This window comes from Streptomyces sp. NPDC060209 (assembly GCF_042728155.1).
GTDB lineage: Bacteria > Actinomycetota > Actinomycetes > Streptomycetales > Streptomycetaceae > Streptomyces.
In genome coordinates this window covers 1-56,306 of sequence record NZ_JBHWZS010000009.1, presented here as the reverse complement: position 1 = coordinate 56,306, position 56,306 = coordinate 1, and the positions used below count along the sequence as shown (strand labels likewise).

The 56,306-nt window shown below is 68.6% G+C and carries 54 protein-coding genes and 6 pseudogenes; 30 read left to right on the top strand and 30 right to left on the bottom strand.

What is annotated here, in order from left to right; all coding sequences use genetic code 11:
• Positions 1-971: 971 nt before the first annotated feature.
• The gene (locus ACFWFI_RS03590; protein WP_387384987.1) at positions 972-1,601 is read right to left on the bottom strand and encodes an RNA polymerase sigma factor; all 630 of its coding nucleotides are present in this window, start codon (positions 1,599-1,601) and stop codon (positions 972-974) included.
• Between the two features lie 109 nt (positions 1,602-1,710).
• Entirely contained in the window at positions 1,711-2,016 is a 306-nt protein-coding gene (locus tag ACFWFI_RS03585) for a hypothetical protein (protein ID WP_387384954.1), read from the bottom strand.
• Between the two features lie 360 nt (positions 2,017-2,376).
• Here ACFWFI_RS03585 and ACFWFI_RS03580 point away from each other — a divergent pair, with 360 nt between their 5' ends.
• On the top strand, positions 2,377-3,318 hold the full coding sequence (locus ACFWFI_RS03580; RefSeq protein ID WP_387384952.1) for a DPP IV N-terminal domain-containing protein: 942 nt from the start codon (positions 2,377-2,379) through the stop codon (positions 3,316-3,318).
• Between the two features lie 407 nt (positions 3,319-3,725).
• On the opposite strand, the gene ACFWFI_RS03575 is transcribed toward ACFWFI_RS03580, so the two are convergent.
• Positions 3,726-5,801: an N-acetylmuramoyl-L-alanine amidase gene (locus ACFWFI_RS03575; RefSeq protein WP_387384985.1), complete on the bottom strand. Its 2,076-nt coding sequence runs from the start codon at positions 5,799-5,801 to the stop codon at positions 3,726-3,728.
• A gap of 412 nt (positions 5,802-6,213) precedes the next feature.
• Positions 6,214-6,846, bottom strand: coding sequence for a DUF4328 domain-containing protein (locus ACFWFI_RS03570; protein ID WP_387384949.1), 633 nt, complete (start codon positions 6,844-6,846; stop codon positions 6,214-6,216).
• A gap of 449 nt (positions 6,847-7,295) precedes the next feature.
• Between ACFWFI_RS03570 and ACFWFI_RS03565 the strand changes: the two genes are divergently transcribed.
• Positions 7,296-7,571, top strand: coding sequence for a zinc-binding dehydrogenase (locus ACFWFI_RS03565; protein ID WP_387384947.1), 276 nt, complete (start codon positions 7,296-7,298; stop codon positions 7,569-7,571).
• 95 nt (positions 7,572-7,666) lie between these two features.
• On the opposite strand, the gene ACFWFI_RS03560 is transcribed toward ACFWFI_RS03565, so the two are convergent.
• From ACFWFI_RS03560 to ACFWFI_RS03530, 7 genes are all read right to left on the bottom strand, one after another.
• Positions 7,667-7,888 (bottom strand): hypothetical protein, encoded by a 222-nt coding sequence (locus tag ACFWFI_RS03560; protein ID WP_387384945.1) that lies wholly within the window; start codon positions 7,886-7,888, stop codon positions 7,667-7,669.
• A gap of 133 nt (positions 7,889-8,021) precedes the next feature.
• Entirely contained in the window at positions 8,022-9,500 is a 1,479-nt protein-coding gene (locus tag ACFWFI_RS03555) for an aminotransferase class I/II-fold pyridoxal phosphate-dependent enzyme (protein WP_387384942.1), read from the bottom strand.
• Positions 9,501-10,112: 612 nt separating this feature from the next.
• Positions 10,113-10,841: a glycosyltransferase family 2 protein gene (locus tag ACFWFI_RS03550; RefSeq protein ID WP_387384940.1), complete on the bottom strand. Its 729-nt coding sequence runs from the start codon at positions 10,839-10,841 to the stop codon at positions 10,113-10,115.
• Positions 10,838-11,455, bottom strand: a complete 618-nt coding sequence (locus ACFWFI_RS03545) for an SAM-dependent methyltransferase (protein WP_387384938.1) — start codon at positions 11,453-11,455, stop codon at positions 10,838-10,840. The genes ACFWFI_RS03550 and ACFWFI_RS03545 overlap by 4 nt, the downstream gene beginning before the upstream one ends.
• Positions 11,452-12,222 carry a PIG-L deacetylase family protein gene (locus ACFWFI_RS03540; RefSeq protein ID WP_387384935.1) on the bottom strand — a complete coding sequence of 257 codons (771 nt, stop codon included), beginning with the start codon at positions 12,220-12,222 and terminating at the stop codon, positions 11,452-11,454. The genes ACFWFI_RS03545 and ACFWFI_RS03540 overlap by 4 nt, the downstream gene beginning before the upstream one ends.
• A complete protein-coding gene (locus tag ACFWFI_RS03535) occupies positions 12,219-13,265 on the bottom strand; it encodes an acyl-CoA dehydrogenase family protein (RefSeq protein ID WP_387384932.1) in 1,047 nt (348 codons plus the stop codon). Before ACFWFI_RS03535 ends, ACFWFI_RS03540 begins: the two co-directional genes overlap by 4 nt.
• Before the next feature lie 604 nt (positions 13,266-13,869).
• Positions 13,870-14,211 carry a hypothetical protein gene (locus ACFWFI_RS03530; protein WP_387384930.1) on the bottom strand — a complete coding sequence of 114 codons (342 nt, stop codon included), beginning with the start codon at positions 14,209-14,211 and terminating at the stop codon, positions 13,870-13,872.
• Between ACFWFI_RS03530 and ACFWFI_RS03525 the strand changes: the two genes are divergently transcribed.
• From ACFWFI_RS03525 to ACFWFI_RS03515, 3 genes are read left to right on the top strand one after another with little or no spacing between them, the layout of a single operon-like run.
• Positions 14,210-14,668, top strand: coding sequence for a cytochrome P450 family protein (locus ACFWFI_RS03525; protein WP_387384989.1), 459 nt, complete (start codon positions 14,210-14,212; stop codon positions 14,666-14,668). The genes ACFWFI_RS03530 and ACFWFI_RS03525 overlap by 2 nt on opposite strands.
• Positions 14,605-14,931 carry a cytochrome P450 gene (locus ACFWFI_RS03520; protein ID WP_387384927.1) on the top strand — a complete coding sequence of 109 codons (327 nt, stop codon included), beginning with the start codon at positions 14,605-14,607 and terminating at the stop codon, positions 14,929-14,931. The genes ACFWFI_RS03525 and ACFWFI_RS03520 overlap by 64 nt, the downstream gene beginning before the upstream one ends.
• Before the next feature lie 5 nt (positions 14,932-14,936).
• On the top strand, positions 14,937-15,230 hold the full coding sequence (locus tag ACFWFI_RS03515; protein WP_387384924.1) for a 4Fe-4S domain-containing protein: 294 nt from the start codon (positions 14,937-14,939) through the stop codon (positions 15,228-15,230).
• A gap of 439 nt (positions 15,231-15,669) precedes the next feature.
• Here the strand turns inward: ACFWFI_RS03515 and ACFWFI_RS03510 are convergent, their stop codons facing one another.
• A complete protein-coding gene (locus ACFWFI_RS03510; protein WP_387384922.1) occupies positions 15,670-16,917 on the bottom strand; it encodes an esterase/lipase family protein in 1,248 nt (415 codons plus the stop codon).
• 167 nt (positions 16,918-17,084) lie between these two features.
• Between ACFWFI_RS03510 and ACFWFI_RS03505 the strand changes: the two genes are divergently transcribed.
• From ACFWFI_RS03505 to ACFWFI_RS03475, 7 genes and pseudogenes are all read left to right on the top strand, one after another.
• Complete coding sequence (locus ACFWFI_RS03505) at positions 17,085-17,228, top strand: hypothetical protein (protein ID WP_387384919.1); 144 nt, start codon at positions 17,085-17,087, stop codon at positions 17,226-17,228.
• A gap of 461 nt (positions 17,229-17,689) precedes the next feature.
• Positions 17,690-18,235 (top strand): hypothetical protein, encoded by a 546-nt coding sequence (locus ACFWFI_RS03500; protein ID WP_387384917.1) that lies wholly within the window; start codon positions 17,690-17,692, stop codon positions 18,233-18,235.
• A 538-nt stretch (positions 18,236-18,773) separates the two neighbouring features.
• The gene (locus tag ACFWFI_RS03495) at positions 18,774-19,175 is read left to right on the top strand and encodes a DUF6153 family protein (RefSeq protein ID WP_387384914.1); all 402 of its coding nucleotides are present in this window, start codon (positions 18,774-18,776) and stop codon (positions 19,173-19,175) included.
• A 121-nt stretch (positions 19,176-19,296) separates the two neighbouring features.
• Positions 19,297-19,923 carry a DUF305 domain-containing protein gene (locus ACFWFI_RS03490; protein ID WP_387384911.1) on the top strand — a complete coding sequence of 209 codons (627 nt, stop codon included), beginning with the start codon at positions 19,297-19,299 and terminating at the stop codon, positions 19,921-19,923.
• A gap of 152 nt (positions 19,924-20,075) precedes the next feature.
• Positions 20,076-20,587 (top strand): annotated as a pseudogene (locus ACFWFI_RS03485) (DUF4396 domain-containing protein).
• A gap of 150 nt (positions 20,588-20,737) precedes the next feature.
• Complete coding sequence (locus ACFWFI_RS03480) at positions 20,738-21,148, top strand: four-helix bundle copper-binding protein (protein ID WP_387384909.1); 411 nt, start codon at positions 20,738-20,740, stop codon at positions 21,146-21,148.
• A 115-nt stretch (positions 21,149-21,263) separates the two neighbouring features.
• Positions 21,264-21,425, top strand: coding sequence for a hypothetical protein (locus ACFWFI_RS03475; RefSeq protein ID WP_387384907.1), 162 nt, complete (start codon positions 21,264-21,266; stop codon positions 21,423-21,425).
• Positions 21,426-21,908: 483 nt separating this feature from the next.
• Here the strand turns inward: ACFWFI_RS03475 and ACFWFI_RS03470 are convergent.
• From ACFWFI_RS03470 to ACFWFI_RS03455, 4 genes and pseudogenes are all read right to left on the bottom strand, one after another.
• Positions 21,909-22,497: pseudogene (locus tag ACFWFI_RS03470) on the bottom strand (malonic semialdehyde reductase).
• A 102-nt stretch (positions 22,498-22,599) separates the two neighbouring features.
• Positions 22,600-22,761 (bottom strand): ACT domain-containing protein, encoded by a 162-nt coding sequence (locus tag ACFWFI_RS03465; protein WP_387384906.1) that lies wholly within the window; start codon positions 22,759-22,761, stop codon positions 22,600-22,602.
• 79 nt (positions 22,762-22,840) lie between these two features.
• A pseudogene (locus tag ACFWFI_RS03460) lies at positions 22,841-23,233 on the bottom strand (thioesterase domain-containing protein); the annotation flags it as partial.
• Between the two features lie 115 nt (positions 23,234-23,348).
• Positions 23,349-24,359 carry an AraC family transcriptional regulator gene (locus tag ACFWFI_RS03455; protein WP_387384904.1) on the bottom strand — a complete coding sequence of 337 codons (1,011 nt, stop codon included), beginning with the start codon at positions 24,357-24,359 and terminating at the stop codon, positions 23,349-23,351.
• Between the two features lie 67 nt (positions 24,360-24,426).
• On the opposite strand from ACFWFI_RS03455, the gene ACFWFI_RS03450 reads away from it, so the two are divergent.
• Complete coding sequence (locus ACFWFI_RS03450) at positions 24,427-25,674, top strand: MFS transporter (protein WP_387384902.1); 1,248 nt, start codon at positions 24,427-24,429, stop codon at positions 25,672-25,674.
• A gap of 549 nt (positions 25,675-26,223) precedes the next feature.
• Here ACFWFI_RS03450 and ACFWFI_RS03445 read toward each other — a convergent pair.
• From ACFWFI_RS03445 to ACFWFI_RS03435, 3 genes are all read right to left on the bottom strand, one after another.
• Positions 26,224-26,892, bottom strand: a complete 669-nt coding sequence (locus ACFWFI_RS03445) for a hypothetical protein (RefSeq protein WP_387384900.1) — start codon at positions 26,890-26,892, stop codon at positions 26,224-26,226.
• A gap of 813 nt (positions 26,893-27,705) precedes the next feature.
• Complete coding sequence (locus ACFWFI_RS03440; RefSeq protein ID WP_387384898.1) at positions 27,706-28,065, bottom strand: hypothetical protein; 360 nt, start codon at positions 28,063-28,065, stop codon at positions 27,706-27,708.
• Between the two features lie 1,279 nt (positions 28,066-29,344).
• Complete coding sequence (locus ACFWFI_RS03435; protein WP_387384896.1) at positions 29,345-29,917, bottom strand: TetR/AcrR family transcriptional regulator; 573 nt, start codon at positions 29,915-29,917, stop codon at positions 29,345-29,347.
• Between the two features lie 93 nt (positions 29,918-30,010).
• On the opposite strand from ACFWFI_RS03435, the gene ACFWFI_RS03430 reads away from it, so the two are divergent.
• Positions 30,011-30,841: an oxidoreductase gene (locus ACFWFI_RS03430; RefSeq protein WP_387384894.1), complete on the top strand. Its 831-nt coding sequence runs from the start codon at positions 30,011-30,013 to the stop codon at positions 30,839-30,841.
• 66 nt (positions 30,842-30,907) lie between these two features.
• On the opposite strand, the gene ACFWFI_RS03425 is transcribed toward ACFWFI_RS03430, so the two are convergent.
• The gene (locus tag ACFWFI_RS03425) at positions 30,908-31,177 is read right to left on the bottom strand and encodes an amidohydrolase family protein (RefSeq protein WP_387384983.1); all 270 of its coding nucleotides are present in this window, start codon (positions 31,175-31,177) and stop codon (positions 30,908-30,910) included.
• Positions 31,178-31,189: 12 nt separating this feature from the next.
• Positions 31,190-31,957 carry a dienelactone hydrolase family protein gene (locus ACFWFI_RS03420; protein WP_387384892.1) on the bottom strand — a complete coding sequence of 256 codons (768 nt, stop codon included), beginning with the start codon at positions 31,955-31,957 and terminating at the stop codon, positions 31,190-31,192.
• Positions 31,958-32,167: 210 nt separating this feature from the next.
• On the opposite strand from ACFWFI_RS03420, the gene ACFWFI_RS03415 reads away from it, so the two are divergent.
• From ACFWFI_RS03415 to ACFWFI_RS03360, 12 genes are all read left to right on the top strand, one after another.
• Positions 32,168-32,401, top strand: a complete 234-nt coding sequence (locus ACFWFI_RS03415) for a hypothetical protein (RefSeq protein ID WP_387384891.1) — start codon at positions 32,168-32,170, stop codon at positions 32,399-32,401.
• 277 nt (positions 32,402-32,678) lie between these two features.
• Positions 32,679-32,966: a transposase gene (locus ACFWFI_RS03410; protein WP_387384889.1), complete on the top strand. Its 288-nt coding sequence runs from the start codon at positions 32,679-32,681 to the stop codon at positions 32,964-32,966.
• Positions 32,967-33,058: 92 nt separating this feature from the next.
• Entirely contained in the window at positions 33,059-33,421 is a 363-nt protein-coding gene (locus tag ACFWFI_RS03405) for a MarR family winged helix-turn-helix transcriptional regulator (protein ID WP_387384981.1), read from the top strand.
• Positions 33,418-34,851, top strand: coding sequence for an MFS transporter (locus tag ACFWFI_RS03400; protein ID WP_387384887.1), 1,434 nt, complete (start codon positions 33,418-33,420; stop codon positions 34,849-34,851). The genes ACFWFI_RS03405 and ACFWFI_RS03400 overlap by 4 nt, the downstream gene beginning before the upstream one ends.
• 33 nt (positions 34,852-34,884) lie before the next feature.
• Positions 34,885-35,178, top strand: a complete 294-nt coding sequence (locus ACFWFI_RS03395) for a DUF1330 domain-containing protein (RefSeq protein ID WP_387384885.1) — start codon at positions 34,885-34,887, stop codon at positions 35,176-35,178.
• Between the two features lie 159 nt (positions 35,179-35,337).
• On the top strand, positions 35,338-35,622 hold the full coding sequence (locus ACFWFI_RS03390; RefSeq protein ID WP_387384883.1) for a hypothetical protein: 285 nt from the start codon (positions 35,338-35,340) through the stop codon (positions 35,620-35,622).
• A complete protein-coding gene (locus ACFWFI_RS03385; protein ID WP_387384881.1) occupies positions 35,564-36,262 on the top strand; it encodes a hypothetical protein in 699 nt (232 codons plus the stop codon). The genes ACFWFI_RS03390 and ACFWFI_RS03385 overlap by 59 nt, the downstream gene beginning before the upstream one ends.
• Before the next feature lie 338 nt (positions 36,263-36,600).
• On the top strand, positions 36,601-37,629 hold the full coding sequence (locus ACFWFI_RS03380; RefSeq protein ID WP_387384878.1) for a helix-turn-helix domain-containing protein: 1,029 nt from the start codon (positions 36,601-36,603) through the stop codon (positions 37,627-37,629).
• A gap of 312 nt (positions 37,630-37,941) precedes the next feature.
• Positions 37,942-41,331, top strand: coding sequence for a S8 family peptidase (locus tag ACFWFI_RS03375; RefSeq protein WP_387384875.1), 3,390 nt, complete (start codon positions 37,942-37,944; stop codon positions 41,329-41,331).
• A gap of 269 nt (positions 41,332-41,600) precedes the next feature.
• Positions 41,601-42,785, top strand: a complete 1,185-nt coding sequence (locus ACFWFI_RS03370; RefSeq protein WP_387384873.1) for a PP2C family serine/threonine-protein phosphatase — start codon at positions 41,601-41,603, stop codon at positions 42,783-42,785.
• A 690-nt stretch (positions 42,786-43,475) separates the two neighbouring features.
• Entirely contained in the window at positions 43,476-43,679 is a 204-nt protein-coding gene (locus ACFWFI_RS03365) for a hypothetical protein (protein ID WP_387384870.1), read from the top strand.
• A 223-nt stretch (positions 43,680-43,902) separates the two neighbouring features.
• Positions 43,903-44,556, top strand: a complete 654-nt coding sequence (locus ACFWFI_RS03360; RefSeq protein ID WP_387384868.1) for a hypothetical protein — start codon at positions 43,903-43,905, stop codon at positions 44,554-44,556.
• 69 nt (positions 44,557-44,625) lie between these two features.
• Here the strand turns inward: ACFWFI_RS03360 and ACFWFI_RS03355 are convergent.
• Positions 44,626-44,989: pseudogene (locus ACFWFI_RS03355) on the bottom strand (DNA polymerase III subunit alpha); the annotation flags it as partial.
• 184 nt (positions 44,990-45,173) lie between these two features.
• On the opposite strand from ACFWFI_RS03355, the gene ACFWFI_RS03350 reads away from it, so the two are divergent.
• On the top strand, positions 45,174-45,557 hold the full coding sequence (locus ACFWFI_RS03350; protein WP_387384866.1) for a hypothetical protein: 384 nt from the start codon (positions 45,174-45,176) through the stop codon (positions 45,555-45,557).
• A 364-nt stretch (positions 45,558-45,921) separates the two neighbouring features.
• Entirely contained in the window at positions 45,922-47,319 is a 1,398-nt protein-coding gene (locus tag ACFWFI_RS03345) for a hypothetical protein (RefSeq protein WP_387384863.1), read from the top strand.
• 457 nt (positions 47,320-47,776) lie between these two features.
• Here ACFWFI_RS03345 and ACFWFI_RS03340 read toward each other — a convergent pair whose 3' ends face one another.
• The 4 genes from ACFWFI_RS03340 to ACFWFI_RS03325 form a co-directional block, all read right to left on the bottom strand.
• Positions 47,777-48,184 carry a RidA family protein gene (locus ACFWFI_RS03340; protein ID WP_387384861.1) on the bottom strand — a complete coding sequence of 136 codons (408 nt, stop codon included), beginning with the start codon at positions 48,182-48,184 and terminating at the stop codon, positions 47,777-47,779.
• Positions 48,185-48,758: 574 nt separating this feature from the next.
• A complete protein-coding gene (locus tag ACFWFI_RS03335) occupies positions 48,759-49,190 on the bottom strand; it encodes a DUF5958 family protein (RefSeq protein ID WP_387384859.1) in 432 nt (143 codons plus the stop codon).
• Positions 49,187-49,591, bottom strand: coding sequence for a sugar nucleotide-binding protein (locus ACFWFI_RS03330; protein ID WP_387384857.1), 405 nt, complete (start codon positions 49,589-49,591; stop codon positions 49,187-49,189). The genes ACFWFI_RS03335 and ACFWFI_RS03330 overlap by 4 nt, the downstream gene beginning before the upstream one ends.
• Before the next feature lie 184 nt (positions 49,592-49,775).
• Positions 49,776-50,132 carry a MerR family transcriptional regulator gene (locus tag ACFWFI_RS03325; protein ID WP_355765801.1) on the bottom strand — a complete coding sequence of 119 codons (357 nt, stop codon included), beginning with the start codon at positions 50,130-50,132 and terminating at the stop codon, positions 49,776-49,778.
• A gap of 424 nt (positions 50,133-50,556) precedes the next feature.
• Here ACFWFI_RS03325 and ACFWFI_RS03320 point away from each other — a divergent pair, with 424 nt between their 5' ends.
• The gene (locus ACFWFI_RS03320; RefSeq protein ID WP_387384978.1) at positions 50,557-51,462 is read left to right on the top strand and encodes an NADP-dependent oxidoreductase; all 906 of its coding nucleotides are present in this window, start codon (positions 50,557-50,559) and stop codon (positions 51,460-51,462) included.
• A 385-nt stretch (positions 51,463-51,847) separates the two neighbouring features.
• On the opposite strand, the pseudogene ACFWFI_RS03315 reads toward ACFWFI_RS03320, so the two are convergent.
• From ACFWFI_RS03315 to ACFWFI_RS03305, 3 genes and pseudogenes are all read right to left on the bottom strand, one after another.
• A pseudogene (locus ACFWFI_RS03315) lies at positions 51,848-52,159 on the bottom strand (transposase); the annotation flags it as partial.
• A pseudogene (locus ACFWFI_RS03310) lies at positions 52,154-52,433 on the bottom strand (hypothetical protein); the annotation flags it as partial. The pseudogenes ACFWFI_RS03315 and ACFWFI_RS03310, both read right to left, overlap by 6 nt.
• A gap of 205 nt (positions 52,434-52,638) precedes the next feature.
• Entirely contained in the window at positions 52,639-53,949 is a 1,311-nt protein-coding gene (locus ACFWFI_RS03305; RefSeq protein ID WP_387384855.1) for a hypothetical protein, read from the bottom strand.
• 648 nt (positions 53,950-54,597) lie between these two features.
• Here ACFWFI_RS03305 and ACFWFI_RS03300 point away from each other — a divergent pair.
• Complete coding sequence (locus tag ACFWFI_RS03300; protein WP_387384853.1) at positions 54,598-54,741, top strand: hypothetical protein; 144 nt, start codon at positions 54,598-54,600, stop codon at positions 54,739-54,741.
• 927 nt (positions 54,742-55,668) lie between these two features.
• Here ACFWFI_RS03300 and ACFWFI_RS03295 read toward each other — a convergent pair.
• The coding region (locus tag ACFWFI_RS03295; RefSeq protein ID WP_387384851.1) for a LysR family transcriptional regulator substrate-binding protein at positions 55,669-56,306 on the bottom strand (638 nt) is incomplete at its 5' end.

Sequence of the window (56,306 nt, the reverse complement as noted above, 5' to 3'; positions counted from 1 at the left end):
GTCGAGCTGACACTGGCACGCCCGACCGGGCCGTCGACCTGCCATTGCGCGGCGTCCTGGCGCCTGGCGGCGGGCTGCGGGCGGCGGGCTGCGGGCTGCGGGCTGCGGGTATCCGTAGCTCGAGGCGAGCGTATCTAGGCGCCAGTCGAGCCGTGGTCGACAGCGCGGGGGCTGCGCAGCCTGTGAGCCTGCCGCCTGGCCGGGTTACGCCCCCGTTCGGCCACCTGGCTGCCCTTCTCCTCCGGTATGCCCCTCGAACGGCTACCCGTGCTTTCCGGCACTGCGGGCGTGCTCCGCACTCTTACCTCGTGAAGGAGAGGCCGTCGGGATTTTCTTCGACCGCTCCGGCTCCGTCCTCTTGGCCGACTTCCCAGGCAATGACGGAACCGTCTCTCCTGCACCGGACAACGCGGCGCAGTAGGACTCCACGGCAGACTCTCCTCCTGCGGCATCGGCCAGTTGCTGAAACGCCTTACCCCGGTGTTTACCGTTTCCCTTACCCCATGCTTGGCAGAGCGCCGCTTGGCTCTGGGATGCCGGAGCGTGTGCCGAGGGCGACGGTGTCGGTGGCAGGGTTCCCTGGCCCGTTTCCTTCTGGCTACTGCCGGGGAGCCGCGGGGCGTCCACGCCTGGCGGTGGCTGGGGACTCTCCACAACGTCGTCAGCTTGGCCGAAGGGAACAGGTAGGACACCGGTGCCGACCGCCAGCGCGACGCCGCCAAGAGTGACGGTCGCGAATGCGGCACCGAGCGCCGTCTTCAGGGAGGCAGCGGCGGGGGAACGGCGCGACGGGCGCCAGTCGTCGCGCCTCCGGGGACGCTGCGGGCCCACGCCTTCCGCAGCACGGGATTCCCGGAATGCCGCGAGCGCACGTTCGGCGCCCTCTGGTTCGACACGGCCTCGCACGGCATCCGCGAGCGCCCCGGCCTCTGGTGCGCAGAACGCCGCGTCGTCGTCTTCCGCCTTGCGTCTCATACCTCATCCCTCAGTCTGCCCGGCGCCACGGGCACGACGCCTTCCGCTCGGCTCACCGAGGCCAGCTGTTCTGCCAATCGTTTCAGCCCCCGGTAGGCAGCTGTTCGCACGGCACCCGGCCGCTTGCCCAGCACCCGTGCGGCAGCCGGCCCGTCCAGAGCTACCACCACGCGCAACAGCACCGCCTCTGCCTGGTCCGGCGGCAAACGCGCAATCTGTCCGAGCGCCCACCGCGTGGATATCGACTCCAACACCTCATCCGCCGTGTCCGCCCGCCCGGGGAGTTCCAGGACGTCCCGCTCGATCAGTGACGTGCGCGGTCGGCGCTTCTGCTTGCGAAGATGATCCAGCGCGCGATGCCGCGCGATGGTCGCTGTCCAGCCCCGAAAGCCTGCACCATCCCCGCGAAATCGCTTCAGGTCCCTCGCGATCTCCAGCCAGGCATCCGAGGCGACGTCCTCGGCATCGTCCCCGACCAGCCCGCGCATGTACCCGAGGAGGCCCGGGTGCACGAGCCGGTAGGCAGTCGCGAAGGCCTCCTCATCCCCCTGCTGAGCGCGTGATACAGCCAATCCCAACTCCACGTCGCATGCCGGTGCACGACGCTGGTCCCCGCCCCTGCCCACACGTGCCTCTTCAATCGTCCAATAACTTCCCCACTCCTTCTGCGCCCCGGCACACAGAAATGTCACAGCATGCGGCTGCCGCGCTCCCGCTGAGTTCCGGCCGGCGAACTCAGCCCGCTGGCTTCGTCGGTACACGTCCGTGGAGCAGTAAGTACATCTGCTGTACCGATTCTTCCGGTCCGTCGGCGAACCGCTTCGACACCTTGCCAACCGGATTCCATACCCGACCGTCAGGCATTCGAATGCCTACCACCTGGCCGAAGAGCTCCTGCTGCGCCCGGTCAAAGTCCACCCACTCAGCACCAGCTCGCCGTACGAACACCTCGCCCACGTAGGCCCCGAGCCAGAACAGCTCACGTGCCACGCTTGCCTGGTCCGGCCCAGCGGCACGGAGCCCATCGGTGATCCGGTCCACTACACGCAGGCTCGCTACCGAGTAGTCCAAAGGCAGCCTGTTCCGAACTGTCACCCTCCGGAGGAACTCAGCTACTCCCCGAGGCACCTGACTGGCCAACAAACGCTGTTTCTGTTCCGCACCCGAACCCACTACAGCCCCCCACACCTCGTTCGGTCCCGGGGCCCCGTCGGCGCCCGGAGAGGTACTCGCTCCCTCCCCCAGTCAAGCGAGACCAAGGCCGCTAACGTCACACCTCCACGTGGCGTAGGGGCAGGTGGTCCAGAGTCTGCGTGTCTGACGCCGCCCCCGTGATGTTTCCGGGTCCGGTGGCGCTCATGTACTGGGGCCGGACACTCCGGTCCCCCTAGGAGGGGCAAAGTGCACATCAAACGCGCCGTACTGGCAGCAGCAATCGCCGGCGCAACTGCTCTGGCGACGGCAGGGACCGCCGCGGCGGAGCCGAGGACGGCGGCCAGCTGGATCACCGCCACCGGCTACTTTTCCGGCTCCCCCGCGCTGATCTCGCTCGACCCCGCGAACGGCAACGTCATACGGACCTTCGCGCAGACCGCTGAGGACGGCGTCCTCTCTCCGAAGGACTCCGCCGTGGCGTACATCCAGCGCGGCGGCACCTGCATTCCCCAGACCGAGGGCTGTGTCTACGCCCGGAACCTGGTGGTCGCTGACAGCGATGGCAGCGACCAGCACGTTCTGGTCCCAGGTATCGCGCCCGAAACCAACGAGGCCCCGTACGTCGGGCACCCCGACTGGTCGCCGGACGGCAAGCGGATCGTCTACGACAGCCCACGCGGTCTGGAGTGGATCAAGAGCGACGGCACGGGACAGGAGGTGCTCACGGCAACGGGCGGCGCAGGCACCTTCTCACCCGACGGCCAAAGCATCGCCTTCGTGAAAACCACTGCATACGAGACGCCCGACGGCTGGCAGTACGGCAGGGACGTCTGGGTCATGGACATCACCGCCCGGCAGGTGCACCAGATCAGCACGGCTCGCGACGCTGTGTCCACACCCGTCGACTGGTCCCCCGACGGGCAGCGCATCGCCTACGTCACAGAGACCGGCCTGAACGCGGTCAACGTGGCGACCGGCACCGTCACCGAGCTGCAGAGCAACTGGGTGACCCCCCTCAGCGGCGTCCAAGGCCCCGTCTTCTCGCCCGAAGGCACCCACATAGCCTTCTCTGCCTTGGACGACTTCGAATACACCCGCAGCACCTACGTCGTCGACGCAGCGGACGGAAAGAACCTGCGGGTCCTCACTGACCAAGCCACAACCCCGACCGACTGGCTGAGCAGGTAGCAGGAACGCCGGCCGCGGGCCCGGGAATGCCTGCGCCGGCCGTTCCGGGTCGGCGAGACCGCCCAAGGGAGGAGGGGGAGATCACATCCGAGTGCCCACATTTGCGGCCCTGTACCCCGGCATCCCGCACACAAGCGGCGCTTGCGGAAGCCCGCCCCCGGACGATCCGTGAGGGCCCTTCAGATGATCGCAGCCCAGGAGTGTGGTCGCCCTACGGCTGGGATCCGTCCTCTGATCTGCCGGTCCGCATCGGCAGCTTCGCGCTGATACCTCCGGTCACTCAGAGGGGCCTCGGAACATTCGTTCACGACGTTGTCGGCCACAACCCCAGATGCGGGCACAGCGGTGCCGTCCCGGCCTGGACACCCGAAACCGTGTGCCCGTCTGGGACGGCGTGCTCCGAGCCGCTACCTGAGGTAGACCAGGCCGTCGGTGGTGATGGCCGGGCGGCCGCTTGTGCCGACGACGACGATCTTGATGATGTGTTTCGCGCTTGTGGTCCAGGACTTGGTCCAGATCGCGTCGCGGTACTTGGTGGTGGAGGACTTCAGGTCGACGGTGGCGGTCTTGACGCCGTCGACGTAGACGTACGCCTGTCCGGAGGTGGAGGCGCGAGAGACCACCCAGGCTGCCGACTTCCCGGTGAAGGTCCAGGTGAGGCTCGCGCTCTTGGACGAGCTTGAGTAGGACTTACCGCCGAGGTAGCTGGTGGAGGACTTCGTGGTCCAGGTGCCGGACCGGGCGGCGGAGGTTTCCTGCAAGATCGTCGGGGTGCCGGCGATGGAGGCGGCCCCGGTGTTTCCGGCTCGGTCGTAGGCCGTCATGGACCAGGTCGTGGCCACGCCCGACTTCGCGGTGTGGGCGGCGCTGTAGGTGGTCGGGCCGTATGTAGCGGACACAGGTGCCGTCAGGCGGACTTCCTTCAGCACGGCATTGTCGGTCGCCTTCCAGCTCAGGGTGAGGGGGACGGTTGTGGTGTTGACGGTGCCGGTGCGCAGGGCGAGGGCGGGCTTGGTGGTGAACGTCGGCGCGGTGGTCTCCGCGACCACGGTCGCTGCCGCTGTCGTGGTTGTCTTGCCGGACTGGTGGACCGCACGGACGCTGATCTTGTGAGAGCCGACCGCGAGGGTCGCTTTGGCGGAGGTGGCCGTGCCTGCGGCGGTGGCGCCGACCTTGCCGTCGACGAGCAGCTCGTACTTCGAGATCAGTGAGACCGGCGTAGTGGCCGACCAAGTCACCGTGATGGGAGCCTTGGTGTAGTACGTCGTCCCGGACACTCCGGCACCGGTGATCGACTTGATCGCCAGGCCGGTGACGGGGCCGGCGGTCCAGGAGCGGATCGTGCCGAGCTGGGCGTAGAAGGCGTTGCCGGGGCACTGCGTGTTGTAGCCGTCGCGGTGGCCGTGGATGACCGGGAAGGACAGCTGTGCGCCCTCGGCCCAGGTCTTGCCGAAGTAGTTGAGGCCGCTGTCGCCGGCGGTGAGAGTGGTGGTGCCTGCCGGGTCGACACCGTACTGGCCCAGCTTCCATGCGGCGATCCGGGCGACCGAGGCCATCGCGGTGTGTGGCGGTGCGGCGTCGGTGTAGGTACCCAGGACCGAAATTCCCGTGGTCTCCGTGTTGAAGCCGTAGGCATGCGCACCCAATACGGGGCGGTCGATTCCGCCCTTGCGTCCCTCGTAGATCGTGCCGCACTTGTCGACGAGGAAGTTGTAGCCGACGTCTTTCCAGCCCAGTTGCTGAACGTGGTAGGCATAGATGCCGCGCACAACCGCCGGGCCGTCGGCACATGTGTAGGCGTTTGATTCGGCAGTGTGGTGCACCACCACGGCCTTGATCTTCCCGCCGGGCAGATACCCCGGCTCCTCCGGGCTGATCGACTCGTCCGCACCCCAGCCGGCACGTGACGTGATCGGCGGCTGCGGCGCTGTCGAAGGCGGCGCGGGCGGCACACTCACGGTCGGCACGGAGCTGTGCGTCGCGGAAGCAGACGGCGAGGGCGGCAGCGTTGAAGTGCTTGGCGTTGGTGTTGGTGGCGTGGGCGCGGTGGGCTGCTCGCTCACCGGAGGCTCGGTGGGCGGCACACTACCCGCAGGGGTCTCGGGTGGAGTTGTGCTCTGCGTCGGCTCACCTGAGTCGGACGGCGAATCCGTCGGCGTAGGCTCGCCGCTCTCGTCAACGGCGAACGCCGCTGGCTCCATGCCCGTGGCCTTGCCGCTTCCGGGATCGACCATGTCCAGACGCAAGCCCGCAGGCAGCCCTGCCGACGTCGACACTCCCGAACGCACCCGAGCCTCGACACCGTTCGAGGCGCCGACCCACGCCGGCTCGGTGCCGCCGCGTGCGGCACCCCCCTCGCCCTGACCACTGTCGCCATCCAGCAGCATCCAGCGGGACCACTGCCCCGACTCCACCGACCGCGTTCGCACCTCGATCGCACCAGGGACGTGCAGTGCGGGATCCGTCCACGTCACCCCCACCATGCTGAACGGCTCTGCGTCCCGCCGCTCCAGGGCGGCGGACCGGCCGTCGTCGCTCGTGGCCAACTGCGCCGTCCTGGCACGGGCCTTGACCGGGCCCCGTCTTTCATCCGCTTGGACACCAGATCCCGTACTCCCGGTGACCCCTTGGAAGACCAGCACTCCGGCCAGCCCCGCAACGGCCGTAGCCGCAGTCACCCATATCCGACGCTGCTTCACGCAGCCCCACCCCCAAACTGATCCGTATGACTCGGCTCCTCAAGGCTCCGAGCCGCATTACTGATGGCGGGCGACACCGAGCCCTAGTCGCAAACCTGACATTGATGCCATCCGTGGAGATTGGCGAGATTCGCCCTCAGAGAGCGAGGGACCAAGTCGCCCAACATTTTTCTTTTGCCTGCCATGTCATCTCATGTCATGTACCACCTTGGACCTGCGGTTCCCAGCCACGGACAGACCGGCCGGCCAGCATTTTGATGTGCTGCATGTGCGTAAGTGTGCGGACCAGCCGGACCGCGAGCGCGGCACAGACAATGTCGAAAACGTCGGAGAGCATGAGCAAGCCGATACTTATGTTTGTCTGGCCGATGGAGTCGGCCATTTCGTAGGCCGCGCCTCCGACCAGGGCGAAGAGGCCCTGGGCGAGCCAGAAGCCCCACCACAGATTGATCAGTCCATGGCTCGGTCGGCTGGTTGCTTGCGGTTCCGCGGGTCGGCTCGCGTTCCAGATGTCCAGAGTGACCCGACGCGGAAACCACAGGTTGACGACCGGGATGAGCCAGCACCAACCGGTCCAGCTGCGGCCGCGTCGGTGAGCGCCGGGGGCGAAGACTTCGGCATTGTCGCGCAGCCGGTAGAGCCAGCACACGTAAACGATCCCCGTGGAGAGGTAGAGCAAGCTCTGAAGCATGCCGGCGAGGTCGTAGTAGAGCTGCCTGTTATCAGCGTGGGAGACAGCGTCCAGGGCCCCCGCTGAGTCCGGGAGACTGCGCAGCAGGTCGTACAGGTATCCGCCCGAGGCGATGGACACTATGTCCGTGATGATCACGGCGACGAGCAGAAGAGAGGCGGCCACCCCCAGCCCGACCGGTGAGCGCACCGCAGCGAGGTAGGCAGGCGAAGGGACGGGTGCACTGCACCTGGTTGTGTTCACAGTTCATGCAGCGCTATCACCGTCCCAGGCGTCACACCCCCAGCCACTTCAGGAAGTACGAGGCGCTCTTGTTCCAGGCTCCGCCAGACGGTTTCTGGCTGCGCAACGGGCCAGGACGGGGCAGCACTGGGCCTGGACCCGATCGTCGGCGACTCTGTGCGCTACGCGGGCGCGCGCTTGGAAGCCCGATAGGGCTGGCGGTACCTCGGCACTCCGCCGTAAGCCGGACGTGTGGGCTCCGGGCAGACCCCTGAGCTCTTGCTTGGGCCCAGTCCGGAAGGGCCGTACGTCTGCTCGGCACTCGACAAACGCTCTGGCTCCAAAGAGCATCAGTCAGTACCCCAATGGTCGGCCACGCGCGCGGTCCGCGACGGCGGCCGGGTGGCGACCTCGGCGCCGGGTGCCGAGCCGAGCGACGAGCGCGGCATCGTGTGACGCACCGCACCTTCTCCCCCGGTACGCCCGCGACCATGCAGAACTGGACCGGCTCAGGCAGCTGGTGGCAAGAGGGTCGGCTGACACCCCGCATCGCGCGCATTCTGCCCGCCGATAAGGCGGCCGAGGCCCACCAACTCCTGGACGAGGGCGGGCTCCGCGGTCGTTTGATCCTCACCTTCTGAACGGGCGCAGTCACTCAAGCCGTTGGCGGAAGTGTTCTGGCACCGGTACACCCCCCGACCGGGCTCGCGGGGTGTACCGGGACAACGCGGTTGCCTCACTTGCGCCCCGCTAGGGTGCTGCCGGTGTGCCCCACGCGGCTTGTCGGGATCAGTCGGAACTGTCGGTTGACGGCGTGCGAGCGGTCGGCGGCCCAGGACGCGAGCCGGAGCAGCCTTTCGTGGGACGTGCTTCCCGGCTCGGCGGTCCAGACGATGATCTGCAGGTCGGGATCGGCAGCCCAGGTGACCGCATTCCAGCCGAGGGCCTGCAGTCGCATGCCGGGGTGCGCTGGTGAGCGCCACCCGCTGAAGCCCGCTGACCTGGGCCGACGGCGTCGCACCCTCCCCCCAGTAGCCGCGGCTGCACGCACGGCGTCGTGTGCGGGTGGTGCCGGACACTGTCCCCACCGCTCAATCGGCGCCGACGTCGTGCACGGACACGCGAATCGTGGCGATGGTGCCGTCGACGGCGTCGGGAATGAGCATTCCCCCGCTGGCGCCGGTCCGCAGGTAATCCACTGCGGCCTGGTCTAGCAGTTCCCCAGGCAGGGCGGCGGGGATTCCTGGGGGGTAGGGCGTGAGCATCTCAGCACAGACCCGGCCGACCGCCTGGTCGGCGGGGACCTGCTCGACGTCGCCGAAGAAGGCATCGCGCGGAAGCGTGGCCTGCTGAAGACGAAGGTCGCCTGGCTGCGGGATGCGGATGTCCGGGGCCGGTGGCAGCTCATCGGCGTGGGCTACGAGGTCACGCAGGCCGTCGAGGAGCCGCGCCGTCGTCGTGTCGTCGTCGGCGTGGGTGAGCTGGGCGTTGATGCGCCGGTGGTCGGACGTGTGCAGGTTGATGCGATGGTTCCGGCGCATCCAGTCGGCGGCGTCGTAACCACTGAACTGGACTCCGCTCAGGTCGATGAAGACTTGGAGGGGGTCCAGGTCGAAGGCGCGCCCGGGCGCGCAGAAGTCGTCGCGATCGTTGACGTGCAGGCCCTCGATGTCCTCGATGGCTTCGCGCACGCGGCGGGCCCTGGAGAGGGCGTCGCCCAGGAGCTGGCGGCCGTTTTCCACCATCTGGCGGCGCCAGCCGTCGAGGGCGGCGTAGATGAGGACCGAGGGGCTGGTGGTGTCCAGGAGGTCGGCGCGGGAGGCGAGGGTCGGGGCGGTTACCAGGTCGCCTTGCAGGTGGAAGACCGACCCTTGTTCGAGCCCGGAGCCCATTTTGTGAACCGACGTGACGCACACGTCCGCGCCGGCGTCCATGGCCCAGGTGGGCAGTTCGGGGTGGAAGGGCAGGTGCGCACCCCACGCTTCGTCCACGATCAGCGGTACGCCACGCTCGTGGCACAGCGTCGCGATGGCTCCGATGTCGGCGCAGGTTCCGTAAGGGGTGGGGCTGGTGACCAGCGCCCCCCGCGCATCCGGATGCTGCTCGAACGCCGACCGGAAGGCCTCGGGGGCCGGTGGGTGAGCAAGGTGAAGATCGGGATCCCACTGGGGATCGACCCAGACCGGGCGGATACCGGCAAGGATCAAGCCGGAGATGACCGATTTATGCACGTCGCGTCCGACAAGGAGCTTTTCGTGCGGCCCGGCAACGGACAGCATGGCAGCCTTGACCGAGAGCGAACTGCCGCAGGTGGAGAAGAACGTGTGCTCGGCACCGACGGCGTCGGCCATCAGGTCTTCCGCCCGCTCCAGGACCTTCTGCGACTGTGTCCGGTCGTCCAGACCGGACACCGCGAGCATGTCCGCACTGAAAAGGGCGTCCCCTAGAACAGCCCGCACCCTGGGGTCGGCCCCCCGGCCCTGCTTGTGACCGGGCGGGGTGAACGGCAGTTGCTCCTGCGCCTGGTATGCCTTCAGTGCGTCGAGAACGGGGGCTTTCGAGTGGTCCATTACGTGCGGCTTCCCGGTACGGGAGGGCGAAAACGAATCGGGTGCAGGGCCCGGGAAGGCGGCACAGGCATTTGGGAAAGCCTGGCCCCGGGCAGGGCGGCACGAGCATCCGTCTTTCGAAGCTCCTGCCGCCCCTGCCGGAGCGAGCTCACAGGGCTCGGATCAATGACCGGCGCCCCTGTCAGAGAGCGGGTTTGAAGCGGTTCCAGGCCCGGTGCCCCCGAGGAGACCGGTCACGGCCTCCAGGACTGAGGACGCGACCTCGCCTACTACCACACCTGCCGAGTTCGCGGGCAGAACGGCCGACTCCAGCGCACTTACCCCTGCGCGCCCCAGGCCCCGATGGTCTTTCCGTGGCGGTACGCCTCGGTGACAACAGGAGGCGGGGGTCCACGTCGGAGGCCGCGGCAGCGCCGTCGTCGGCCTTGGCGTCGCGGGCGCCGTAGGCGTCGCCGCCGGGGCCGGTTCTCCGGCCGGCAGAATGGCGTCGAACTCGACAAACCGGGCGGTGGTGAGGGTGCGCTGCACGGTGACCCGGTCTCCGTCGGGGCCCAGCATGCCTCCGGCCGGTGCGATGATTGGCACGAGCCGTTCCCCCCGCTCCGCCCCATCTCAGTCAGGCTGCCGTACAGGCTCGGCCAGCTGGCCCAAGTGGTCGCCGTACCCTCCCCGGGCACGCGCGGTCAGGCGCGCGGAGGTGAGGACCGGGAAGCGTCTGGTGCGCAGGACGCGGTGGCCGCTCGCCTTCAGGGCGGCGACCAGCGCGTGGTCCTCACTGGTCGCCAGCGCAGGGTATCCCCCGCAGCGCAGATAGGCGTCCGCCCGCACACCCAGGTTGGCTCCATGGACATGCGGATGGACATCCGGCCGCTCGGGATGGCGGCCAGCTTCCTCGTACTCGCGCATGTGCCGACGGATCACGTCCGTGAGCGCCGGATTCCATCCTTGCGGCCGGACGGTGCCCACCACTGCGTCCCAGCCCTTCTCTGCGCAGGCCCGCTGGTGGGCGAGCCAGCGGGGTGGGACCTCGCTGTCGGCATCGGTCGAGGCGATCCACACGGCGCTCGGGTCCAGGTCGAGGGTGCGCAGGGCCAGCGCCGCACCGGCGGCTCTGGCCCGCCCGGGGTTACGGGAGTCGAGCGGAGCGATCAGAGCGCCCGCTTGGCGCGCGAGCGACTGGGTCGCGTCGGTGCAGGCATCCGCGGCGACGACCACGAGGACCTGGGTGGCGGCCAGGGCGGGGTGCCGGGCAGCCCGGGACACGGCGGCGAGGGCGGCGCCCAGCAGCACCTGCTCGTTGTGCGCGGGTATTACCACGGCCATGGCGGCAGGCCCTGTCACACGAGCCCCTCGAAAGCGGCAGGCGAGGCGGGCGCGGCCTCGCCGGGCAGGACCCGGCTGAAGGTCTGCAGGACGAAGTCCTCTTCCCGGTGATCGGCCCGCAGCAGCAGCCCGGTTTCACGGGCGAGCCGGTCGGCCAACTGCGCGCCCGTGTGCAGGTGCTCGGGCACGGGGTGGTTCCAGTGCACGGTGACCAGGGTCCCGCCCGGTTCGAGCGCGCCGGTGACCCGTGACAGCAGTTCGTTCAGCCGGGCCTCGTCGAAGTAGTAGAGCAGCTCGGACAGCACGACGAGGTCGAAGCGCCCCTCGGGCCACTCCTCAGGCACGGTTAGTCGGGCCACCTCCACCTGTTCGAGATCCGCGGTGCGCCGCCGGGTGGTGTCCACGGCGGAGGCGACCCGGTCGGCGGCGAGGAGCCGCTCGCATCGCGGCGCCAGCTGTCGTGTCAACTGGCCGACGGAGCATGCGGGTTCGAAGGCGTTACGGAAATATGGTCTGGGCAGCGAGGCGAGGGTCAGCGCGTACTTGCGCTGCTCGTACCACCGCTCCTGAAGGTGCCAGGGGTCGTCCTCGCCCCGGTACATGTCCTCGAAGTATCCGGCGGGAGTGCTCACAGGAACACCACCTCGCGGGGGCGCAGATGGTGGGCGAGCTCGTCCGGTGGCAGGACTGCCGCATCCTCCGCTCCCGGCCCCAGGGGCCGGATCTGCGAGGCGAAGGCATCGACGGCGTGCCGCTTCCGGTCCTGGACCTCCGGGGGCAGGGTGAGTTGCGCCGCCCGGTCCCAGGGCACACGGGGATCCTCGGGGCGCGCCCAGTGCCACATCCAGACGGGGTATTCGACGAATGGTGCGTCGGACTCGTGGGCCGCTGCCCGTGCCGCCCGGCCGGCCGCCTCGTGGTCGCTGTGCACGTCGGCGGTCCACGGCGCCGCGACCAGGACCGCTCCCGAGCACAGCGGCACGAGGGCCCGGCGTACGGCCTCCTCGTGGCGGTGCACACCGGAGTCGGGGACGTGCAGCCGTACGATCTCGGTGTCCCCCGCGCCAAGCCGTTCGAGAGCGGTACGGGTCTCCTCGGCGCGGACGCGGACGAGTTCATGGGGGCGCAGGACCCTGCTGTCGGGGTGCGATCCCTCCCCGTCGGTCACGGACACCACGGTGAGACCGTGCCCGGTCGCGGCGAGCCGGGCCAGCGTGCCGCCGAGCCCCAGCACCTCGTCGTCGGGATGGGCGGCGACCACGACGACCCGGCCCCGGGGCGGCAGCGGGAACTCACGCATACTTTCCCAGCCCGGCCACGCCTCCCAGACGCTCTCGTCGGTACCGGGGGCCTGAATGGCGTCGGCGTAGGACGACGTGTCCTCGGTGCGCGCGCTCACTCCTCCTCCCGGCCGCTGACCAGGGCACCGAGTTCGGCGAGGTTGCGCTCGGCGTGGTGCTGACGGATGTAGACGGTCAGGTCGGCGACATCGCGCGCATGGCGTCGGTCGTGGCACAGCGGCCCCGCCCCGGTGCCCCGGCCCACATGCCCGAGCGTGCGGTCGCAGACGGCTTCGACGAATCCCCGCACGCGCAGGCTGCGCAGCCTGGCCTCGCCCTTGGCGTCCAGAGGGTCGGTGTCGATCTCGGCCGCCGCGACCTCCAGGAGCAGCCCGGCCGCCCGCAGGTCGATGTCCACGGCGCCGAGGTGGGCGTCGGTGTGCGGGCCACCTCCGCGGTGGGCTGCGGCACGAAGGGCGCGGGTCACTGCACGCGCCCCGCCGAGCCAGCAGGCCGCCACCCCGATGCCACCGTGCTGGAAACCGGGCCGGTCCACATATCCCTCGACGCCCCCGACGGGTTCGGCGGCCGCCGAGTGGAAGCGCACGTCCGGCGTGTCGGAGCCGGCCATGCCGAGCGCCTGCCAGGTGCCCTCCACCGGCTCGTACGCCCCCTCCGTCAGCGGCACGGCGAAGAGCCGCCTCCCGTCCTCGGCCCGGGCGGTGACCAGCGCGTGCGTACAACTGTGCGCCCCCGAGCAATACTGCTTGAGCCCGTTCACGCTCCACCGCCCGTCGGCGTCCCGCACGGCGAGGAGCCCCTCGCCGGGAGGCTCGGACGCCCACACCCCCCAGCGCCTGCCGGGGACTGGGGCGGGGCCGCCCAGTTCGTCGAGGATCGCCAACGCGTCGACGTGGCCCTCCACCAGCCGGGCGAGACACAGATCGTCCTCGGCGACGGCCCGCAGCGCGGCGAAGCGCTCGGCGGTCGCGCCGCTGCCCGGCAGCGGAAAGTTCAGGTCACCCGCCTCGATCGCGGCGACCGCCGCGCTGAAGCGCGTGGACGTCTCCGCCCGCAGGGTCCGGGCATCGAAGTCATCGGCCTCCCCAGGCCGTGCCGGAGCCTCCGGCACGACGGGGCGTCGTACGGCATCCTCTGTCATCGCGTGTCCTTCATCCATCCGGCCGGCGCTTCATCCGTCCGGTCACCTGCGCTCACTCCAGTGCCCGGTGATGCGCGATTAAAGCCGAACCCATGAGAAACGTCGGCTCTGCGGATGTCGATCACGTCGATGAGCCGAGTGCCGTGCCGACCATGGCTCTACGATCGCCCCTCCGTAGCCCCGCGGCATGCCGAGGCGTCCAGAAGGAGACTCAGCTGGCCGGCGGGGCCGAACGACACCCCGAGCCCGACCCGAGCGAAGAGTGCGGGAGCTGGGCCGGGGCATGCTTCGGCCCTGACGGCGCGAAGATCATCTTCGGCATGCTCGCCCCCGAGTTGCCGCTGGAGGTGGCCCGCCGTGCCCTCGGCTCCCGTGCCCAAGGCCCGCTGTGCCTTGTGCGCGGTGGAGGCCAGGGCGATGGGGCATGCTCCGAGTGCGCGGCTTGTCTGTATGAGGGCGCTGCCGAGCCCAAGGTCTCTTGCAGCCAGAGTTTGTCGCTGACCGATTGGCCGTCGTGACCCTGCAACGGAGACCGGGGATTGGTCCGGGCCGCTGGAACCACCCTCTGGTCGCGTATGCCGTACGGGCTCCTTGTGGCGTCGCGTCAGCGGGTCTCGCTGCTGTTGTTCTTGGCGGGGCGGGCGAGGCGGACCATGGCGCGGTAGAGGGCGGTGGATGCAGGGGCCTCGGGCAGTTGGGGCAGGGGCGCGCCGGGGGCGGCGTAGGAGCGGAGCATGTGGGCGACCAGGCGGCGCCAGGCGTAGGGGGCGGCTTCGCCGGTTGCGGTGATGACTCCTGCGTTGGCCATCAGGAGGATGACGAGGTCCTGGCTGGTGAAGTCGTCGCGGAGGTGGCCGGTGGATTTGGCGCGGGCGATGACTTCGAGGAAGCCGTTGTAGGACTCGGCCCGTCGGGCTTCGAGGGCTTTGGCGGCGGGGAAGGTCATGGTGAGACGTCGGCGAAGCCGCGGTCGGCGGCCTGCATGGCGCACACGGCTCACCGCCCTCGCCGACGCCGAGGTGACCGCCGCCGTGGACGAGATGACCGGCTATCTCACCGCCCTCGTGGCCGAGAAGCGACGCCACCCGGGCAACGATGTGCTGAGCACCCTCATCGCCGCGCGGGACGAGGGCGACCGACTCAGCCAGGACGAGCTGATCTCCTTCACTCTGGTACTGCTCGCCGGAGGCTACGGCACCACGGCCGACCGGCTCGCGGGGACGATTCACCTCCTGCTGGACGAACCAGGTCGGTACCGGAGGCTGCGAGACACACCCGACGCGATTCCCAAGGCCGTCGAAGAACTGCGCGCTACGCCCAGACGAACGTACAAGCGAACTTGCGCATCGCCACGGAGGAGGTCCGACTCGGCGGCGTCACCATCGCCGAGGGGGAGGCGGTGATGGCGATCAACTCGTCCGCCAATCACGACGAGACGGTGTTCCGGGCCCCCGGTCTCCTCGACCTCGACCGCGACCACAATCCCCACCTCGCTTTTGGGCACGGTGTCCACCACTGCGTGGGGGCGCCGGTCGCCCGCATACAGGTCCAGGAGGCGCTGGCAGGGCTCGTACGTAGACTTCCCGGACTGTGCGCCGCGGCACCACCAGTGTGGAAAGCAGGCTTGACCACCCGAGCACCCCGCACTCTGCCGGTCACCTGGTGACGCACATGTCCCCCGGCGACGGGCACGTCATACGTTCCGAAGAGGCCCCGGAGCCACCGGCTTGGCAGGAGACCCTGTGGGCCCGCGTCGAGCCCGGGGTGTGCATCGGCTCCGGCATCTGCCTCGCCACCGCTCCGCGCCATTTCGAGCCCTCCGGCCACACTCACTCACGCACACGGTCCGACGCACCCGTCGCCGACAGCGCGGCGAGGGACGCGGCGGACCTGTGCCCGGTGGAAGCGATCCGGCTTGTCGGAACTCCGCCCGCGACGGGCCCCGTGGCGCCGACCAGCTTGTGACCCGGTCGTGCCACTGCGGTTCGTTCACTGGGGACCATCCCTGCGGGGCGCGGGGAGCAGACGCCGGGGATCCGGGCCCAGGCCCCGGCTGTAGGACCATCCCGGGGCGGGGAGCAGACTCGCTGAACTGCAGGTTTATCTGCGAACCCCAGCTGGACGGTCAGCCGTGCGCCGGCCCGCCCGGCCAGCGCGAGCCCCGCACATCCTCGTCATCGCCTACAGCGATCGCGATGCCATCGAGTTCCTACGCCGTGCCGGACTCGAAGACCCCCACCTGCTGCTCGATGACCCGGCATGGGTCCGGTGGCGGCACGGGCGACGGCCTCGTCCTCGTGGCGCTGGAGGGCGAGGCCGTCGTCGGGGGCGTGTCAGCGGCTGGCGCTCAGCGTTACAGCCATTGCCGGAAGCCATGCCCGCCGGAGGCGTCCCTGGCCGATGGTTACGCTTCCTGGAGCTGGGACAGGATCCACTGGCCGAGTTCCGGGGTCATGACGGTGTGACCTTCGTTGGTGGTGGCGCAGAGGAAGTCGTGGAGGTCGCTCCTCTCACGGTCGACCTTGGAGTAGAGGGCAGTGTGGTCGTCGATGTCGGCCGACGCCACAGCGCTGATGGTGGGGACGAAGGTGGAGGTGTTGTGGGTGGGTTCCGCCTTCTGCCCGTTGACCACTGAGGCCAGCACGGCGGCCAAGCCGTAGTTGGCGGCGTCTTCCAGGAGATGTGCCTTGGGGAAGAGGCCGCCGGGAGCGCCGTCGAGTTCGGGGAAGCCGGCGGTGTTGATCGAGACGGCGGCTTGGCGCGCTTCCGCGATCTGGGCGACGGTCTGTTTTCCGGGGCCCTGGGTGCGCAGGTTGGCGTTCACCTTCGGTCCGAGGGCGGTCATCGCGGTGTCGTCGGCGGGGATGTTGTTCCCGGCGCCGGTGCCCGTTCCGTTGGCGACACCGAGCAGGCGGGGGCGCTGGGGCCAGTCGCCCACCCGCTGGAGTGCTTCCAAGAAGTGGGTCCGTTCCCGGTCCTGGCCGGCGGTGACGTCGAGGTTGACCTCGGTGCCGGTTTCGACGTGCCAGCGCAGCATCTGGCGTGCGGCCGGGCTGTTGACCAGGTCGGAGTAGAGGCTGAGGAACGGGTTGGCGTCACCCCAGCGTTCCTTCACGAAGTGGGCGAATGCCTGGACTCCGAGGGGCAGCCACGCCCCGCGGTGCGGGGTGTCGTAGGAGAGGTAGGTGGAGGTCTCGTGGTCCTCCTCCTGCGTTTCCATCTTGGCCAGGGCGTAGCGGGTGACCATTCCTCCCATGCTGAAGCCGCCCACCGTCAGCCTGGCGTCGCCTTCGCGGTCGGCGACCGTCCTGCGGATGCACTCGATCGCGACGTCGGCGTTGTCGAGGATGGACGCGGAGCGCTCGTTGAAGCCCAGGAGGATGACGTCGAAGCCGTTCTCACGCAGCGTGGAGATGAACGGGTAGTCCCCGTTCTCCAGGCCGTCGTACAGCTCGTAGCCGTTGCTCGGCCCCATGGCGAAGCCGTCGGCGAGGATCACCGGCCGCCGGACGGCGCTCTGGCCGGATGAGCTGTAGAAGACCCAGGCGGTCCCGTGGTGGAGCTCCCACTCGGTGTCCCAGGGGTCCGCTTCCGCGGCTGCGGGCTGAGCCCCCGGAGGGGTGCCCCAGATACTGACAACAGGCTTGGACATGCTTCAACGACTCCTTGGTGTCGCGGCCGGTCACACCGAACACGGTTATCGTCTCGACGCAAGCATCCGATCCTCGCCCAAATCCGGCGGCATCACTCTTCCGTGGACGAAACGCCTCCTTTCGCACCTGTCCTTGCCTCGTGTACGGGGGCAGGAGTAGCGCAGCGTTGGAATACCGCCTCTTCGCCACTCGTGTAGAGGTCATCCACATCGCTGCCCGGATGGGCCAGCCGTTCCTTCTCGGGCCGACAGGCGCGTACGACGTCGCGCTGAACTGGCACTTCTCGGTGTGGATGGCGCACTCGCCTTAGAACACCCAGGCTGCGCACGTGTGGAAGCTGCGGACCTTCTTCAACTTCTTGTGGTTCTCCCGGGGCGAATGCGGGTGGCGAAACGCGCCAGCCGAGGACCGCGCGGCATACGCGTGGTGGCGCCGTCGGGATGAGGCAAGGCCCCGGGTGGAGGACAGCACCTGGGACCGGGAGGTCGCGACCGTCAACCAGTTCTACCTATGGGCCTTTGAGCAGGACCTCGCACGGATGAATCCGATCCGGCAGCGCTCCGCGGCTCCGTCACCGTGGTCCGGCGGTGGCTCTCGGCTTGTGCCGGCGGAGGTGTCCCATGTCGGGCCGCGGCGCGAGGCGAAGTGGCTTCCCCCGTTCTCCTACCGACTGTGGCGGAACGTGGGCCTGTGCGTGTTCAACTCCGGGGACCTGCCGCGCTCGCAGTTCCGCGGCCGGTGGGCGGTACGGAACGCGGCCTTCTCGATGTCATGATCCGTACGGGCCTCCGGCTGGGCGAGCAGTCGGCGCTCACCGTCTTCGGACTGCCGGAGCTGCCACCGCCCGGCTCGGGCATCGTCAATGCCCGTACGGTGCTGCCGAACGAGACCTCCAAAGGACGTTCTGGACGGGCGGCGTACATGCCTGTCTCGACGCTGCGGGACGTATGGGGCTACATGGTGTGGGATCGCAGGGAGATGCTCGACTACGGGCGGCTCGCGGCTTCTATACCCCGAACCGGCACTCGCTGGTGGTGGAAGATCCGGCGTTGGCCGTCCGTGCGGATCGCAGGCAGGTGGGTTCCGGTCGCGCGGCTCGACGCCCAGGAGCGTCGCCATCTGCTGGTGGCCGGTCCGGAGGGGTGGGAACCGGCGATGGTGAGGCTGAACCAGTGGGGGCTGCCGATGTCGGTCTCGGGTTGGAAGCAGGTCTTCGCCGACGCCAACGCACGGTGCGCCGCGCAGAAGGTGGCGCTGCGGGTGACGCCACATATGCTCCGGCACTCGTACGCGGTCATCACGCTGGAGCTGCTGTGACGGGGGCACCTTCAGGCGCTGGGCGAGATGAATGGCGAGCAGCGGCTGACCGGTGATCCGCTGAACTGGGTGCGGATCCGGCTGGGGCACCGTTCGGCGACGACCTCGGCCCTGTATCTGCAGACGCTTCAGAACTGGAGATGCGGACCCGGTTGAAACTGGTGCCCGAGGGTGCGTGGGAGCGGGTTCAGCCCGGAGGGCTGGTCGGAACGGGGTGGTGGCCGCGTGACCCCTGCGACGGAACGTCCTGATCGCGGGCGGGGTGCCGCTGTTCCCAGCCAGTTCTCGGACACTTCGTGAAGGCGCTGGTGGACCTGGTGGATCGGGATGTGCACGCTGCCCTCGATCCAGCCCCCCGCACGCTCACCGTCACGACGCACGTCCAGGATCGGTCAGGTCCACGGGCGCGGGCCTGCGGCGTTGGCGCGGCCATGTGGGCATAAGTAGGACGGTCGCACTGAGGATCAGCGACAGTCCTCTCACGCGGTCGGTGGATCCCCGGAGGTCGGGGGAATCGCAGTCGCCGTACGATGACCGCGTGACCAGCCCCATGCAGCCGTCGAGCCGTCGCCCCGCGGGGCGGGGCTTTCTGCTGCTGGTGCTGGCGGTGCTGGCCGGTGTGCTGGCAATGCACGGCCTGGGGCCGGCATCTGCTCACACGAAGCAGCCGACGGTTGCCAGTGGCCACGCCATGATGCCTGCGAAGTCGGCCGACCATCCGATGGTCGGAGACTGCTCGCACGGCGATGGCGGAGCGAATCACCACGCGGACGCCACGTGTGCGGCGACCGGTATCGGCGTTCCGTACGCGCCGCCCGTCCTGGCTGCAACTCTCGATGCCGTGCCCGTACCCGTGGCGCTGCCCGGCAGTGCGGCGGGGACCCCAGAGAGCGGCCGGGCGCCGCCCGACCTCGCCGAGCTGCAACTCCTGCGGATCTAGGACCACCCGCACGGCACCTCCTCGCCTGGCTTGACCGGCGAGTGATGCCGCGCTCCGGCATGTCCTCATTCCGTATCGGCGCCCACCCACTCAGGGCGGCGCACCAAGGAGTCGCACCACCATGCAGAAGAACCTCATCCGCCGGACCTCCCTCGTCGTCGCCGCGGGCGCCGCTTCCCTCGTGCTCGCCGCGTGCGGGTCGAGCGACGACGCCTCCGGCGGGCACGACGGTCACGGCTCGTCGTCCTCGGCCTCCTCGCCCGCTCCGGCCACCCAGGGCCAGCACAATGCCGCCGACGCCGCGTTCGCCAAGGGAATGATCCCCCACCACCGTCAGGCCGTTGAGATGGCCGACCTCGCGCCTGGCAGGGCCGAGTCCGCCGAGATCAAGAAGCTCGCCGAGGAGATCAAGGAGGCCCAGGACCCGGAGATCAAGACTCTGTCGGGCTGGCTGACCTCCTGGGGTGAGCAGGTTCCCGCCGAGGGCGCCATGGACCACTCCATGCACGGCAGCGGCGGCGGCATGATGACGCCCGAGGAGATGGACAGCCTGAAGCAGGCGTCCGGCAAGGCGTTCAACACCGCCTTCATGGAGATGATGATCAAGCACCATGAAGGCGCAGTGGAGATGGCCAAGACGCAGAAGGCCGACGGCGCCTTCCCGGAGGCCAAGACGATGGCGGACGCCATCATCACCTCGCAGACCGCCGAGATCGCCACCATGAACAGCCTGCTCGGCAAGAGCTGACCCACCCGGCGAGGGGGTGTGCCGGGGCATGCGGCCCGGCACACCCCCTTGGCTGGGGCTCAACCCGCTCGCAAATACCCCCTAGGGGTATATGTTTGCGCTGTGGGTCCGCGGGGAGCGGGTCACGCTGGACGGGATCGGGGTTGACGGTCATGGACCACAGCGCACACCGCACCGGTGCCGCTCACGACCACGCCACGCACCAGACGCACGGCGACCACGGGCTCGGGAGCGCATCCTGGGGGACGGCGGCGAAGGCGACGCTGCACTGTCTGACCGGCTGTGCCATCGGCGAGATCCTCGGCATGGTCATCGGTACCGCCCTGATGTGGGGCAACGTCCAGACGATGATCCTGGCGATCGCCCTGGCGTTCGCCTTCGGTACTCCTTCACCCTCTTCGCGGTCCGGCGGGCCGGCCTGGACTGGAAGAGCGCGGTCAAAGTCGCCCTGGCCGCGGACACCGTCTCGATTGCGGTGATGGAACTCGTCGACAACGGCATCATTGCCCTGACGCCCGGTGCGATGGACGCCCACTTGTCGGACGCGCTGTTCTGGACGGCGCTGCTGGGCGGCTTCGCCGTGGCTTTCGTGATCACGACGCCGGTCACCAAGTGGATGATCGGCCGCGGCAAGGGCCACGCCGTCGTCCACGCCTACCACTGACCCATCCGCTCAGCCCCGGGCCGGGCCGCACCCTTCACGGTGCCGCCGGGCACATTCGCACGGAGGGGCGTTAGCTGGAGGTGGGCCTGAGGTTTTTGCAGGCGGCCCACCCGGATCCGCCGACCCCAGGCGTTTCAAGGAGGCACGCTGATGTCCAGCACCGTCAAGGACATGCTCGCCACCTACCCGGCCGACCTCGGCACCATCGACCAGGCCAAACTCACCCGCTGCATCGAGGAGTGCATCGCCTGCGCGCAGGCGTGCACGGCGTGCGCGGACGCCTGCCTGTCCGAGGGCATGGTGGGTGACCTGGCCAAGTGCATCCGTACCGACATGGACTGCGCCGATATCTGCACCGCGACGGCCGCGGTGCTTTCCCGGCACACCGGCTACGACGCCAACATCACCGCCGCGATCCTGCAGGCGTGCGCCATGGTCTGCAAGGCGTGCGCCGACGAATGCGGACAGCACGCGGACATGCACGAGCACTGCCGCGTCTGCGCCGAAGCCTGCCGCTCCTGCGAGCAGGCGTGCAACGAACTCCTCGGCGCCCTCGGCTGACAAAGGCAGCTACGCCGGGGGGAGCTCAACGCGGCTGGGAGGCCATCTCGCGCGCTGGCGGCGGCGCCCCTAGCGGGTCACCCCACGCGGCTTGAACACCGACAGGAACGCTGCCGTGAGGAGCACCAGCAGGGCGGCGACCGCGTCCGCGATCAGCTGGGTGCGTACGCCTGGCAAGCTCGCCGCCCGCGAGTGCGGCCCGGGCGGCCTCGTCGGCGAGGTGCCCGACCGGCTGCATGTGGACCAGCAGAACAAGGGTCGCGATCACCGTTGTTGAAGCGTGGCACAGCGCGCAAACGACTGGACCCCTGAGCGGCGCCAGGCATACGCCAACGACCTCGGATCCGAACCGTCTCTGGTCGCCGTCACTGCAAAGTCGAACCGCTCCATGGGCGGCAAGAACCCCGCTCAGCGGCTGCCCCCGCGAAGAGCGCGCCTACAGACTGGACGGCCACCAAACTGCGTTGGAAGTTCACCGCCGACAAGTCAACCTTGCCAAGAACTGCACCGACACCACCGTCGAGTTCGAAGAAGCCGCCCAGTGACGCTTACAGCAACGGCGCCTCCTCCCCTCTCAAGGAGGGGAAGGAAAGCAGGTACTTTCGATGCCCGCGCACTCCGCCCAATCAGGGCCGACCCAGCGGGCACGGGGAGCAGGTGTAGCGCGCCCCTTCCGGGTGGCAGGCTTTGGGACCATCCATCCCCACAGACGCACGAAGCCCAGTCCGAGGACGCCAACTCCAGTGCGCCCAATGTCTTGTCAGACGCTCCTGAACACCTCGTCGTACGCCAGGCGGGGTGCGCGGGGCCGAAAGGCGTCCGGGCCCGGGCGGCCGACATTCGCCACGACCAGCGCGGTGTTGCCCGCCGGGGAAGAACTCCTCGGTGACGGCCTTGGCGTCGAAGCCCGCCATGGGGTCCACGGCGAGGCCGGCGGCCCGTGCTCCCACGAAGAAGTAAGCGATTTAGAGGGAGGCGTTGACCACGGCGGTGTCGTGCCACATGGACTCGTCGGCGAACAAGTCACGGGCGATCGGTGCGTGCGGTGCGACTTCGGACAGCTTCTCGTGGAATTCGAGGTCGGCGGCGAGGACGACGACGAGCTGAGCCTGGCGCACCTTGGGTTGGTTGCCGGGTGACATCCACTCGACGAGTCGTGCGCGTGCCTCGTCGCTGCGGATCAGGACGGCGCGCAGTGGCTGGCTGTTGAGCGAGGTCGGAGCGTTCTTGATCAGCTCGTGGATGGCGGTGACCTGGTCGTCGGTCACCGACTCGTCGGTGTATGTGTGTGCGGTGTGGGCCTTCTTGAAGAGAAGGTCCTGCGCGTCGGTGGCGAGTGTGGGAGTCATAGCGTTTCACCTCGTGTAGGAGAGCTGTTCGGTGTGGCGCGCGGGTAGCTGCCGAGAAAGATGATTAGGCCTTTGCGTCGGCGTAGGGCCGCGACAACTGAATTAACGGGGCTCGTCTATATGGCCCTCGAATTCGAGGAGGTAGGAGTAGTCGCCGAAGCCGGCGCCGTTGGGCCTGGAGAGCACCGATGTCAACGGCACGGATGTGCGGACGAACTCATGGAGTACGTCGTGGAGGTCGATCACCTTACCCACCAGCGGCACGAGCAGGGTGCTGCGGTCCGCGCCCGTCGGCATGGACTTCGTATTGTGTGGGACCTTCACGAATCGGGTCACCGCATCCGCTGCCGAGGAAGTCGACCCGCTCGCCCTCGGCCTCCAGAATCTTGGCGATCTCGAAGGCCACGGCCGAGCCGAAGGAGTAGCCGGCCAGCGCGCACGGTCCGTGCGGCTGCTTTTCGCGGATGGCGGCGGCGTAGGTACGGGCCATTTCATCGAAGGACTCGAAGGGCTTCTCGCCGGAGTTGAAGCCGCGCGCCCGCAGCGCGTAGAAGGGCCGCTCCTGTACGAAGTGCTTGGCCAGGTTGACGAAGACCGGAACTTCGCCGACGCCCGGGTGGACGCAGAACAGCGGCGTCTTCTCGCCGCCGGTCTGCAGAGGGACGATCGGGTCGTACACGGCAGGGCCGGTGTCCTGGCCCACCGCGATCCGCTTGGCCAGCTCGCGGACGCTCGGTGTCGCCCCGATCACACCAGCCGCACCACCCGGTACAGGGTCCGCACTTCGCGGCTCATGCCGGTGGGTGTCGGGTCGGTCAGCGCCTGGCGTAGGGAAGCAGCCCCCTCCTTCGTCAGGCGTCTGTGAGCGTGGGGGCATTTCGGCTCGCGCCGGGCGGCTGGCCGGTGATGCGTTTGAAGGCACGGCTGAAGGCGGCTTGAGAGGCATAGCCGAGACGTTCCGCCACTGCCTGGATCGGCAAGGTGTCCTGGGCCAGCCACTGGCTGGCGAGGATCATCCGCAGTTCGGTGGCGTAGCGGAGGGGTGACATACCGATCGTGGACTGAAAGTGCCGCGCGAACACCGAGCGTGAGATATTGCACTCCGCCGCCAGCTCCGCCACAGTCCACTGGCGGCCCGGTTGCCGGTGCAGAGCCAGGATGGCGCGAGCCAGCCGAGGGTCACGCAATGCCGCCGCGAGGCCGGCGGTGTTCTCGCAGCCGCATTCCACCCAGCCTCGCACGACCATCGCCGCCGCCACTTCCGCGAGGCGCGCAAGAATCCCGGCGAATCCCACGCGTGCGGCACACACCTCATGCTTCATCGACGCGAGAACAGGCAGAAGTCCGGGATACCGCTTCCCCGCGGCGTCAACCAGAATGATGTCGGGCATGAGCTGGCTGAGTCCCTGCATCCCGCCAAGGTCAAGTTCCATGCAGCCGTGGAAGAAGATGGCGCTGGGCGTGGGATCGGTGCTCGGGCAGGCATTCACGTCACCCACCGCGCCATCGAGAGGGGTGGCGCCGAAGTCATCTATGCCCCGCACCGGAAGGTCCGGGTGGGAGAGCAGCTGATGCGCTCCGCCGTGCGGAATGAACACGACGCTGCCGGCCGAGAGCTCGTGCAGGGTTCCGTCCTCGGTGCGTATCAACGCGGACCCCACCGCGAGGAAGTGGAAATAGGCGCGTCCTGGCTTGGCGTCAAAACGGAGACCGAACCGTGGCCCTAGATGGATGCGGTGGTACCGGACACCGCGCAGTCGCATGCTGATCAGCAGCTCGCTGATGAGGTCGGAAGACAGAGCGAAGGGCCCGTAGGCCGCACCGCCAGGAGTATCGGTCAAAGATTGCGTACGTTCTGTCATAGATCATCCTGAAGCTCGCGCTTAGTCTTGACAAAACACTTTCACGCGAACTGGAGGATGTAAACAGATGAGCAGCGATATGTCCGATGCCCGGCCGAATGCGAGCCGTGAGGACGCGGACTACAGGAAGGTGGTGCCGCCCGAACCGGCCTCGTCTTCTTGGTCAGCGGTGCTCTCGCTGGCGATGGGTGTTTTCGCGTTGCTGACCGCAGAGTATCTACCGGCCAGCCTGTTGACTCCCATGGCTGCTGATCTGGGGGTGTCGAAAGGCCTTGTGGGGCAGGCAGTGACTGTCACGGCAGTGGCAGCTGTGCTCTCCGGGTTGCTGACGGCAAGCCTGACCCGGAGAGTCGACCGGCGGAAGTTGCTGCTCGGCTTCACCATTTTGATGATCGTGTCCAACCTGCTCGTTGCTATGGCTTCCAGCCTGGCCGTGCTTCTGGTGATGCGGATACTTTTGGGAATCGCGCTGGGTGGTTTCTGGAGCTTGGCGGCGGCAGTAGCCATGCGCCTCGTGCGGGCGGCGCTGGTTCCCCGTGCCGTATCGATCATCTTCAGTGGCATTGCGGTGGCGACCATCGTGGCGGTGCCACTCGGCAGCTACCTTGGCGAGGTGTCCGGCTGGCGCAGCGCCTTCGTGGCGGCGACCGCACTCGGCTTGGTGGCGTTGGTCTTCCAGCTGTTCACCGTGCCTTCGATGGCACCCCACGACACTGCGCGACTGGGCACACTGTGGACAGTGCTGCGGCGTCCAGGATTCGCGGTGGGACTCGCGGGCATGGTGCTGGTTCACATCGGGCACTATGCGCTGTTCACCTATGTCCGGCCCGCTTTGGAGGACGTAGCCAAGGCCGATGTCAACGAGCTGGCGATGCTGCTGTTCGTCTTCGGCGTGGCGAACTTCGTCGGCACACTGTTCGCCGGGTGGCTTCTGGAACGCAGCCTGCGCCTGACGCTGACGCTGATGCCGGCACTGATGGGCGTCGCGGCACTGAGCTTGGCGCTGATTCCCGTCGGTCAGGCCGGGTACGTGGCGCTGGTGGCCCTGTGGGGTATGGCTTTTGGTGGTGTTTCGGTGGCTTGGTCGAACTGGGCCACTCGTATGGTGCCAGACCAAGCAGAGAGCGCGGGCGGTCTCGTGGTGGTGGGTGTGCAGTCTGCCATCGCCGCCGGTGCTGCCGCCGGCGGCGCACTGTTCGGCATTGGCGGCGTCGTCACGGTATTCACCATCTCCGGAGTGGTGTTGCTCGCCTCCGCGCTGCTGATCGTGCTGCGGGTCAAGGCGCCCCAGCACCGCGCAGAGGCTCAGTCCTGAAAGATCCTGTCGACGGCGCGACGACGTGCCCGTAGCTGGCGTACACCCTGTGGGCGGCGTTGCGACACTAGTAGTGCTTGGTCATGTTGGTGGGGGGTCTGGCATGTCGCGGTGACAGGTGGGGCAGGCGCCGGTCCAGGTCGCGAGGAGTGTCCCGTCGTCGTCCTCGTCGATCCAGTGCTTGAAGCTGTCGCGTTCGTATCCGGCTCGCCTTTCGACCCCCGGCCGGGATCTTCGCGATGGCGTCCACGAGCGACAGACCACCTTCGGCGGGGCCGCCACCGACCGCACCAGACGGTGCTGCGGCCGAGGCGTCCAGCCGCCGCGGACGGCTTCGCGTCACCTTCGTCAGCGAGCTGCGGGTTGCACCCGGCCAGCAAGACAGCGAGCAATGCGGCGGCGATCGGCAGGGTTCGGCGACGGTTCGCTGACGGGCTCCCGGTGCTGGGCACTCATGCTCCCAAGGCCGCACCTCGCATGACAGAAGGTCATATGCGCTGGTCGTAACCACTGACAAAGGGCGCGGCGGCGCTCGCGTCAGAGGCGAAGTCACCAGTCAACGTGGGTGCTGATCCAAGCGGTCAGGCCGTCTTCGTCGTCATCGGGCGGGAGGCCGGGGCCGCAGGTAAGGGGCGTGAGGGAAAGCTGCAGGTGGGTGAGGTAGGCGTAGGGGCCGTTGTCGGCAGCCGGCCCGAGGACCACAGCGTGGGTGGGGGTGCGCCAGATGCGGTGGGTCAGGGGCGGCCCGGTGACAACGGCTGCGGACGACAGCAGCGTCCTTTCCGGACCGGACCCGAGGTGTTCGGTCACTGCCTGTGCCGCCTGGGTGAGAACGGCCTCGCACTCCTGGTCTGTGCACGCCCGGCGGCCACTCCAGCCGGGCAGCTGCTGCCAGTCGTCCATGACTTCGTACAGCCAGGGGCCGTTGGCCATGCTGTCGTCGTCCGGATCAACGGGATACATCTCGCCGAAGACAAGGAAGCGCCGCGCGTCAGGGCGGCCGAACGGGTCATAGCCTTCCGTGCACAGGACGTGTCCGTATCCGGTCCTGACGGAGTCGCAGACCAGCTCGTGTTCCCAGCTCCATCCGCGCTGCTGCATCTCCACAGCCATCGCGTCGTCGGTGTCCAGGACGGGAACAGTCGCCAGGGCAACGAACTCAGCGACCACTGCTGTGGTCAACGGCAGGTGTGCGAGCGCATGTACGGATATCGGCATACGGGCACTCTAGGAGAGGCAGAGGAGCGAGGAAGAACTACCGCGCTTGTACCGTCCGCCGAAGACCCGATCGAGTTCAAGCATTGGTTCTGACCGTCACGGGCAGGCAGGTGCGCAGGCCCGGAGTTCGGTGGCTTCGGTCAGGAGGCCGGTGTCGGAGCGGTGGATGCCCAGGGACTGGTCGGCGTGGAGCCGTGATCCGCACAAGGCGCATTCCCATCCCTTGGCTTGGGCGAAGGTCAGCCGGGTCAGGTCCAAGCGCGAATCACGGGCTTCGTCCGGGGGGCTGTTCAGGAGGGATTCCGGGCGCAGGGTGGGGTGTCGACGAGGGGCTGCTGGCGGGGGTGAGCCAGTAGGGCCCGGGTGGTCTCTGCTTGTGCCGGGCCGGCAGGAACACCTGGGACCCCTCGCCGAGCACCGCGGCCGGGGCCATTGCGTTCCAGGAGCCGGTAGTTCCGGGCGACACCAGATGCTGCGGGCCCTTGGATTCACGATGACCGGCACGACCTGATGGTCGAGACGCTCGATGGCCTGCAGGCCCAGGAAGCGCGGCACGCGAATCGCGTCCCAGTCCTCACCTGCCGGGGTCATTGCGCGGTGCGTGGGCGATGGCTACAGCCACGATTTCCCGGTCGAGGACTTGGTGCAGGCGTACTGCCCACAGGCGCTGCAGTGTGTTCCGGGTCATCCCGGCAGCCGCCCACAGGTCAGCAACTCACCACGGGGCCCTCCCACCGGGGGAAACGCACACGGCCTTTGCTAGCTGTCATCAAAGCAATTTTGTTGGCACCGAGATCGAAGCCGCCGGACCGCTCATGGCCTGGCCCGTGTGTGCAGGGCCAGCGCGCAGGCAAGCGCGAGCACGCCCGATCCGACCAGCGCGAGCGTGCCTGGGGAGCTGATCACTCGGTACGGGCCGATGGCCAGTACAGAGCGCCGCGCCTGGATGGACAGCGCACTTCCGGTGCTCTGAATGGACCCCAGCGACACCAGGGACATGGCGGAGCCGATCGAGCCGACGGACATCGAAGAGCCGATGGACCCGATGGATAGCGCGCTGCCAACCGAACCGATGGACAGCACGGACCCCACGGAGCCGATCGACAGGAATGAGTCCTTCGACCACAAGGAGAGCGAGGAACCCCCGACCGGTCGGGAGTAATTATTCACCATGGGGGTCATTGTGCCGCGAGAGGGCCCAAGACCGGCATAGCACGTGACAACGGCCTCGCCGAATTCTCGCCGGTTACAAGCAGCGTGCGGATCCCATGACAACAAGCCTGCCTCGCCGAGGCGGAACCGCAGGTCAACGTAGCCCCTGGCGACACCAATCATGCTTCGGCACGGCCGCGAAACCGCAGTGCCCTTCAGAGGCCTGAAACGGCGTCGCTCCCCGCCCCGGTCGCGCCGAGGGCGCCGGGGCCGGCCGGGGCGTGGCGATCGGCTGGAACCCAATCGTTCTAAGGCTGAACGAAGGCGTTCACTGATCCCCGGTCCCGCGCGGCCAGCATTGACCCGCTCACCTTCGGCGGCAACATCACCCAGACCGCGACCGGTTCCTACCGCCTCGCCTCGGCCAAAGCCCAAGTGGAGCAAGCAGCCGGCTGAGAGACCGAGGACCTGCACCACGAGGCGCTGCCGGCATCCCAGGACCTGCGTCATGGGGCGCTGACGAGGCACCAGCTTCGATGTTCCGCAGCAGTTCGCCGTCATCGTCATAGAGCTCAAGGCTGAACCGTAGGCCGAACCTGGACAGCAGCGCTGCCAGATCCTCGAACCGTTGAGGATCAACAACCCCGTTCAGAAGCGTGTTCTTGTCGGTCGGGTCGACCTCGATGCAACACCAGCTGGTCTCGACCTCATACGACTCCCACGAAGCCGCTCTCAAGCTCCAGCCTGCCCCGATGAAGTGCTCGGCCACCAACCTGGCGCTCGGGGCCCCTGCCAGGCCACCACACACATTGTTGTTGATCTCAAGCCATACGGGATCGAGCCGCTGGCCCTCATCCGATAGGTCCACAACTGAAGTATGAAGCAGCCCCCACAACCCGTGACCGCACACGCCTTCGACCATCGGCATGGCCAGCTCCCAGCTCCGGCCGATGGAACGACCGAGAAACGGAGCGACCCACATGTGGTACATGGACGTGACGTTGGTTCGACGCCGACAGCGAGGCCCATCGGATCCCGGGACCATACCTGCACGCGCGGGAGCAGGCTCAGTGACCCGCAGGTCTATCCGTCCTCAGGCGGTTCGTCGAGCACTTTCACCCACTCGGACTTCGGGGGTATTCCACTACCCGCCGTCCGCTGCGAGTTCAGGATTCCCGAAGGCCCTCTCGTGAGCGAACTCGCACTTGTAGGCAGTGGCTTTGTCCACGAGTTGCGAGAAACGACAGTGCTTGGGTGGCCTGCTGCCGAACGCTTCACGGGTGCCCGAGCATCCCGGTCCTCAGTCTGAAGGGCGGGCTTGGGTGGTCAGTCCTGGAACGACGAGGGTGAGCCAGCGTGCGCGGGCGACGGGGAGTTGTTCGGTGGGGGCGGTGGAGAACAGCAGGTAGATGTCGTTGACGGTGACGTCGGGGTTGACGTCACCGTCGGCCTGTCCGGTGCGGATCAAGGCGGCTACGGCTTTGCCCGCGCGGTCCTCGTCGGCACGGTCGCCGGGCTCGGTGCCGAGGGCCTGGGCGGCGGCTTTGACGGCGCGGTCGGTCACGGACGCCTCAATGACGCGGCCGAGGAAAGCGGTCAGCTCGTCCAGCGCGCGGGCGCCGGCGGTGACGCGTGCGAGTGCAGCCTCGGCGTCGTCGGCGACGCGGGCGACGTACTCGGCGACGACGGCCGCGACCAGGTCGGTCTTGGTGGGGAAGTGCCGGTACAGGGTGCCCACGGCCACGCCCGCGGCGGCGGCTATCTCGTCCATGCCGACGTCCGGGCCGTGTGCGGTGATCTGCTCGCCGGCCGCGACGAGGATTCTCTTGCGGTTGCGGACCGCGTCGGCGCGCGGCGCCCTGGCCTGGGTCATGAGACGCGTCAGCCCTTTCCATTTGCACAAAGATGAACCATGGCTCATGATAGATAGTGAACCAAGGTTCATCCTAGTCGTAAGGAATTAGCCATGCCCGCCAAGACCGCCCTCGTAACCGGTGCGTCGTCCGGCATCGGCGAGGCCACCGCCCTGAAACTGCAGCAGCTCGGCTACACCGTGTACGGAGCCGCCCGCCGCACCGACCGCCTCCAAGAGCTCGCCGACCGCGGCATCCGCCCGCTGCCGATGGACGTCACCGACGACGACTCCATGCGCACCGGCGTGGACCGCATCACCGCCGAGACCGGCCGCATCGACGTCCTGGTCAATAACGCCGGCTACGGCTCCTACGGCGCCCTCGAGGACGTCCCCCTGGACGAGGCCCGCTACCAGTTCGAGGTCAACGTCTTCGGCGCCCTGCGCCTGACCCAGCTCGTCCTGCCCCACATGCGCGCCCAGCGCTCCGGGACCGTCGTCAACGTCACCTCAATGGGCGGCAAGATCTATACACCGCTCGGCGGCTGGTACCACGGAACAAAATTCGCCCTCGAAGCCCTGAGCGACTGCCTGCGCCTTGAGGCCAAGCCCTTCGGCATCGACGTCGTCGTCATCGAACCCGGCGGCATCGCCACCGAGTGGGGCGCCATCGCCGCCGACAAGCTGGGGAAATCTTCCGGCGACGGCCCCTACTCCACCCAGGCCACCGCCGTGGCCCACTCGCTGCGCTCCGAGGCCAACGCCAAACGCAACTCCCCGCCCAACGTCATCGCCGACGCCATCGGCAAGGCCGTTACCGCCCGCCGCCCCAATACCCGCTACGCCACCGGCTTCGGCGCACGCCCGCTTATCGCCCTGCGCCGCATCCTCCCGGACCGCGCCTTCGACGCACTCATCTCCCGCGCCGTCGGCCTGCCCCGCTGAGCGAACCGGGGGTGCCCGCTACGCGCCGGGCGCTGTTGGATCTCGTCCGGCGCTGACCCGGCGAGGTTAGAGACTGAAGATTCGTCGTGCGTTGCCGGACAGGAACAACTCAGCGGCTTCCTCGTCGAGGCCCAGTTCACCGATGTGTTCCAGCGCCCGGCTTGGGGTGATCATGGGGTATCTGGTGCCGAACGGCACCTTCCTGCGGCCCCGGCCGCGCAAGTAGTCGATGAGCTCGGGCGGGTAGCGGCGGGCGGTGTAGGCGCTGGTGTCGATGTAGACGCCTGCGTGCTTGTCGGCCACCGCGATCATCTCCGTAGTCCACGGGTAGCCGATGTGTCCGCGCTGTCAGTACCCGGGGCCAGCATGCCTACCTGGGTCATGACTCAGATCCTCCGTCACGGGCAGGCACTCGGCGAGCAGGTCGACGACGTCGCGCCAGGCTCGCTGCGCGTGCCGTGGGTGGTAGCCGACGCCGGGGACCACGCGGTGGCCGACCGGCGGGTGGTGGAAGGCGTGCAAGGCGCCGCCGTAGACCGCGAGGCGCCAGTCGACGCCCGCGGCCTGCATCTCAGCGGTGAACGCGTTCCGTTGCGCGGGCGGCATGATCGGGTCTTCCGACCCGACCCCGGCCCACACCGGGCAGCGAATGCGCGCCGCCTCGCCCGGTCGGCCCGTGGTCAGTGCGTTGACTGTCCCGATCGCGCGCAGGTTGACGCCGTCGCGCCCGAGTTCCAGTCCGACGGCACCCCCTGTGCCATAGCCGACGGCGGCGATCCGGTCGGGGTCGGTCCGCGGTTCGGTGCGCAACACATCGAGCGCCGCATGGCCGATGCCTCGCATCCGGTCGGGATCAGCGAGCAGCGGCAGGCAACGGGCCAGCATCTCCTCGGGGTCGCCCAAATAGCGCCCGCCATGAAGGTCGAAGGCCAGCGCTACATATCCCAGCTCGGCGAGAGCATCGGCCCGGCGGCGCTCGACGTCGCTGAGCCCCATGCCTTCTGGTCCGAGCAGCACCGCGGGCCGGCGGTCGACGCCGGCCGGGAGCGCGAGGTGCCCGATCATCGTCAAACCGTCGGCCGGATACTCGACCGTACGCGTCGTAATCGTCGTCATGAGACTGGACTGTAGTGATCGTCGAGCCCGGTCCGGCCGGTGTTCTGCCGCTGGCAGAACGGCGCGGGTATCCCTCTGAAATACGGCGAGGGCCCACAAGAACCATCACAAACCCCGCCCCCACGGCAGCACTGTCGGATCACCTGCCCGGGCCACGGCGTTGGAGGCTGACCCTCGCAGCAGGTTTCTGGGGTATACCGGCCCGCTCCCGTGAAGGGCGTCACCAGCTGGTTCCCTCACGGCTCAGGCAGCCTGGCCGAGACCGGCGGCGGTCAGGTCCTGCTCGCGCAGCGGGGTGAAGCCGACGTCGAGTTTCGGGTCGTACGCCTCGGGCTGGGTGCCGAGTTCGTGGGTGCTGTACTCGCCGAACCGGTTGATGTGTTCGGTCAGGTACGGCGAGATGTGCGCCAGGTCTTCCGGGTCGGACTCTGTCGGGAATCTTGAGGACGGAAAGTCGACGATCGTGACGTTGCGTCAGGCTTGTGGGAGCGTTCTGCCCATGCCCCCAGGAGCCTGATATGCCCCTCCAGCCCCGTCCCGGAGCCGAGATCCCGGCGCTGACCGTGCGGGTCGCCCGGGCCAGCAACCCCCACGGCACGCACCACTGCGATGTGGATCCGCGACCACCTCGACGGCCTGTTCAGCGACGAGGACTTCACCGCCTGGTACCCGCGCGACGGCCCGCCCCGGGCTCTCGCCCGCGCAGCTGGCCACCGTCTGCGTGCTGCAGTACGCGCTGAACCTGTCGGACCGTCAGGCCGCCGAGGCGGTGCGCTGCCGCATCGACTGCAAGTACGCCCTAGGCCTGGAGCTGGAAGACCCCGGCTTCCACCACAGCGTGCTGTCCGACTTCCGCGACCGGCTCGCCGAGGGCGACCGCGCCGACCGGCTGCTGGGCCTGGCACTGACCCGGATCCGGCGGGCCGGCCTGCTCAAGGGGCGTGCCGCCCGCACCAGTCGAGCCATTTCCATAAACTATGAATATAAAAACGCTATGCTTCGAGCATGAGTCGTCAAGACACCGCCCCTGGCGCGTCCGCCGCCATCGGGGCAGTCCTCTACAGCCTGGCCACCAGGGCCGCGAGACGTCTGCCCCGGGACATGAGCCTGACGTCCGCCGCCACCCTGGCCACCCTGGACCGGACCGGCCCGCGGCGCATCACCGATCTGGCCGCGGTCGAGGGCGTCACCCAGCCCGCGATGACCACCCTGGTCCGGGTGATGGAGGAGTCCGGCCTGGTCGAGCGGCGGGGCGACGCGTCCGACAAGCGGGTCACGCTGGTGTGCCTGACCGAGGCCGGCGCCTCCTATGTCCGGACGCGGCGCCAGGCGGGCGTCCACGCGTTCGAGCGGTTGATCGGCGAGCTCACCGGCGACGAGGTCGAGGCGCTGGTGGCGGCCCTTCCGGCGCTGAAGCATCTGACAGAGCTCGAAAGCAAGGACCGCGAAGGGCCGAAGCAGTGACCGGGCAGCCGGTCGGCGGGGTCGCGGTGAAGGCGTTCCCGATGGCGCGTTCCGAGGCGCGGCTGCTGGTCCCCGCCCTGATGTTCATCGCTCTGGTCGTGGCGGCGGTCGCCAGCCTCGGGACGCCGCTCATCACCAGCGTGGCGACCTCGTTCCACGTCTCGCTCGGCAGCGCGCAGTGGACGCTGACCGTCGCGCTGCTCAGTGGCGCCGTCGCCACGCCGGTCCTGGGCCGGCTCGGAGCCGGCCCGCACCGGCGGGCCACGATCCTCGCCACGCTGGCGGTCGTCGTCGCCGGCAGCGCGCTCACCGTGCTGCCGCTGCCGTTCGCGTGGCTGCTGGCCGGCAGGGCGGCCCAGGGCGTCGGGCTCGGGCTGACGGCGCTGATGATGGGCGTGGCCCGGGACCACCTCCCCGAGGAGCGCAGCGCGGCCGTGATCGCCCTGATCTCGGTGGTCTCGATCATCGGGGCCGGCGTCGGCTACCCGCTGGCCGCACTGCTCGCCGAGCTCGGCGGGGTACGGGCCGCCTACGGCCTCGGCCTGGTCGTCACCGCCGCCGCCCTCCTGATCGCGTGGCGCTCCATGCCCGAAGCCCCCGAAGGCCGCTCCGCCCACGTGGACGTGGCAGGCGCGGTCGTCCTGGCCGCTGCGCTGCTCCTGGTGCTGTTCCTCGCCGGCGAACGGAATCTGTGGAGCCGGCACCTCGCCGTGGCGGCGGGCCTCGCCGTCGTCGCGGTGGTGCTGCTCTGCGTCTGGGCCGTCATCGAGCTGCGCAGCACGACGCCCCTGATCAATGTGCGGGCGATGCGGCACCCGGCGGTAGCCGGGGCGAACCTCGCCATGTTCGTCGGCGGGATCGGCATGTACCTCCTGCTCACACTCATCACCCGGTACGCGCAGACGCCGCACGGCGCCGGCTACGGCTTCGGGCTGACGACCTTCGTCGCCGGGCTGGTCCTCATCCCGTTCTCGGTGCTGGGGTTCGTCGCCGGCAAGCTCACGCCGCGGGTCCAGACGCGGATCACCGACCCCCTGCTCCTGGCCGGCAGCGCCGTCGTGGTCGGCGGCGGGTTCGCCCTGTTCGCGGCGGCCCGGTCGGACCTGGCCGAACTGTTCGCGGCGATGGGCGTGCTCGGCTTCGGCGTCGGCGGCTTCTCGGCCGCGATGCCCGGCGTCATCCTGGCCGTCACCCCCAAGAGCGAGACGTCGAGCGCCATGAGCTTCAACTACGTCGTCCGCAGCGTCGGGTACTCCCTGGGCAGCGCCATCGGCGGCCTGATCCTCACCGCGGGCACCGGCCCCGGCCACCTCTTCCCCGACGACAGCGCCTACACCACCGCGGCGCTGGTCGGCATCGGCGCCATGGCGATCACGACGCTGACAAGCCTCACTCTCGCCCGCCGACGCTCGTCCGAGACCAACCCGTAAGTCAGATGCACTCATCACAACACTGGAGGTTCCATGCCCAAGGGCTACTGGGTCAGCGCCTACCGCACCATTTCAGACCCTGAGAAGCTGGCTGCTTACAACAAGCTGGCCGGTCCGGCCGTCGCGGCCGGGGGCGGCCGTGTCCTCGTCCGTGGCGGTCGGGTCGTGGCGCACGACGCCGGAATCGCCGAGCGCACCGTCCTGATCGAGTTCGACACCTTCGAGCAGGCCGTCGCGGCGCACGAGAGCGCGGCCTACCAGGAGGCGCTGGTCGCCCTCTCCGACGGCGTCGAGCGCGACTTCCGCATCGTCGAAGGCATCTACTGACCGAGGTCCAGTCGGATCTTCACGACCTGGGCCCCGTACGACGGCCGTCGCATGAAGGGCAGCAGGATTCTGGGGTATATCGGCCCGCTCCCGTGAAGGGCGTCACCAGCTAGGGTCTTTCGTTTGGATCACAGCGGGGTCGAGTGATGACGGTGGGTCATGGGTGGCACCCTGGATCGACGACCTGGAACCGACGTCACCGAGCACGGCCTGCGGCATCTGCTCAATGAGTGGGATCCGATCGGCGTCGCAGACTATGTGCAGGATGAGTACGCCTGCATGCTCGCCCCGCTGTTCCAGCAGCTCCGGGAAGGCGCCGACCAGGCGGAGATCGGCAATTTCCTGCGGCACGAGTTGGAGGATCACTTCGAACGGAGTGTGATCGATGACCGCCCCCACTTCTGCTGCCGCTCTTGGCCGGCTGGCATCGCGCACCTTCGCTGACGACGAGCCGTTCTACACGGCCATGCCCGGGCAGCTTCCTGGAGTCCAGGGGCCGGTGTTCGGGCGTGTCGACGAGTGTCCCTGCGACTGCCTCAGGCGCCCGGCGAACCGAAAGCCGCATGAGTGGAAGTGCTCCTTCCCGCTTGACCCCGTCTGGAACCTGCGGGCGCGGGAGGTCGCGTTCTGCATGCTCAACCCTCACCACCGAGCACTGAGGGACGCGGAAATCTTCCCTGGCCGGAAGATCTGGAGTCCGGCCACAGTCCGCAAGGAGTGCATCTGCCTGGTGACCTTGGGCGCCTGGGCGGTCAAGGAAGGCATGCCGGATGACCTGCAGATGTGGGCGACCGAAGACTGGCAGGGTTACATCGAGCACCGGACCTGGTCGGTACGCAGTGCGGTCGGCGCGGTACGGCGCTTGGTGCGGTTCTCAGTATTTCTGACTGGCGCCGGCGTGCTGGAGGACCCCTGGCCGGGGAAGACGGACAGCGAGGTGGCCAAGCTCGCTGCCAGCGACAACCTGTCCACGCCGTCGATTCCGCCGAGGTCTGGTGGCCGCTGCTGCGGGCGGCCTGGGCCTACATCGACCGATTCTCCGCAGGCATCCTGGAGCGGCGAGACCGTGAGACGGACCGGTTGACGATGCAGGCTCCGTCGCCGCGTCGTCTGGGAGCGGGCACCACCAACTCGCAGTTGCAGCAGTGGCTCGCTGATCCCGCGAACCTGGTCCCCCTCAAATGGCACCCCGGCACATGCGGCAGTGTTCGCGGTGAGGCGGTGGGTGGTCAGGCAGCCAGCCGGTGGGCGACTTGGGCCGGGGGAGCGCAATGCACACGCGGCAAGCGGGCCCACGGCCAGGCATGACAAGCAGCAGCCAATCGGGACACGCTGACGCTGGGATACCGTTCGGATGCAGCTGCTCGGTCCGCCCGAGCGGCGTCAAGGGCCGAACACGGCGGTCGCCGGAGGGGGAACCGGATGCTGCAGGTACTGGGATTGGGGCCGGCTGAGGAGGCCATCTACAGCGCACTTCTGGCCCGCCCGACGGCCTCTGCGCAGGACCTCGCCCGGCAGACCGGCCTGGAGCCGACCGAGAGTACTCGCATCCTGCTCGACCTGGCGGCACGTGGCCTGGTCGCGCTCGCCACCGAGGCCGAGAGCGGGGCACCTGACTCGCCTGACTGCGAGGCCGGCCGCGGACCCGCCCGCTACCGGCTCACACCTCCCTCGGTGGCCCTGGCTCCACTCCTCGTCGAACAACGCAATGCGCTGCACCGGGCCGAGGCCGCGTATTCGATGCTGACCGAGCAGTACCGAAGTACAGCGGCACATGCTGCCGGCAGTGTCGTGGAGGTGGTCGTCGGCGTGGAACAGGTCGCGCACCGTTTCCACCAACTGCAGCGGGGTGCCCAGCAGGAGTTGCTTGTCTTCCTCATAGGCGCGCCTATCGCGGTACCGCGCGAGGATGCCGACATGTCGGAGAGTTCCGCGTTGGACCGCGGCGTCGACTTCCGGGTTGTGGCTGCCAAGGACTACCTGGACGACCTCGATGTGGCGAGGGATCTGCGGGCGGCCATCTCGGCGGGCCTCGAGCTTCGCGTGGTCGATTCGTTGCCGCTGAAGATGATCGTGTCGGACCGGGATCGTGCCATGGTGCCATTGGACGTGGCGGGCTCCGACGGCGTGCCGAGCGCCATTGTGGTGCACCGTAGCGGGTTGCTGACGGCCCTGGTTCATCTCTTCGAGAGGGAGTGGGTGCACGCCCGACCGCTGCACACGACCGCTACAGGTGTGCGCGTCGAGGAGACAGCAGATCCGCAGCCGACGGAAGGCGAACTGGAAGTCCTCTCCCTACTCCTGGCAGGGATCTCCGACCGCCGAGCCGCCTCTCAACTCGGCCTCTCCATACGCACCGTGGAGCGGCGGACACGCCGTCTGATGGACCTCGCAGGGGCGGACTCGCGCCTACAACTCGGATGGTACGCGGCACGCGCCGACTGGCTCTGATGTCCCTTCGCTGGACGTCCACCGGCCCGGCAGCTCGCGGCCGGGAGGATCGGACAAGGCTTGGCCTGCCGCTGAACCGGATTGGGAATGTGCTCGTGCTCGCCCCTTCGGCAGGATCCACAGGGCGGCCATCGCCCTGGAGGAGGACACGGATCGCCTCTCCCCCCGGGGCCAACGAGCCGACACATGTGACCGCGTGACGGGTATCCGACATGCGGGAAACCCGCCACGCATGGCGCCCCTGTGGCATCCGCGTGTCTGCCAGGCTGCGGCGTCAGCACAGTTTGTCCACGGGACCAAGTGGGGAGATTCATGCGTTCCATAACGCGTATAGCCTTGGGAGCGGCAAGCGCCGCCGCCCTCGCTGTCACTGCGGTGACACCTTCCGGGGCGGCGGATACGCCGCCTGACGGGGCCTCGGGGAAGCGCCCGCTCGTCGGCAGCGAGGCCGGGCCGAAGGGCGGCAAGCAGGTCACCGTCACGCTCGTCACCGGCGAAAAGGTGGCGGTGATCACGGACGTCTCGGGCCGCAGGTCGGCAGCCGTGCTGCCCCGCGAGGACGGCACACAGCCGATGTTCCAGACCCGGCAGATGGGCGAGGACCTCTACGTCTACCCCGAGTCCGCCTCCGGGGCACTCGCCGAGGGCAAGGTCGACGAACAGTTGTTCAACGTCACGGGCCTCATCCGCCAGGGCTACGACGACGCACACACCGACTCACTGCCGCTCATCGCCACCTACAACGAGCGTGTGAACGTCGCCGACGGCGCACCGGCAGCCCCTCGCGGTTCCGAGCGGGGCCTGAGCCTTCCCGCAGTGGGCGGCGTCGCGCTGAAGGCGGACAAGGACACGGCGGTCGACTTCTGGCAGGACATCAGCAACCCCCGCTCACGTTCCGCCTCCGCGCTGAAGAAGCTGTGGCTGGACGGCAAGGTCGAGGCAACACTGGACCGGTCCACCGCCCAGGTGCACGCGCCGGAGGCATGGGCAGCCGGCTACGACGGCAAGGGCACCAAAGTCGCCGTGCTGGACACGGGCGTGGATGCCGAGCACCCGGACCTGGTGAACCAGGTCGCCGCGACCAAGAACTTCACGGACGCCGCGAACACGGACGACCTGGTGGGCCATGGCACTCACACCGCCTCCACGGCCGGCGGGTCCGGAGCGGCCAGTGACGGCCGCAAGAAGGGTGTCGCGCCAGGGACTTCCCTGCTCATCGGCAAGGTCCTCAACGACGAGGGTTACGGCCTGGACTCCTGGATCATCGCGGGCATGCAGTGGGCCGTGGACCAGAAGGCAGACGTCGTCTCCATGAGCCTGGGCAACTCCACGGTGGGCGACTGCACCGACCCGGTGGCCCAAGCCACGGAGCAGCTCTCGCAGAACAAGCACACACTGTTCGTCGTCGCTGCCGGCAACACGGGACCGAAGAGCGAGACCGTCTCTTCCCCCGGCTGCGTGCCGAGCGTTCTGACAGTCGGCGCCGTCGACCGCGACGACACCACCGCGTCCTTCTCCAGCCGCGGTCCCGTGGCCGTCACCCACACGCTCAAGCCCGAGCTCTCCGCCCCCGGCGTCGACATCTCGGCGGCCAGCGCGGGCGGTCGCGGCGTCTACGCCTACCGGACGATGTCCGGCACCTCCATGGCCACCCCGCACGTCGCGGGCGCCGCTGCCGTCGTCCGCCAGGCTCACCCGGACTGGACCGCGCAGCAGATCAAGGCTGCCCTGGTGTCGTCCGCCCGCACCGACGGCAAGGTCGCCGGCGCCGACGAGACCGGCGGCGGGGTCCTCGACGTGCTCGGGGCGGTGAACCAAGAGGTGCTATCCGCGCCCGCCGTCCAGGCCGGCAGCTACAACTGGCCGCAGGACGCATCGGACCGCACCACCGTGAAGGTGCCCTTCACCAACACCGACGACAGCGATGTCACCCTGAACCTGAAGGTCAGCGGTGTGCACGGCAACGACGGCAGCGAAGTCCGCTCCGGTGTGATCAGGGTGGAGAACGGCAAGGTGAGAGTCCCCGCAGGGGCCACCGCCCAGGTGCCGCTTCGGATCGACCCCACCGCCCGCCTCAAGGACGCCCAATACGGTGCGGTCACCGGCCGGATCATGGCCACCGGCGGTGGAGTGCACGTCTCCGTGCCCGTCACGCTCTACGTCCAGCCGGAGACGGTCACGCTCCGGGTCAAGGTCATCGACCGCAACGGCAAGCCCGCGACGGGCCCATCCTCCCTGGACCTGGTCAGCCTCGACACCAACACGGGCGAGCGCCGCAGCAACTCGGGGGCGGCCGACCAGACGTACCGCGTTCGCCCGGGCGACTATGCCCTCAGCACCTTCGTGGCGTCGTACGACGCGGACAACGCACCCGAATCGGTCAGCTACCTGGCCAAGCCGCAGCTGAGGATCACCAGTGACGCCACCGTTGTCCTCGACGCCCGCAAGGCCCACCGACTGAGCCTGCGCACCGACCGTCCCTCGGCGGTGGACAACACCACGTTCAGCTACGCCCGCACGTGGGACGACACCTGGCAGCTCTCGGGATCGATCACGGCCGACGGCACGGTCGGCAAGTTCTATGCGGACGTCGACGGACGGGCAAAGGACGGCACCTTCGAGTTCCGGCCCACCTGGCGTGCGTCCGGCTCCGAGGACGGCTCGCCGTACGTCTACAACCTGTCGTTCCCGACCCCCGGCCCGCTGAACTCCGACCAGGTCTACAGGCCGAAGGACTCCCGGCTGGCCCAGGTCCGCGAGACGTGGAAGGCCATGGGCAAGGAAGGCGACTACCTCGACGCCATGTTCCTCCGGCCCTCCGGGAGCACCAACTCCCACATCCCCGTCAGCCCGTACGGCGATGTCCATGTGCCCACCACCCGGACCGCCTACTACAGCACCGGCGAGGACGCCTGGTACCACGGCGCGATGACCAGCTTCCCGTTCGCCGCGTTCATGAGTGACCAGCCGCGCACCTACCGGCCCGGACAGCGGAGTACCGAGGAGTGGTACGGCGGCCCCATGAGCCCCGTCGCCCCTCGGGACGACGAGGGCAAGCCGATGCTGGCCGCCGAACGGCAGGGTGACATGATCGGCATCCAGACGGCACTCTGGGCCGACGGATCCGACGCGCACTGGTCCTACGGCGGGTCGTTCGGCGACCTGGGCAACCTGGCTCTGAAGCGCAACGGTGAGCAGATCGCCAGCAGCGCCTGGCCCTACGACGCGTTCCGGGTGCCGGACGAGGACTCCGCGTACGAACTCACGCAGCGCCTCCAGAAGATCCCGTCCTCGGACAAGAACTGGCTGCGCTCCATGGCCGTCACCACCACGTGGAGCTTCCGCTCCCACCGGGAGCCCGACGTCTACTCCCGCGGACTGCCGATCCTCTTCCCGAGGTACGACGTGCCGTTGGACACCATGAACACCCTGCCGGCCAGGGGCGGCATTGAGGTCGGCCTGTCGGTCGAGGGCCATGCCGGATACACCCCGGGCACGATCACGGCCGCCTCGCTGTCCTACTCCTACGACGGCGGCGACACCTGGACCAAGGCGCCGACCGAGCAGCGGAACGGCAAGTGGACGGCCGTCGTCGATCACACCGGCGCCGCCGGTAAGCAGGTCATGACCAAGGCCACGTTTACCGACACCAACGACAACGCGGTTACCCAGACCATCACCCGCGCCTACGACGTCCGGTAGCCGCTCTCACCCACACACATGCCGGCCGGACGGTCTCCCGCAAGGGACGGCCGACCGGCCGGCAAGACGCCATGGGTTGTGCCGGAGTGTCACACAAGAGGCCGCAGACGGCAGCAAATCTCCGGAATCGCCCAGGTGGACGCACTTCAGTTCCAAGACGGCCAGCCTCCCTCCGGCGTTCCAGACAGATTGGATCATCGAAGCCGCTCGTCTGTCGCGACGTTCGGCCTTGGCACCGTCCGATCACACGGCCACTGGAGGATGCTCGAATGTTCCGTTCGTTGCGTGCGGCGCCGATCCCCGTGCGGGGCCGTCCGGACCGGGACGACGGCACCTCGATCCGCACGCCCCCCACGCGCGCTGTCGTACTGGTGACGGTCGCGGCGACGGTGGTGACGATCGTCCTGGGCACGGTGACCGGGACCGCCGTGCTCCTGCTGGGGCTGTTGGTGTTTCTCCCCGCGTTCGCCGCAGCGCTGTGCACCCCACGCCAGACGGCGCTGGTCTCCGCCTGGGTGAGTGTCGTCGTCATCGTGCCCGTGGCCCTGTCCGAGGAGCAGGTCGCCGACCGGGTGATCCTGGCCCTGTTCGCCCTCGGCTTCGGGGCGCTGGCCGTCTACGGATCCTGGCTGCGCATCACACGCGAGGGGGCGCTGGTAAGTCTGCGGTCGACCGCTGCCGCGATGCAGCGGCAGATCCTGCGTCCGCTGCCGCTGCTCACGGACGATGTACTCGTGGACGGCGTGTACGAGCCGGTGCAGCAGGACAAACTCGTCGGGGGCGACATCTACGACGTGGCGGCCACCCCGTGGGGTACCCGGGTACTGATCGGCGACGTCCAGGGCAAGGGACTCGCCGCCATCGGCATGGCCATCGACGTGGTCGGGGCCTTCCGTGAAGCCGCTCACCGCGAACCAACGGTGACCGCGCTCGTGGACTCGCTCGAGGCGGCGGTGGTCCGCCACAACGGCTACGCGGAACAGCGCGGCGAGCCGGAACGATTCGTCACCGCCGTCGTCCTGGGGGTGGACACCGGCTCCGAGGCACAGCTCGTCACGTGCGGCCACATCCCTCCCTACCTGCTGCACAACGGGGCCGTCACCGCTGTGGGCGCCGGGACGGAGCATGCGCCGCTCGGCCTGGCAGACCTCGTCGCCGAGCCGCGCACGGTGTCCTGGTTCCCGTTCCCCGCCGGGGCGACGCTGCTGCTGTGCACCGACGGTCTCACCGAGGCCCGCTCCCCCGCGGGCACTTTCTATCCGCTTGAGGAACACCTTGCCGGCCGCGTCGACATCACCGCGGGTCGGCTCACCGATTCACTCGTCGCCGATGTTCACTCCTTCACAGAGGGCGCGCAGCAGGACGACTTGGCGGTACTCGCCTTGCGCCGCTCGCCGCACCGGATCAGCGGAACAGGGGCGTCGTCGTCTCTCGGAACGGCTCCGGCCGCATGAACCGCCCAATCCGCTCCGGAGCACTGAAGCTTCCGAGTACCGGAGCCAGGTACGTCTCTCGCGTGTAGACGCACCTCGCAGCTGTGCCCATGCGCCCAGTGCAAGGACCCGGTACTCAGATGCCTACTCCTTCTCGCATCCGGCTAGCGCGCCGAGCAAGCAACAGCGGCACCGCCGGTTCCGTGACACCTCCTCAGGAAGAGCGTCGACAGGGCTGGCGTCTCGGGGCCGAGGTCCGCCCCACCCATCCGGCGACGACCAGGGAATGGCAGGTCAGACGGCCTTCGCAAGCCCCGGGCCAATGACGTCCTGCACTTCGGAAACCCTTCGCCACTGACGATCCGCTCAAGCCCATGAGGCTCTTCGACATCACCGAACAGACCGCCATGCGTCACCGCCTACCCCGAGCGAACCGCGAAACTGCCCAGGTAGCGGGCCCGTCCTGAGCCCGATAGCGCAGCTAAAGCCCGTGGCGGTGCGGCAGTAGGTCCGGCATCATCCCCATGTGATTGTGATGCAACCCGTTCCGGAGATCTTCGCTGCTGACGACTTTGCACGCTGGAAGGTTGGCGAGCACGAGTCGTACGGCTACCTCGTCCTGGACGGGGAGCTGACTCCGGCGGAGGTCGGCACGGCGGTTATGCGGAACGCCGAATGCAACGACTTCGAGCCGGAGGAGGAGCACGGGCCGTGCCCGACCGACCCGCTCGGAGATTCCTGCACGGGCTACTCACCATGCCCGACCTGTTCGCCGCAGGCGGGTTCCGGATGACCGACAACGCCACCGTCTTCGTCGAGCAGGGCTGCTGCAGCGGCCTGGAGACCTGGCGGGACTGGCTGGAGATGCTCGACGGCACCGGCTACTTCGGCCACGTCCCGTCCTCGGTGGCCTAACGCGTCGGCGACACCGTCCGGCTGACACTCGACGCCCACGCGAAGGACGGCAGCCCGGTGATCGAGCTGCCGGTAGACCAGGTACGCACGCTCGTTACCGGTGCTCAGCAGGACTTGCGGAACTTCTCAGCCTCGCCGGGACCTGGGCCGAACAACACCTGCCGGCACACGCCGCCGCCGTCACCGCCGCCCTGGCCCGAGCACTGGACCTGGAGCCCACACGATGACCAGCTTCCTGACCCACCGAGCGCGCGTGCACGACACCGACCTGCCCCTCCGCAGCCGGCACAACGCGCTGCGGACCTGCATCACTCTCTTCGCGCCATACGGCTTCCGGGCGACATACCACCACCTCACGCTCAGCGCCGCGATCCCCCGGCGGCTGGAGGCGGATCCTGACGCTCTGGCGCGCGCAGTGGAGGAATTGCATGCGGCGCGGGTGCTGTGGCTCGCGCGGGCGGAGGAGTACGCCGCGCAGCGCCGGGCGGAGAAGCGGGCGGGGCGGCGGGCTGTAGCGAACCCGCGACCGTGGTGGCTGCGGAGCAGGTGGGAAGGCCCGGACCGCACCTGGTACGAAGACCCGTTTCGCCACCCGTCGCTGCGACTGCCCGAGTACATCCGGCGACAGACCGCGATTCTGGACGGCGTCGATCTCCCTGGCTGCCCGGCCTGCGGGGACGAGGGACCGCTGGAGTCGTACTCGACCGGGCACGGCTGGGTCGAGCTGTGCAATGGGTGCGCGTGGGCGCCGGTGCCATGTCCGTGCGGGCAGCGGCACCGACTCGTGCCGGAGATTCCGTACGGCTGGAACGAGATCTGGCAGCGCGCGCACATGAGCGATGACGGCATGCCGAACCGGCTCTGGCCCGCGGGCTAGCCAGTTGGATGCGGCACAGCGAACGCTCGGAAAGCCAGATCCCATCAACCTCGGCGAACCCAGTGGCCATCCCGCACTTCCCTGGCTGGTGTGGCCGAGCCGGTTGAGGTCGGCGGAGCGGGTGCCGGGAGGTCGGCGTACGGGTGGAGCTTCGCCACGGCGATCCCGTTGGCGAGTGTCCGGGCCGGTGTGTCGGCCGGTTGGGCGGGGGTGGGTGACGGTTCGCGGCGGCCGAGGAGATCGAGGACAGCCTGGGGCCGTGGTCACGGCGTGCCGCGGCGAGCTCTTCGAGGTTCCAGACCCTCTGCCCAGCAATGGTCCGGCGGGGGCCTCGGACCACGACGGTGCCGCGGACGAGCAGTAGTCCGTTGTGGAAGATCGTGTGCGCGCCGGCCTCGTGGGAGTCTTCGAAGAAGGCGCAGTCGACCAGTCCGAAGGAATACGAAGAGGCGAATCCACTCCCCGCATCAGGGCGCTTCGAGGCCACCGCCAACGAGCCGCGTTCTGAGCCCCGACCCGATCTGACGGCCGTGTGTGCCGTCCCAGGCCCAAGCAAGGGCCAGGGCAGTGCGCAAGACCGGACAGCCCGGCCCCCACCGACAAAGGAGACCCCAGCCATGGCGATTGATCCCCCGTACACCGGCGTCCAGCATGACCAGGCCGACGAAACGCCGCTCCACGGACCGCTCCACCGGGGCCAGGAGGCAGCCATCGAGGCCGTGCTTACCGCGGACGCTGTACTCATCGCCACGTTTCCCGGCACCCTCAGCCCCGCCATCACGCTGCTGGCATGGACGGGATACCCGTCGGCCGAAGGCCCCTGCCTTACCCGGCATGCGCAGTCGCCCACCTCGGCTCAGCCGACCACGTCCACGGCGGGTGGCTCCACTACACCCAGCGCCACGACAAGCTTGGCGAAGTCCAGCACGTACTGCCTCTCGTGGCGCCCTGCGCATGCGGCACCCATCTCCATCAGGGAATCGCAGACGAAGACACGCTGAACGCAGTGCTGGACGAACTCGACACCGCCCCGGGTGCCCCGTCACCTGCGACCACCGGCTGAGCATCCGATCCGCCAGCGACGCCGGCCAGAGGCACAACAGCTTCGAACCGCCCCTATAGGACGGCCGGCACCACCGCGAACACGCCCTTCCGCCACGACTGCTCCTTCGACAGCCCCGCGCGGCAACCAGGCCGACCCGACCCCTACGGGGAGCACCGCGTGACCTACGAGACGATCTTGCCGATACCAAGCGCACCGGCCGGGCCGAGCTACCGCCCTCGCCGGCCCGCCTGACGTCCCCGCGCACCCAACCGGCCCCCTTCCGCGCGCGGCCTCCGGGCGGCCAGGCCGATCCTGACCGGGTGAATCCTTTTCCCACGCCGTACCCCACCCTGCTGGGTGACGACCCCACGCTGCAGACGGCGCTCGACACCGCTGTGAGCGAGGCGCTGACGCAGTTTCCCGGCCTAGCCCGCCCCTTCCGGGCGGCGATCTCCTTCGTAGCGGTCGACCAGACGCCGAACGGACCGGACTTCCGGCACGCCGGGCTGCGGTACGGAGACAGCTACTTCACCGCCAGCTTGGCCAAGATCGGCGCGCTGTACGCGGCGTACGAACTCTTGCGGAGCGTCAACGCAGTGTCGAGAAAGGTGACTACGCCGCAGAGGCTGTTCACGCGGCTGCGGAGCGAGTTCGATCCGGTGATCGACGCGTCGGTGCCCGCCATCGCCCAGGCACCGGGCCTCACCCGGGTGCAGCGGTTGCCGAAGTACGAGGAGATCTTCGCCACGGCTCCCGCAGCTGGCGCGCTGGCCTGCTCGTTCAAGCCCAGCTTCCAGGACACCCTGAACAAGATGATCCTCAAGGGGACGAATGAGACCGCGGCCGCCGTCATCCAGCGGCTCGGCTACAGTTGGATCAACGGTGCGCTGAAGGCTGGCGGCTTCTTCTTCCAGCCAGCCGCCACCGGCATCTGGCTGGCCGGAACCTTTACGGGTTCGCTGCCCGCCGTAGTCATTCCGAGCGTGAACGACGGCATGGTCGCGCAGGCGTCGACCTGCTTCGACATGGCGAACCTCTACGCCCACATCATCCGCCGCACCCTCGTGGACTCCGGCAGTTCAAACTTCATGCACGCGCTCCTCGGCACGTCCGCGAGCGTTGGCGACGATCCCTCGTTTTTGGACTTCACCCGGCGGCGCCTCCCGCCACGGGATTTCACGGTGCTCGAGTCCAAGATCGGCCATGCTCCGCTGAAGACCGGAATCCCGGTGGATTCCGAGGTTGCGGTGGTCGAGGTCTCGGATCCCACGCGGCAATTCGTAGTGGTCTTCCAGGACAGCCTGGACGACGACGATTCGCTCTCCGCACTCGGATACATCGTCGACCGTACGATCAAGCTCTCCCTCCTCGCCCCGACGGGCCAACGGCCGACCCCCGGCACCGATGTCGTTCAGGCGCTGGCCGCCATGGGCGTGGACTTCAGCGTTCCGGAGGCCGATCTGCGCGGCTGGCTCGCCAATCCGGACTTCACTCCCTATCCGGCGATCGCTCAGGCGCTTCTGGGCTGGGGACGGCGGCTCAAGGCACCGGTCTTCCTTGACGTCATCGTCTGGAAGTACGAGCACGCGCCCGGCGTGACATCCCCGCGGGCCGTCGCCGACGTACAGCCCGCCGTCCTGAAGGCAGCCGTCCTGGAAGCGTCGAACGAGCGCTACGGAACACAGGAGACCGCCTTCGAGCAGTTGTTCACGCCCTGACGCCCGCCCTGCACCGAACCCGTACGAGCGATCCGCTTCCTGGACCTGGCCAGCCGGTTCAACGCGCCCAGCTGCGTGACGACGGTCCGCGACCTTGAGCCGGAGACAAGCCCCGCAGGTCGTGCGCGTACGCCTCCACGGTGTACGGGGAACGTCCCGTCGCGGTGAGATGCCCCAGGTACACATCCGCCGCCTCGACGGGCAAGTCGCCATCATCGATGACGGTGTACAACATCCGATCGGAGTCCGGAACTCGCACCAGCTGCACTCGCATAGCTCAATGCTTTGCGTCGACGACACGACCGCCCCGGGGGTCCACGACAGGCACCTGGCGCTGCCTACATCAACGACGAAGACGTCGAAGAAGGCCGGCTGACCGCAGCCTACGTTCCTCGATGGCCAGCCGTCCTGGCGGACGCCTGGCCATCCCGCGTTTGCGATGTCCTTGGAAGATGTCTCAATCGAGCACGGCGGCGACGGCCTCGATCTCGACGAGTTGGTCCTTGTAACCGAGCACGGTGACGCCCATCAATGTGCTGGGGACGTCATGGTCAGCGAACGACTCCCGGACAACCTGCCAGGCGGCCACCAGGTCCTCCCGCCGGGCCGATACGACGAGAACCCGTGTGCTAATGACGTCCTGGAGCGACGCGCCTGAGGCAGTAAGAGCGGCCTGCATGTTCTCGATGGCTTTCGCCGCTTGGCCCGCGTAGTCCCCGATCGCTGCTGTGGAGCCGTCATCGTTCAGCGGACACGCCCCTGCAAGGAAGATCAGGCGTGACTCGGCGGGCGCCGTGGCCGCGTAGGCGTACTCGGCGACGTCGGACAGGGCGGTGGAGCGGATCAAAGTGATGGCACGAGCCACGGTCGTGGGGTCCTTTCCCCTCGGGGGTTCAGCGCGGACATCCTGTCAACGGGCAGTTGGCTTCCGCCTTCCCTTTTCTCACCGCCCCGCGAGAACGCCGTCACTTCTGCTCGACATTCACGAACCGCATGATCACCAACTGACTCCGGAACCAGTCGACAAACGCTGTTCCTAGACATCATCGAAGCCATCAGCGGTGAACTCCGAAGCGCGGGTCTCGGTGAACGTGCCGCTTCGTTGAGGGCGTACGGTCCAGGAGATGGTCCAGGTCCAAGTGACGTTCCAGGTCGCGGTCGCGGTGCCTGGTATCCGCCGCCCGGCTCTTCGTAGGAGGGCCGCTCGTAGAGGTGCCCGCAGTCCGGGAAGGGGCGCCACCCCGCGACTTGGTGAAGGGGGTGCCGGGGGCACAACAGGTGACGGTGGTGCCGTCGCCCATCGCCCACCGCACCTGGGTGACCTCTGCCGTAGCGGTCACAATGACGGCCCAAGCCGAACGAACCCAGGTCAGCTGACCGGGCGCCACACGGGAGGGGGTGCCCGAGAACCAGCTCAGCCGGGGAAGGAATGGCCGATACTACGGCTGCTCGGTTGCCGCTGGCAGGTTGTGCCATGCATGGCCGCAGGCGCCTTTGCAGTACGTCTCGCGGCGGCGAGTATCAGCAACGGCGAACACGGAAACGAGGACGCGGAACGCCTTGACGTGATCGGCGGAGGGGAGGCCCGCGAATCCGTAGCGGGGCGGGTCCATGCAGATCATTACCGAGGGGTTAGCCGTGGGATTCACACCGGACCGCGCCACCCCCGCACGGCCGTCCGCAGCTGTAATGTGCGCCTGCATCGCATAGCCAGCGACTTCCTGCAGAACCCCCTGCTGGCGTGTCGGCGCGAGGCCGGAGAACCAGCCCGCACCAGCGTCCAACGTGCGGAGCCCCTGGGCGATCTCGTTGACGACCCGCTCGGTCCCGCGCCGGAACATGCGGCCGTCGTCGCTGCTCGGTTCGGTCATCGCTTGATGATTTCACGACGTCGGTTCCGGGCGAAGGATGTTACCCGCACCCGAGACAGCACGGGCGGGAACCGGGAACAGTGGCGCCCGGAGCTGGCCAAGCTGCGCGGCGGCGGCCGGGGCGGGGGCTGGCGGGGCGCGCTGGCGATGCACGAGCTGGCGGGGTCGGGGAGGCTGGACTCGTCGTAGTGGACTCGCGTGCCGGAGAACACCGCGTCGCTGGACACGTGGACCATGCGGGTGCCGTACCTCGCCGCCACCATCGCAAGCCGGATGGGACCTTCCGCCGTCGTGGCCCAGTCGGCCGAGCCGCTCGATGCGTTGACGACGAGCTGCGGGCGCACCACGGCCATGACGGTGTCCAGGCTTCCCAGGTCCCGCAGATCAAGCGGATACCACACAGTTGGGGAGGCGTCACCGGGCTTGGTCGCGTAAGAAACGATGAGCGCGAACCGGACATCGGCTACGTCTGGCAGTCTCGCCCGGCACGCTGACGACGAAGGCGGTCACCCGAATTCCGGAGTGACCGGCCAGTGCCCGGTAGATGCCGGATAGGTCGGGGCCCCACCCCTCGCGACGGGTTGATCAGTCCTGCGCCACGTTCGCCGCGGTCACATTCTCGATCACGCGGCCGAGTTTGGTCTTGGCCCGGGTCAGGTCCTGGATGCGTGCGGCGATGCGGTCGCGTTCGATGGTGAGCTGGTCGAGCATGGCGGGGGTCGCGACGCCGGTGCTCACGCACGGCAGGAGTTCGACGACGGTACGGCTGGAGAGGCCGGCCGCGAAGAGGTCCTGGATGAGCTGGACCCGCTCCAGGGCTTCGTCGGGATAGTCACGCTGCCCACCGGGCGTCCGCGCCGATTCCAGGAGCCGCTGTTCCTCGTAGTAGCGCAGGGCCCGCACGCTGACCCCTGACCGCCTGGCAAGCTGTCCGATGCGCATGACGCAGGTCGCTCCCTTCCCGCTCATACCTCACGTTGACGTCAGGTTTAGGCTAGCAGGACCGGCGCGGGGGCAGCCCTGGGGGCCGATTGAACCGTTGGGGGCGCCGAGATTGATCATGACCCGGTGGCGGACCCGAGGGCGTTCACGCGGTTCACGTACGCACGGCAGTCCTCGCGTCGTGCCGGGATCACCGAGCCCGCCCGAGGGCACACGGGTGTCGACCGTGACGGGCGCGTGATCCCTCGTAGTGGCGCAGGCCCCCACGCTCACCCCCGCCCGCTCGGCAACCTCACCCATCCGCGCCTGCCCTCCTCCGACCGGGCGGCAGTTGCGGCTTGCACCTCACGTCAACGTCAGGTTCTAGAGTGACGAGCGTCGGATGAACACGTCATTCCGGCCCGTCAAAGTAAGGCAGACCATTATGCGCGCAGCCCGGTTCCACGAATACGGCGGAGCGGAGAGCCTGGTGATCGAGCAGGCCCCCGACCCTCACCCCGGAGTTGGTGAGATCCGTGTCCGCGTCGCGGCGGCCGGTGTCAATCCCATCGACTGGAAGCTGCGGGCCGGCGCCCTGCAGCAGCTGATTCCCCTGGAGCTACCCGCCATTCCCGGGCGCGACGCCGCCGGGGTGGTCGACGAGATCGGTGACGGAGTGCAGGGGGTGAGCATCGGCGACCGCGTCTTCGGGCTGGGCGGTGTCACCGGCGCAACCGCGGAGCTGGTCATCCTCTCGGCCTGGGCCCACTCCCCCGACACGTGGAACGACGAGCAGGCCGCGGGCGCCGGTCTCGCGTCCGTGACCGCGATGCGCGGCCTGAGCGCGCTCGGCTCCCTCGCGGGGCGCACCCTTCTCGTCGAGGGCGCCGCCGGTGGCGTGGGCAGCGCGGCGGTCGAGATCGCGGTAGCGCAAGGTGCCACTGTGATCGGGACAGCCAGTGAACGCAACCACGAGTTCCTCACCGCACTCGGCGCCGTTCCCACCACCTACGGCCCCGGCCTCGCGCAGCGTCTGTCCGCTCTCGCCCCGCGCGGAGTCGACACAGCGCTCGACACCGCGGCCTCCGGATCGCTGGACGACCTCGTCGCGATCGCAGGTGACCCGAGGCGCGTCGCGACGGTCGCCGACCATGCGGGCGGGCAGCGCCTGGGCACGCATGTGGTCAACGCGGAGAACGATTCCACCCTCCTGTCCGCGGCAGCGGAACTGGGCCGGCAAGGCCGCTACACACCCCGTATCGAACAGGCCTACCCCCTGGAGCGGATCGCCGATGCCCACGCGCACGCCGAGCGCGGACGCACCCGAGGAAAAATCGTGATCTGCATCTGAACAGGCCGATGTGTATCTGAACAGGCCCACGAGGTAGGTAACTCGCAACGTGCGGGCCTGCGTGGCGAGCGTGGCGTCGATCGGTACCGGCGAGCGGGCGGTCCGGAGCGGGCCGATCTCCGTGGCACCTCGTCAAGTAGGCCGCCCTCACTCGGGCACCGCACGTGGCACATGAGCCGTCGTCCACGGGGCACTAGCCTCATCCAGCTTCAGCAGCCCCGTGAGAGGGGTTCAAATTGCCCGCATGCCATCTTGCCTGCTCCGAACCATTCTTAGACCAGTTCACGGCCCTCCTGCCCGCACGGGAGGAGTTCGCCACGGGCCACCCGCTCGGCTGCCACCGCCGCCCGTGTCCCCGACGGGACGGTGTTCGAGCACGTGTTACTACTTGCACGCGGATCACGGTGCCTTCGATGACCGGCAGGTCGCCAAACTGGGAAGTCCAGGCCGACCGATGATTCAGCCGAGTATGAAGTCGGTCCCAGGCCCTGGCAGTGGCCGTCCCGTGGAGGCGGGTTGCGGTCACCGTCTCCGGGTCGCCGTCCTTCCACTGCCCGGCCACGGCCAGTCGCTCGACGAGCTCGCGCATTCGCCGAGCCGTGACAGTGGCGGCGTCGTCACCCGGCGCCAGACGTAGTGCGTCCAGCGGCGCGGTCCAGGAACCGCGGCCCGTCTCCAGTGCGCAGATCACCGAGTGGAAGCGGAAGATCGCCAACACATCGGCAGTCGGCCAGACCCGCAGGTTCCGGCACTCAGCATCCGCCGCCCGGGACAGCCCGGCCTCCGCCCGGGGCACCGGAAGCACCACCTCTCCCCCGGCGTACTGACACTTCCAGCCCCTTCTCCGCGACAAGATCGAGGACCGCCTGCCAGTCCTCCACCGAAGCATTTGGGACACGCACGTCCGGCAGCGACCCCGTCAAGTCCGGGTCGAAGGAGGAACTCACGTCATCCCACAGCAGGTCGGTCACCCCGTCATGCTGCCTGGCTCGCCGACCCGACGCACCCCCGTTTCTCCTGACCAAAGGCATAGAGGCACCCCCAGCCGCGACCTCCGCGGCCGGTACGTCAACGTCGCGACACGGCCATCCTGCTCTCGCCCGTCTCTCCGCCGGCAGGACACGCAGGCAAGGACCAGCGCTCACAGCTCGCTGCTGGGGCGCCGGCCCGACGTAATCAGCCAGGGATGCCCGCCCGGTCCAGAAGTGCCGTCATTTCCGTGACCGGCAGCGCAGCGTTGGAGGCAGCGGCCGCGCCCACGTAGGGATCGTCCAGCAGTTCCACCAGCCTGCGGATCGGGAGCCTTGGGTCGCATGCGGCCGTCTCCCGAACCCGTGCTTCCGGGTCCCGGCTCAGCCGTTCGATGATCTCGGGCGTCGCACCCGGGTCTCGCACAATGAGAAGGCGGGCCTTCGGGTCTGCCGCGTCCGCGAATCGCTCCGCGAGACCGTCCACCGGAAACTGCGGTTTGGAGGCCAACATGGCGACCGCCCGATGCATGCCATGCAGATACAAATCGAGAAGCAGACCCGACGGCGCCTTCGGGTGATTCTCGGCGAGCAACAGCCGTACTCCGAAATCGGCGTCGCCCGCGAGCAGATCGACGCAATCGTCAGGCAGTTCCGGACACATCGCAGCGCTACGCCGCAGCCAGGTGTGTGCAGACGTCGCGCACCGGCGCAGGAGTGCTGGCTCTCCGCGCGCGTCCCACACCCACCGCAAGGGGCCCAGCCGGTCCTCGGGACCGACCTGCCAGTCGATCGCGGCTCGCTCCTCCTCCGACAGCCCGGAGCGGGCGGAAACCGCCAGCCGCACGGCCGGGTCCTCGTGACCGGCGAACCCCATCGCGAGATCCGGGGGAAACGTCGGGTTGCGCACGAGCCGCTCGAGCCACGTCCCCCCGGCCGCCAGACGCTCGGCGAGGGGCCGCCCGAGCCGGCCCCATTCCGCTACGTCCCCCAGTCGCCAGTCACCCGCGAGTGTTTCGACAAGCTCCGCGGTGCGCTCCTCGTCCTCGTGCATGACGTGTAGTGACGCCGCAGTACGTACCGCAGGGTCACCGTCCTCGAGGAGCGACGTGCGCACGTCGTCGGTGAGTTCCTGCCAGACGCGGCGGCATGCCGCGAGCCGGAACAGAGCGTCCTTGTGAACGGCGAGTGGCACGAGCACGTGTGCCGGCACGGAGGGCGCGTTGACTGTCTCGTACCAGACCACGTCGCGCTCGTGGTTCAGCAGCCGCTCGTACGCCCAGTCCGGCAATGGCGCTACCTGGATGCCGTACGGATGGGGGCCCATCGCGACCGCGAGCGCGTCCGATGCTCGTCCGTGAAGGAGACTGGCACGCAGTTCGGGGTCGACGGTCCAGCTCTGGGCAAGTGCGATTCGCACGCGGCGGTTGGGGTGGGCCACCATGGCCTCGGCCACCTCGGTGGGCAAGGTCTTACGGTATGAAAGCCGGTCGACGATCCACTGGTCGTCGAGAGCCAACAGCCGTAGTAGCACGCAAGCCGGCGCTCCCGGATTGCTTGCCAGGCCGTCTATCGCGTCCCGCGCTGACACTCTTCCCCCATGATCTGTGGCTGCTTTGCGCCCTGCCCAGTACATCGGCCGCCCGGCGGAAGATGCCTTACGGCAACCTAGGTATCGCGTAACAGCGCCACCGAGTCGCGAGCCACCGTGCTGATCAAGACAAGATCGCCAACCTACACGGCAGCGAACGCCTTTACACCCGATTGCTGCGGCTGATCCCCGTACTCCGCATGGTGGCGGAGAGGCCGGCGAGGCAAGCAAGCACCTGGAGAAGGGTTCGATCCCGAGCGACGTCAAGGGAAAGCACCACCGTCCCACGGCCCTGAACACGGTCGGTACGTTCGGGGGGTAAATCTTCGGCGCGCCCGTCGCCGTGGTGGCGACAGTGGTCGACTTCGCCTGCACCCCGTCGAAGAAGGGCCCGGAGGACACCTATGTGGATGCCCCGGCAGCACCGGGGAAGGTGAGGTACCGATGAAGCACCTTCCGGGCACACCGCCCTCTGGCCGCCGCCGCGCAGGTCCGCCCCAGCCCGGTCGCCGACGCCCGAGCGCGAGGCACCTGCTGCGCCCACGTAGTTCGCGGGCGTTCGTCCTCGGTCTGTGCATGTCCGTCGGCGGGCTCGCCGGCGGAGTGCGCGCCGTGCTGGACGGGAAGGGAATCGGGACGACTCTCGGCATCTTCGGCATCGGGATTCTCGGGCTCACTCCCGCCATCGCGTGGGTCGTGACATACGCGCGGGAGCGCTGAGAATCATGAGCCGGACGTTGCCCGAGGCTTGGAGGCCGTAGGACGCGGTGTTCCTCGCCGGACGTGCCCGCCAGGCGCAACGCGATCCGGCCCTTGTCGTCGGCGATCGCCAGGGCGCGCATGCGTTCGTCAGCCTTGGCCGCCACCTCCGCTGCGGCTGTCTCGCGGGCCTGCTCTGTACGTGCGACGGCCAGCTGCTCGCCGGTGCGGTCCAGCAGCGGGTAGATGGGCGCGATCTCGCGCTGCCCCCGGGTCTCCCCGCGGGCCTAGTCCCTTGGGAAGCCTTCGACGCACCGACGTGCGTAAACGCCGTGTACTGAGTGGTTGAGGCCTGCCGTGCCACCGACCGGGAACGACGGGTGGCAGCGCGAGCCGGAAGCGGCGGTCGACGGGAGACCGGCGCCGGTCATCACCGACGCCCACGGCGGCCCGTTCGTGCGGGCGACGACCTCGACCTTTCCCTTCTGGCATCGGAACGGTTCGTCGCCGTCGTCTCCACAGAGCGCCTCGCCGCCGAGAGTGGCCGGGCGGAAGCGAGAGAGTTGGCCGCTGACCCGCTGATCCTTTTCCCGGGTTCAGCGGGACCAACGGCGTCGTCGATGCCGACGTTCCGCAATGCCTGCGTGTTCGTGTCGCCTCGGTGTCAGCATCGCCCCATACAGCGTCACGACACTGCTTCCCGCAGGCGTCCGTGAGCTCGAACTCGACGGGCCTCAAGCCCTGTGCTCGCCCCCTCGGCGGAGTCAGGCGACCTTTGGCCAGTGCGGAGAAGCGTGCTGATCGCTTCGGCGGAGATTCCGGGAACCCGGCGCCCTGACCGTCGATTCGTTTGGGTCTGGCCTTCACCGAATCGACAGGGCCGGCGTAACTCCATGTGCACGGCCGTGCTCGACCTGGTCGTCTGCTTCGTCGGCTGCGCGGCGATTCTCAGGAGGACGGTCGTGGTGTCTCGGCCGGAGGACCGTCCTGTGTCAGCTGAGTCCGCACACCGCGAGGTACACGCATGCCGTGACTGCGCAGGTCGCCGATGAAGCGCGCGACGAGCGGATCCGGTTCCGCGAGCGTCACCGCCACCAGCTGCCTGACCCACCGCGGAGAGAACGATCGCACTGCTCCAGGAAAGCCGTGGCTGACCGCGCTCACGGGGCACACTGCGATTCCCAGACCGGCAGCCGCGAGCTGTGGTGCCGCCGCAGTCACCGATGTCCTCATCACCGTCTCCGGGTGGACTCCGGCGCGGGCGAAGGACTGGTCGAGCCAGGCGCTGAGGCCGTTGTCCGGTGCGAAGTGAACGAGCGGCGCACCTTCAAGATCCTCCAGGCGTACAGCCGACTGCTCGGCCAGCAGATGGCCGGCGGGTGCCGCCAGCACGATCTCCTCCTCGGCGACGGCGGTGATCGTGAAGCGGCCGGCCGAGGGAGCGGTCAGCACTGCCACGTCGACCTCGTCGGAGTCGACGAGGCCGAGCGCCTCGTCCATCGCCGTGGACTCGCGCAGCGTGATCGCGACCTCTGGGTAGCGGCGATGCCACTGGCGAATCACCTCAGCCAACAGCGGCACAGTGA

Bases quoted from the DNA above. Each gene is read 5' to 3' on its own strand.
- ACFWFI_RS03385 (WP_387384881.1), top strand. From the start codon at position 35,564: ATGACCGCCCCCACTTCTGCTGCCGCTCTTGGCCGGCTGGCATCGCGC.
- ACFWFI_RS03455 (WP_387384904.1), bottom strand. From the start codon at position 24,359: ATGACAGAACGTACGCAATCTTTGACCGATACTCCTGGCGGTGCGGCC.
- ACFWFI_RS03560 (WP_387384945.1), bottom strand. From the start codon at position 7,888: ATGCGACTGCAGGCCCTCGGCTGGAATGCGGTCACCTGGGCTGCCGAT.
- ACFWFI_RS03435 (WP_387384896.1), bottom strand. From the start codon at position 29,917: ATGACCCAGGCCAGGGCGCCGCGCGCCGACGCGGTCCGCAACCGCAAG.
- ACFWFI_RS03390 (WP_387384883.1), top strand. From the start codon at position 35,338: ATGGGTGGCACCCTGGATCGACGACCTGGAACCGACGTCACCGAGCAC.
- ACFWFI_RS03370 (WP_387384873.1), top strand. From the start codon at position 41,601: ATGTTCCGTTCGTTGCGTGCGGCGCCGATCCCCGTGCGGGGCCGTCCG.
- ACFWFI_RS03555 (WP_387384942.1), bottom strand. From the start codon at position 9,500: ATGGACCACTCGAAAGCCCCCGTTCTCGACGCACTGAAGGCATACCAG.
- ACFWFI_RS03335 (WP_387384859.1), bottom strand. From the start codon at position 49,190: ATGACCGAACCGAGCAGCGACGACGGCCGCATGTTCCGGCGCGGGACC.
- ACFWFI_RS03320 (WP_387384978.1), top strand. From the start codon at position 50,557: ATGCGCGCAGCCCGGTTCCACGAATACGGCGGAGCGGAGAGCCTGGTG.
- ACFWFI_RS03420 (WP_387384892.1), bottom strand. From the start codon at position 31,957: ATGACGACGATTACGACGCGTACGGTCGAGTATCCGGCCGACGGTTTG.
- ACFWFI_RS03300 (WP_387384853.1), top strand. From the start codon at position 54,598: ATGTCCGTCGGCGGGCTCGCCGGCGGAGTGCGCGCCGTGCTGGACGGG.
- ACFWFI_RS03535 (WP_387384932.1), bottom strand. From the start codon at position 13,265: ATGACAGAGGATGCCGTACGACGCCCCGTCGTGCCGGAGGCTCCGGCA.
- ACFWFI_RS03490 (WP_387384911.1), top strand. From the start codon at position 19,297: ATGCAGAAGAACCTCATCCGCCGGACCTCCCTCGTCGTCGCCGCGGGC.
- ACFWFI_RS03325 (WP_355765801.1), bottom strand. From the start codon at position 50,132: ATGCGCATCGGACAGCTTGCCAGGCGGTCAGGGGTCAGCGTGCGGGCC.
- ACFWFI_RS03445 (WP_387384900.1), bottom strand. From the start codon at position 26,892: ATGCCGATATCCGTACATGCGCTCGCACACCTGCCGTTGACCACAGCA.
- ACFWFI_RS03500 (WP_387384917.1), top strand. From the start codon at position 17,690: ATGATCCGTACGGGCCTCCGGCTGGGCGAGCAGTCGGCGCTCACCGTC.
- ACFWFI_RS03440 (WP_387384898.1), bottom strand. From the start codon at position 28,065: ATGGTGAATAATTACTCCCGACCGGTCGGGGGTTCCTCGCTCTCCTTG.
- ACFWFI_RS03430 (WP_387384894.1), top strand. From the start codon at position 30,011: ATGCCCGCCAAGACCGCCCTCGTAACCGGTGCGTCGTCCGGCATCGGC.
- ACFWFI_RS03405 (WP_387384981.1), top strand. From the start codon at position 33,059: ATGAGCCTGACGTCCGCCGCCACCCTGGCCACCCTGGACCGGACCGGC.
- ACFWFI_RS03350 (WP_387384866.1), top strand. From the start codon at position 45,174: ATGGCGATTGATCCCCCGTACACCGGCGTCCAGCATGACCAGGCCGAC.
- ACFWFI_RS03575 (WP_387384985.1), bottom strand. From the start codon at position 5,801: ATGGTGGGGGTGACGTGGACGGATCCCGCACTGCACGTCCCTGGTGCG.
- ACFWFI_RS03515 (WP_387384924.1), top strand. From the start codon at position 14,937: ATGTCCCCCGGCGACGGGCACGTCATACGTTCCGAAGAGGCCCCGGAG.
- ACFWFI_RS03480 (WP_387384909.1), top strand. From the start codon at position 20,738: ATGTCCAGCACCGTCAAGGACATGCTCGCCACCTACCCGGCCGACCTC.
- ACFWFI_RS03510 (WP_387384922.1), bottom strand. From the start codon at position 16,917: ATGTCCAAGCCTGTTGTCAGTATCTGGGGCACCCCTCCGGGGGCTCAG.
- ACFWFI_RS03530 (WP_387384930.1), bottom strand. From the start codon at position 14,211: ATGACCTTCCCCGCCGCCAAAGCCCTCGAAGCCCGACGGGCCGAGTCC.
- ACFWFI_RS03375 (WP_387384875.1), top strand. From the start codon at position 37,942: ATGCGTTCCATAACGCGTATAGCCTTGGGAGCGGCAAGCGCCGCCGCC.
- ACFWFI_RS03565 (WP_387384947.1), top strand. From the start codon at position 7,296: ATGGTCGGCCACGCGCGCGGTCCGCGACGGCGGCCGGGTGGCGACCTC.
- ACFWFI_RS03450 (WP_387384902.1), top strand. From the start codon at position 24,427: ATGAGCAGCGATATGTCCGATGCCCGGCCGAATGCGAGCCGTGAGGAC.
- ACFWFI_RS03525 (WP_387384989.1), top strand. From the start codon at position 14,210: ATGGTGAGACGTCGGCGAAGCCGCGGTCGGCGGCCTGCATGGCGCACA.
- ACFWFI_RS03395 (WP_387384885.1), top strand. From the start codon at position 34,885: ATGCCCAAGGGCTACTGGGTCAGCGCCTACCGCACCATTTCAGACCCT.
- ACFWFI_RS03360 (WP_387384868.1), top strand. From the start codon at position 43,903: ATGACCAGCTTCCTGACCCACCGAGCGCGCGTGCACGACACCGACCTG.
- ACFWFI_RS03380 (WP_387384878.1), top strand. From the start codon at position 36,601: ATGCTGCAGGTACTGGGATTGGGGCCGGCTGAGGAGGCCATCTACAGC.